Annotated in this window: 62 protein-coding genes and 1 tRNA gene (2 of these 63 cut by a window edge); 24 read left to right on the top strand and 39 right to left on the bottom strand. The window is 50.5% G+C overall.

The genetic code is table 11. The features are described 5' to 3' along the window. The 8 genes from fabF to yceD form a co-directional block, all read right to left on the bottom strand. Positions 1–598, bottom strand: partial view of a beta-ketoacyl-ACP synthase II gene (gene fabF / locus FQZ95_RS25765; protein WP_000044678.1) — the beginning only. It extends 644 nt beyond the left edge of the window; only the first 598 of its 1,242 coding nucleotides appear in the window; the start codon lies at positions 596–598; its stop codon lies beyond the left edge, outside the window. A gap of 87 nt (positions 599–685) precedes the next feature. Then, positions 686–922 carry an acyl carrier protein gene (gene acpP / locus FQZ95_RS25760; protein WP_000103754.1) on the bottom strand — a complete coding sequence of 79 codons (237 nt, stop codon included), beginning with the start codon at positions 920–922 and terminating at the stop codon, positions 686–688. A 210-nt stretch (positions 923–1,132) separates the two neighbouring features. Then, positions 1,133–1,867, bottom strand: coding sequence for a 3-oxoacyl-ACP reductase FabG (gene fabG / locus FQZ95_RS25755; RefSeq protein WP_001008535.1), 735 nt, complete (start codon positions 1,865–1,867; stop codon positions 1,133–1,135). Between the two features lie 12 nt (positions 1,868–1,879). Continuing rightward, the gene (gene fabD / locus FQZ95_RS25750; RefSeq protein WP_032183939.1) at positions 1,880–2,809 is read right to left on the bottom strand and encodes an ACP S-malonyltransferase; all 930 of its coding nucleotides are present in this window, start codon (positions 2,807–2,809) and stop codon (positions 1,880–1,882) included. Between the two features lie 15 nt (positions 2,810–2,824). Further along, a complete protein-coding gene (gene fabH, locus FQZ95_RS25745) occupies positions 2,825–3,778 on the bottom strand; it encodes a beta-ketoacyl-ACP synthase III (RefSeq protein ID WP_000288132.1) in 954 nt (317 codons plus the stop codon). Positions 3,779–3,845: 67 nt separating this feature from the next. After that, on the bottom strand, positions 3,846–4,916 hold the full coding sequence (gene plsX / locus FQZ95_RS25740) for a phosphate acyltransferase PlsX (RefSeq protein WP_000197578.1): 1,071 nt from the start codon (positions 4,914–4,916) through the stop codon (positions 3,846–3,848). Positions 4,917–4,996: 80 nt separating this feature from the next. Further along, on the bottom strand, positions 4,997–5,170 hold the full coding sequence (rpmF, locus tag FQZ95_RS25735) for a 50S ribosomal protein L32 (protein WP_000290727.1): 174 nt from the start codon (positions 5,168–5,170) through the stop codon (positions 4,997–4,999). A gap of 51 nt (positions 5,171–5,221) precedes the next feature. Then, positions 5,222–5,743 (bottom strand): 23S rRNA accumulation protein YceD, encoded by a 522-nt coding sequence (yceD, locus tag FQZ95_RS25730; protein WP_001174481.1) that lies wholly within the window; start codon positions 5,741–5,743, stop codon positions 5,222–5,224. A 198-nt stretch (positions 5,744–5,941) separates the two neighbouring features. Here yceD and yceF point away from each other — a divergent pair, with 198 nt between their 5' ends. Next, positions 5,942–6,526 carry a 7-methyl-GTP pyrophosphatase gene (gene yceF, locus FQZ95_RS25725; protein ID WP_001125202.1) on the top strand — a complete coding sequence of 195 codons (585 nt, stop codon included), beginning with the start codon at positions 5,942–5,944 and terminating at the stop codon, positions 6,524–6,526. 111 nt (positions 6,527–6,637) lie between these two features. Here the strand turns inward: yceF and rluC are convergent, their stop codons facing one another. Next, positions 6,638–7,597, bottom strand: a complete 960-nt coding sequence (gene rluC, locus FQZ95_RS25720) for a 23S rRNA pseudouridine(955/2504/2580) synthase RluC (protein WP_000846343.1) — start codon at positions 7,595–7,597, stop codon at positions 6,638–6,640. A gap of 572 nt (positions 7,598–8,169) precedes the next feature. Between rluC and rne the strand changes: the two genes are divergently transcribed. Beyond that, the gene (gene rne, locus FQZ95_RS25715; protein ID WP_160530950.1) at positions 8,170–11,355 is read left to right on the top strand and encodes a ribonuclease E; all 3,186 of its coding nucleotides are present in this window, start codon (positions 8,170–8,172) and stop codon (positions 11,353–11,355) included. Positions 11,356–11,539: 184 nt separating this feature from the next. Here rne and flgL read toward each other — a convergent pair whose 3' ends face one another. From flgL to flgB, 11 genes are all read right to left on the bottom strand, one after another. Next, complete coding sequence (gene flgL, locus FQZ95_RS25710) at positions 11,540–12,493, bottom strand: flagellar hook-associated protein FlgL (protein ID WP_032183937.1); 954 nt, start codon at positions 12,491–12,493, stop codon at positions 11,540–11,542. Positions 12,494–12,504: 11 nt separating this feature from the next. Then, positions 12,505–14,148 carry a flagellar hook-associated protein FlgK gene (gene flgK / locus FQZ95_RS25705; RefSeq protein ID WP_032183936.1) on the bottom strand — a complete coding sequence of 548 codons (1,644 nt, stop codon included), beginning with the start codon at positions 14,146–14,148 and terminating at the stop codon, positions 12,505–12,507. Positions 14,149–14,213: 65 nt separating this feature from the next. Beyond that, entirely contained in the window at positions 14,214–15,155 is a 942-nt protein-coding gene (gene flgJ, locus FQZ95_RS25700; RefSeq protein ID WP_103253914.1) for a flagellar assembly peptidoglycan hydrolase FlgJ, read from the bottom strand. Beyond that, the gene (flgI, locus tag FQZ95_RS25695) at positions 15,155–16,252 is read right to left on the bottom strand and encodes a flagellar basal body P-ring protein FlgI (RefSeq protein WP_000589300.1); all 1,098 of its coding nucleotides are present in this window, start codon (positions 16,250–16,252) and stop codon (positions 15,155–15,157) included. Before flgI ends, flgJ begins: the two co-directional genes overlap by 1 nt. An 11-nt stretch (positions 16,253–16,263) precedes the next feature. Further along, a complete protein-coding gene (flgH, locus tag FQZ95_RS25690; RefSeq protein WP_001295442.1) occupies positions 16,264–16,962 on the bottom strand; it encodes a flagellar basal body L-ring protein FlgH in 699 nt (232 codons plus the stop codon). Between the two features lie 52 nt (positions 16,963–17,014). Next, complete coding sequence (gene flgG, locus FQZ95_RS25685; protein ID WP_000625837.1) at positions 17,015–17,797, bottom strand: flagellar basal-body rod protein FlgG; 783 nt, start codon at positions 17,795–17,797, stop codon at positions 17,015–17,017. 171 nt (positions 17,798–17,968) lie between these two features. Next, positions 17,969–18,724 (bottom strand): flagellar basal-body rod protein FlgF, encoded by a 756-nt coding sequence (gene flgF, locus FQZ95_RS25680; RefSeq protein ID WP_032183933.1) that lies wholly within the window; start codon positions 18,722–18,724, stop codon positions 17,969–17,971. A gap of 19 nt (positions 18,725–18,743) precedes the next feature. Continuing rightward, positions 18,744–19,952 (bottom strand): flagellar hook protein FlgE, encoded by a 1,209-nt coding sequence (gene flgE / locus FQZ95_RS25675; protein WP_088541680.1) that lies wholly within the window; start codon positions 19,950–19,952, stop codon positions 18,744–18,746. A 24-nt stretch (positions 19,953–19,976) separates the two neighbouring features. Next, entirely contained in the window at positions 19,977–20,672 is a 696-nt protein-coding gene (gene flgD / locus FQZ95_RS25670; protein ID WP_000020488.1) for a flagellar hook assembly protein FlgD, read from the bottom strand. Between the two features lie 11 nt (positions 20,673–20,683). Further along, positions 20,684–21,088 (bottom strand): flagellar basal body rod protein FlgC, encoded by a 405-nt coding sequence (gene flgC / locus FQZ95_RS25665; protein WP_001196460.1) that lies wholly within the window; start codon positions 21,086–21,088, stop codon positions 20,684–20,686. A gap of 3 nt (positions 21,089–21,091) precedes the next feature. Further along, a complete protein-coding gene (gene flgB / locus FQZ95_RS25660; protein WP_000884705.1) occupies positions 21,092–21,508 on the bottom strand; it encodes a flagellar basal body rod protein FlgB in 417 nt (138 codons plus the stop codon). Positions 21,509–21,662: 154 nt separating this feature from the next. Here flgB and flgA point away from each other — a divergent pair, with 154 nt between their 5' ends. From flgA to flgN, 3 genes are all read left to right on the top strand, one after another. Beyond that, complete coding sequence (flgA, locus tag FQZ95_RS25655) at positions 21,663–22,322, top strand: flagellar basal body P-ring formation chaperone FlgA (protein ID WP_000955728.1); 660 nt, start codon at positions 21,663–21,665, stop codon at positions 22,320–22,322. Positions 22,323–22,397: 75 nt separating this feature from the next. After that, positions 22,398–22,691: a flagellar biosynthesis anti-sigma factor FlgM gene (gene flgM, locus FQZ95_RS25650; protein ID WP_000020882.1), complete on the top strand. Its 294-nt coding sequence runs from the start codon at positions 22,398–22,400 to the stop codon at positions 22,689–22,691. A gap of 4 nt (positions 22,692–22,695) precedes the next feature. Continuing rightward, positions 22,696–23,112, top strand: a complete 417-nt coding sequence (flgN, locus tag FQZ95_RS25645; protein WP_000197347.1) for a flagella biosynthesis chaperone FlgN — start codon at positions 22,696–22,698, stop codon at positions 23,110–23,112. A gap of 39 nt (positions 23,113–23,151) precedes the next feature. Here the strand turns inward: flgN and murJ are convergent, their stop codons facing one another. From murJ to rimJ, 4 genes are all read right to left on the bottom strand, one after another. Beyond that, positions 23,152–24,687, bottom strand: coding sequence for a murein biosynthesis integral membrane protein MurJ (murJ, locus tag FQZ95_RS25640; protein ID WP_001050688.1), 1,536 nt, complete (start codon positions 24,685–24,687; stop codon positions 23,152–23,154). Between the two features lie 109 nt (positions 24,688–24,796). Further along, positions 24,797–25,720, bottom strand: a complete 924-nt coding sequence (locus FQZ95_RS25635; protein WP_160530948.1) for a Gfo/Idh/MocA family oxidoreductase — start codon at positions 25,718–25,720, stop codon at positions 24,797–24,799. 1 nt (position 25,721) lies between these two features. Further along, entirely contained in the window at positions 25,722–26,369 is a 648-nt protein-coding gene (locus FQZ95_RS25630) for a YceH family protein (protein WP_000877119.1), read from the bottom strand. Between the two features lie 10 nt (positions 26,370–26,379). After that, positions 26,380–26,964, bottom strand: a complete 585-nt coding sequence (gene rimJ / locus FQZ95_RS25625) for a ribosomal protein S5-alanine N-acetyltransferase (RefSeq protein WP_000468190.1) — start codon at positions 26,962–26,964, stop codon at positions 26,380–26,382. A gap of 235 nt (positions 26,965–27,199) precedes the next feature. On the opposite strand from rimJ, the gene mdtH reads away from it, so the two are divergent. The 10 genes from mdtH (at position 27,200) to FQZ95_RS25575 (ending at position 34,629) form a co-directional block, all read left to right on the top strand. Then, positions 27,200–28,408: a multidrug efflux MFS transporter MdtH gene (gene mdtH / locus FQZ95_RS25620; RefSeq protein WP_000092207.1), complete on the top strand. Its 1,209-nt coding sequence runs from the start codon at positions 27,200–27,202 to the stop codon at positions 28,406–28,408. A gap of 63 nt (positions 28,409–28,471) precedes the next feature. Beyond that, the gene (gene grxB / locus FQZ95_RS25615) at positions 28,472–29,119 is read left to right on the top strand and encodes a glutaredoxin 2 (RefSeq protein ID WP_000780912.1); all 648 of its coding nucleotides are present in this window, start codon (positions 28,472–28,474) and stop codon (positions 29,117–29,119) included. Positions 29,120–29,252: 133 nt separating this feature from the next. Then, the gene (locus FQZ95_RS25610) at positions 29,253–29,813 is read left to right on the top strand and encodes a lipoprotein (RefSeq protein WP_001353288.1); all 561 of its coding nucleotides are present in this window, start codon (positions 29,253–29,255) and stop codon (positions 29,811–29,813) included. Positions 29,814–29,918: 105 nt separating this feature from the next. After that, the gene (gene pyrC, locus FQZ95_RS25605) at positions 29,919–30,965 is read left to right on the top strand and encodes a dihydroorotase (RefSeq protein ID WP_000126547.1); all 1,047 of its coding nucleotides are present in this window, start codon (positions 29,919–29,921) and stop codon (positions 30,963–30,965) included. A 73-nt stretch (positions 30,966–31,038) separates the two neighbouring features. Further along, complete coding sequence (dinI, locus tag FQZ95_RS25600) at positions 31,039–31,284, top strand: DNA damage-inducible protein I (protein WP_001217754.1); 246 nt, start codon at positions 31,039–31,041, stop codon at positions 31,282–31,284. 289 nt (positions 31,285–31,573) lie between these two features. Next, positions 31,574–31,828, top strand: a complete 255-nt coding sequence (gene bssS / locus FQZ95_RS25595; protein WP_000414437.1) for a biofilm formation regulator BssS — start codon at positions 31,574–31,576, stop codon at positions 31,826–31,828. A gap of 114 nt (positions 31,829–31,942) precedes the next feature. Next, the gene (gene solA, locus FQZ95_RS25590; protein WP_000872833.1) at positions 31,943–33,061 is read left to right on the top strand and encodes an N-methyl-L-tryptophan oxidase; all 1,119 of its coding nucleotides are present in this window, start codon (positions 31,943–31,945) and stop codon (positions 33,059–33,061) included. Positions 33,062–33,108: 47 nt separating this feature from the next. Further along, positions 33,109–33,222, top strand: coding sequence for a YceO family protein (locus FQZ95_RS25585; protein ID WP_001253418.1), 114 nt, complete (start codon positions 33,109–33,111; stop codon positions 33,220–33,222). A gap of 261 nt (positions 33,223–33,483) precedes the next feature. Continuing rightward, a complete protein-coding gene (locus FQZ95_RS25580; protein ID WP_000011127.1) occupies positions 33,484–34,050 on the top strand; it encodes a cytochrome b in 567 nt (188 codons plus the stop codon). A gap of 3 nt (positions 34,051–34,053) precedes the next feature. Beyond that, positions 34,054–34,629: a YceI family protein gene (locus FQZ95_RS25575; protein WP_000749261.1), complete on the top strand. Its 576-nt coding sequence runs from the start codon at positions 34,054–34,056 to the stop codon at positions 34,627–34,629. 41 nt (positions 34,630–34,670) lie between these two features. Here the strand turns inward: FQZ95_RS25575 and trhO are convergent, their stop codons facing one another. Next, a complete protein-coding gene (gene trhO, locus FQZ95_RS25570) occupies positions 34,671–35,723 on the bottom strand; it encodes an oxygen-dependent tRNA uridine(34) hydroxylase TrhO (protein ID WP_001353290.1) in 1,053 nt (350 codons plus the stop codon). Between the two features lie 224 nt (positions 35,724–35,947). On the opposite strand from trhO, the gene lpxL reads away from it, so the two are divergent. The 3 genes from lpxL to FQZ95_RS25555 all read left to right on the top strand — a co-directional run bounded on the left by lpxL (position 35,948) and on the right by FQZ95_RS25555 (position 38,723). Further along, a complete protein-coding gene (gene lpxL, locus FQZ95_RS25565) occupies positions 35,948–36,868 on the top strand; it encodes a kdo(2)-lipid IV(A) lauroyltransferase (protein ID WP_001353291.1) in 921 nt (306 codons plus the stop codon). 171 nt (positions 36,869–37,039) lie between these two features. Further along, positions 37,040–38,266: a multidrug efflux MFS transporter MdtG gene (mdtG, locus tag FQZ95_RS25560; RefSeq protein ID WP_032183921.1), complete on the top strand. Its 1,227-nt coding sequence runs from the start codon at positions 37,040–37,042 to the stop codon at positions 38,264–38,266. 82 nt (positions 38,267–38,348) lie between these two features. After that, the gene (locus tag FQZ95_RS25555) at positions 38,349–38,723 is read left to right on the top strand and encodes a MysB family protein (protein ID WP_000180056.1); all 375 of its coding nucleotides are present in this window, start codon (positions 38,349–38,351) and stop codon (positions 38,721–38,723) included. On the opposite strand, the gene FQZ95_RS25550 is transcribed toward FQZ95_RS25555, so the two are convergent. The 3 genes from FQZ95_RS25550 to mdoG all read right to left on the bottom strand — a co-directional run bounded on the left by FQZ95_RS25550 (position 38,724) and on the right by mdoG (position 43,195). Then, positions 38,724–38,951, bottom strand: coding sequence for a YceK/YidQ family lipoprotein (locus FQZ95_RS25550; protein WP_001211028.1), 228 nt, complete (start codon positions 38,949–38,951; stop codon positions 38,724–38,726). Positions 38,952–39,123: 172 nt separating this feature from the next. Then, positions 39,124–41,667 carry a glucans biosynthesis glucosyltransferase MdoH gene (mdoH, locus tag FQZ95_RS25545; RefSeq protein ID WP_088541678.1) on the bottom strand — a complete coding sequence of 848 codons (2,544 nt, stop codon included), beginning with the start codon at positions 41,665–41,667 and terminating at the stop codon, positions 39,124–39,126. Continuing rightward, a complete protein-coding gene (gene mdoG / locus FQZ95_RS25540; protein WP_001300662.1) occupies positions 41,660–43,195 on the bottom strand; it encodes a glucans biosynthesis protein MdoG in 1,536 nt (511 codons plus the stop codon). The genes mdoH and mdoG overlap by 8 nt, the downstream gene beginning before the upstream one ends. A gap of 393 nt (positions 43,196–43,588) precedes the next feature. On the opposite strand from mdoG, the gene mdoC reads away from it, so the two are divergent. Beyond that, complete coding sequence (gene mdoC, locus FQZ95_RS25535; RefSeq protein WP_001070350.1) at positions 43,589–44,746, top strand: glucans biosynthesis protein MdoC; 1,158 nt, start codon at positions 43,589–43,591, stop codon at positions 44,744–44,746. 7 nt (positions 44,747–44,753) lie between these two features. Here mdoC and clsC read toward each other — a convergent pair whose 3' ends face one another. The 6 genes from clsC to csgB form a co-directional block, all read right to left on the bottom strand. Continuing rightward, on the bottom strand, positions 44,754–46,235 hold the full coding sequence (gene clsC / locus FQZ95_RS25530; RefSeq protein ID WP_001353293.1) for a cardiolipin synthase ClsC: 1,482 nt from the start codon (positions 46,233–46,235) through the stop codon (positions 44,754–44,756). Continuing rightward, entirely contained in the window at positions 46,177–46,710 is a 534-nt protein-coding gene (gene ymdB / locus FQZ95_RS25525) for an O-acetyl-ADP-ribose deacetylase (RefSeq protein ID WP_000857405.1), read from the bottom strand. Before ymdB ends, clsC begins: the two co-directional genes overlap by 59 nt. A 94-nt stretch (positions 46,711–46,804) precedes the next feature. After that, positions 46,805–47,116, bottom strand: a complete 312-nt coding sequence (gene ymdA / locus FQZ95_RS25520) for a protein YmdA (RefSeq protein WP_000489582.1) — start codon at positions 47,114–47,116, stop codon at positions 46,805–46,807. Positions 47,117–47,236: 120 nt separating this feature from the next. Further along, positions 47,237–47,569: a curli assembly chaperone CsgC gene (gene csgC / locus FQZ95_RS25515; protein ID WP_000992818.1), complete on the bottom strand. Its 333-nt coding sequence runs from the start codon at positions 47,567–47,569 to the stop codon at positions 47,237–47,239. Positions 47,570–47,627: 58 nt separating this feature from the next. Then, positions 47,628–48,083: a curli major subunit CsgA gene (csgA, locus tag FQZ95_RS25510; RefSeq protein ID WP_032183915.1), complete on the bottom strand. Its 456-nt coding sequence runs from the start codon at positions 48,081–48,083 to the stop codon at positions 47,628–47,630. Between the two features lie 40 nt (positions 48,084–48,123). Continuing rightward, entirely contained in the window at positions 48,124–48,579 is a 456-nt protein-coding gene (gene csgB / locus FQZ95_RS25505) for a curli minor subunit CsgB (protein WP_001360656.1), read from the bottom strand. Positions 48,580–49,332: 753 nt separating this feature from the next. Here csgB and csgD point away from each other — a divergent pair. The 4 genes from csgD to csgG are packed head-to-tail and all read left to right on the top strand — an operon-like array spanning position 49,333 to position 51,678. Then, positions 49,333–49,983, top strand: coding sequence for a biofilm master transcriptional regulator CsgD (gene csgD, locus FQZ95_RS25500; protein WP_000481500.1), 651 nt, complete (start codon positions 49,333–49,335; stop codon positions 49,981–49,983). A gap of 4 nt (positions 49,984–49,987) precedes the next feature. Then, on the top strand, positions 49,988–50,377 hold the full coding sequence (gene csgE / locus FQZ95_RS25495) for a curli production assembly/transport protein CsgE (RefSeq protein ID WP_000833288.1): 390 nt from the start codon (positions 49,988–49,990) through the stop codon (positions 50,375–50,377). Positions 50,378–50,401: 24 nt separating this feature from the next. Continuing rightward, positions 50,402–50,818: a curli production assembly/transport protein CsgF gene (gene csgF / locus FQZ95_RS25490; protein WP_001264088.1), complete on the top strand. Its 417-nt coding sequence runs from the start codon at positions 50,402–50,404 to the stop codon at positions 50,816–50,818. Between the two features lie 26 nt (positions 50,819–50,844). Next, the gene (gene csgG / locus FQZ95_RS25485; RefSeq protein ID WP_001189321.1) at positions 50,845–51,678 is read left to right on the top strand and encodes a curli production assembly/transport protein CsgG; all 834 of its coding nucleotides are present in this window, start codon (positions 50,845–50,847) and stop codon (positions 51,676–51,678) included. 63 nt (positions 51,679–51,741) lie between these two features. On the opposite strand, the gene FQZ95_RS25480 is transcribed toward csgG, so the two are convergent. The 4 genes from FQZ95_RS25480 to ghrA form a co-directional block, all read right to left on the bottom strand. Then, positions 51,742–52,233: a DUF1097 domain-containing protein gene (locus FQZ95_RS25480; RefSeq protein WP_001340063.1), complete on the bottom strand. Its 492-nt coding sequence runs from the start codon at positions 52,231–52,233 to the stop codon at positions 51,742–51,744. Positions 52,234–52,334: 101 nt separating this feature from the next. After that, positions 52,335–52,889, bottom strand: a complete 555-nt coding sequence (ycdY, locus tag FQZ95_RS25475) for a molecular chaperone YcdY (RefSeq protein ID WP_001001909.1) — start codon at positions 52,887–52,889, stop codon at positions 52,335–52,337. Between the two features lie 23 nt (positions 52,890–52,912). Then, on the bottom strand, positions 52,913–53,650 hold the full coding sequence (ycdX, locus tag FQZ95_RS25470; protein WP_000283664.1) for a zinc-binding phosphatase: 738 nt from the start codon (positions 53,648–53,650) through the stop codon (positions 52,913–52,915). 54 nt (positions 53,651–53,704) lie between these two features. After that, a complete protein-coding gene (ghrA, locus tag FQZ95_RS25465; protein WP_088541676.1) occupies positions 53,705–54,643 on the bottom strand; it encodes a glyoxylate/hydroxypyruvate reductase GhrA in 939 nt (312 codons plus the stop codon). Positions 54,644–54,876: 233 nt separating this feature from the next. Here ghrA and FQZ95_RS25460 point away from each other — a divergent pair. Next, positions 54,877–54,964, top strand: a tRNA-Ser gene (locus FQZ95_RS25460). 451 nt (positions 54,965–55,415) lie between these two features. Here FQZ95_RS25460 and FQZ95_RS25455 read toward each other — a convergent pair. Further along, positions 55,416–55,842, bottom strand: partial view of a DUF2726 domain-containing protein gene (locus tag FQZ95_RS25455; RefSeq protein ID WP_202384202.1) — the 3' portion only. It continues 260 nt past the right edge of the window; the window shows 427 of its 687 coding nt (coding positions 261–687); its start codon lies off the right edge, out of view — the gene reads right to left on this strand; the stop codon is at positions 55,416–55,418.

Below are 55,842 nucleotides of genomic sequence, written 5' to 3'. Positions count from 1 at the left end.
CGCCCAGCGGCGTACTGGCTTTCTCTGCGCCACCTGCAACCATCACGTCAGCATCGCCATACGCGATAATACGCGCAGCATGACCGATGTTGTGCACGCCAGAAGTACAGGCGGTCGCGATAGAGATGCTTGGGCCACGCAGGCCATACATGATAGTCAGATGACCTGCCACCATGTTCACAATCGTTGACGGAACGAAGAATGGGCTGATCTTACGTGGGCCACCATTCATCAGAGATGTGTGGTTTTCTTCAATCAGTCCGAGGCCGCCAATCCCGGAGCCAATTGCGGCACCAATACGGGTTGCGTTCTCTTCCGTTATTTCAAGGCCAGAATCCTGCATGGCCTGAACGCCAGCGACAATTCCATATTGAATGAAGGCATCCATCTTGCGCTGTTCTTTGCGCGAGATAATGTCCTCACAGTTAAAATCCTTTACTAAGCCAGCAAATTTCGTTGCATAGGCGCTAGTATCGAAATGGTCGATTAGGCTGATGCCACTCTGACCGGCAAGCAGAGCTTTCCAGGTAGACTCTACGGTATTGCCGACAGGAGACAACATGCCCAGTCCGGTCACAACTACACGACGCTTAGACACGTTTGTCCTCCAGGGAGGGAAAAAATGATTCTAGTGGGACAAAAAGATAAAACTCAGGCGGTCGAACGACCGCCTGGAGATGTTCACTTACGCCTGGTGGCCGTTGATGTAATCAATGGCAGCCTGAACGGTGGTGATTTTCTCAGCTTCTTCGTCCGGAATCTCAGTATCAAACTCTTCTTCCAGAGCCATTACCAGCTCAACGGTGTCAAGAGAATCCGCGCCCAGGTCTTCAACGAAAGAAGCATTGTTGGTAACTTCTTCCTGCTTAACGCCCAGCTGTTCGCCGATAATTTTCTTAACGCGTTCTTCGATAGTGCTCATACTCTTAAATTTCCTATCAAAACTCGCTTTCGCGATGGTTTTCGTAGTGTATAAAATGTTGAAAAATTTGCAACTAAATCCCGGCAGGTCTTACCACGATTTTACGTTATTTTGAGGCCTTACCCCCCAATAACGCAAATCATTTTGCACTAATTATTACTCATAACCACGCAGACTGCGCGCAACATGAGCATTTTGTGCAAATCGCGGTCAGACCATGTACATCCCGCCGTTCACATGCAAAGTTTCACCCGTGATGTAAGCTGCTTCGTCGGATGCCAGGAATGCAACCGCGTTGGCGATTTCCTGTGCACCGCCGAGGCGACCCGCAGGAACCTGCGCCAGGATACCCGCACGCTGGTCATCGCTCAGCGCACGTGTCATGTCCGTTTCAATAAAGCCCGGAGCAACAACGTTTACAGTAATACCGCGTGACGCAACTTCGCGCGCCAGTGATTTACTGAAGCCGATCAAGCCCGCTTTCGCCGCAGCGTAGTTGGCCTGACCGCCATTTCCCATGGTACCAACCACAGAACCGATAGTGATAATACGACCATGACGCTTTTTCATCATAGCGCGCATTACCGCTTTTGACAGACGGAAAACAGATGAAAGGTTAGTTTCGATAATATCGTTCCACTCTTCATCTTTCATTCGCATTAACAGGTTATCACGAGTGATACCGGCATTATTGACCAGGATATCCACTTCACCAAATTCTGCGCGAATTTTTTCCAGAACAGATTCGATAGATGCTGGATCGGTCACATTCAACATCAGACCTTTACCGTTAGCACCTAAATAATCGCTGATCGCCTGAGCGCCGTTTTCACTGGTCGCAGTGCCAATAACTTTCGCGCCACGGGCTGCGAGCGTTTCAGCAATTGCGCGGCCAATTCCGCGGCTTGCACCGGTTACCAGTGCGATTTTTCCTTCAAAATTCATGATTTTCCTCTTTTATAGCTCGAGCGCCGCTGCCATCGCTGAAGGTTCGTTCAGCGCCGAGGCGGTCAGGGTGTCGACAATGCGTTTCGTCAGGCCAGTAAGCACTTTGCCCGGGCCGACTTCATAAAGATGTTCTATGCCTTGCGCTGCCATGTATTCAACAGACTTCGTCCACTGAACCGGGTTATACAACTGACGTACCAGTGCGTCACGGATGGCATCACCATTGGTTTCGCATTTCACATCAACGTTATTCACAACAGGTACTGTTGGTGCGTTAAAGGTGATTTTTGCTAATTCTACTGCCAGTTTGTCGGCTGCCGGTTTCATCAGCGCACAGTGAGACGGTACGCTCACTGGCAACGGCAGCGCGCGTTTTGCGCCTGCAGCTTTACAGGCAGCGCCAGCACGCTCAACGGCTTCTTTATGTCCCGCAATTACCACCTGGCCTGGAGAGTTGAAGTTTACCGGAGAAACCACCTGACCTTCTGCAGCTTCTTCACACGCTTTCGCAATAGACGCATCATCCAGACCGATGATTGCCGCCATAGCGCCCGTTCCTTCCGGTACGGCTTCTTGCATGAACTTACCGCGCATCTCAACCAGACGCACCGCATCAGCGAAATCAATCACACCAGCGCAAACCAGCGCAGAGTATTCCCCGAGGCTGTGACCGGCCATCATCGCTGGTGCTTTACCGCCCTGCTGCTGCCATACGCGGTACAGCGCAACTGATGCAGTCAACAGCGCTGGCTGAGTTTGCCAGGTTTTATTAAGTTCTTCGGCTGGCCCCTGCTGAGTCAGCGCCCACAGGTCATAACCCAGCGCCGCAGAAGCTTCAGCAAACGTTTCTTCGACAATGGGATAGCTCGCCGCCATATCAGCCAGCATTCCAACGGTTTGAGAACCCTGTCCAGGGAACACAAATGCAAATTGCGTCATGTTTTAATCCTTATCCTAGAAACGAACCAGCGCGGAGCCCCAGGTGAATCCACCGCCAAAGGCTTCAAGCAGAACCAACTGCCCCGGCTTAATGCGCCCGTCACGTACAGCTTCATCCAGCGCGCACGGGACAGAGGCCGCAGAGGTATTACCGTGGCGATCCAGCGTCACCACGACATTGTCCATCGACATGCCGAGTTTTTTCGCCGTTGCACTGATAATACGCAGGTTAGCCTGATGCGGCACCAGCCAGTCCAGTTGAGAACGGTCAAGATTATTCGCCGCCAGCGTCTCATCAACGATGTGCGCCAGTTCCGTTACCGCAACCTTGAAGACTTCGTTGCCCGCCATCGTCAGATGAATTGAATTCTCTGGATTCACACGGTCAGCATTAGGTAGCGTCAGCAATTCACCATAGCTACCATCAGCGTGCAGATGGGTAGAGATGATTCCCGGCTCTTCAGAGGCAGCCAACACCGCAGCGCCCGCGCCATCGCCAAAAATAATAATAGTCCCGCGATCTGTTGGATCACAGGTGCGCGCCAGTACATCGGAACCGACGACCAGAGCATACTTCACCGCCCCAGATTTCACGTATTGATCGGCTACGCTTAACGCGTAGGTGAAACCTGCGCAGGCTGCTGCAACGTCAAATGCCGGGCAACCTTTAATACCCAACATGCTTTGAATCTGACATGCTGCGCTCGGGAAAGCGTGCGTAGCAGAAGTTGTTGCCACAACGATCAGGCCAATCTGGTCTTTCTCAATGCCCGCCATCTCAATTGCGCGTGTCGCCGCTTCAAAGCCCATGGTTGAAACGGTTTCGTTTGGCGCGGCAATGTGGCGTTCGCGGATACCGGTACGAGTGACAATCCACTCGTCAGAGGTGTCCACCATTTTTTCCAAATCGGCGTTTGTCCGCACTTGTTCGGGCAGATAGCTGCCAGTACCAATAATCTTCGTATACATGTACGCTCAGTCACTTTTCGGTTATATACCGTCACTTGCAAACTGCGAGTTCGCTGGCAGCGTCCTGCTACCGCAGAGTTCCGCTTTTGCCACCGTCCAGCAGCTCAAAACCAGCTGGGTATACAGATTCCAGGCGAGCGGCAATTCGCTGAGGAACTTGTCGCTGCACCGCCTGCACTGCCTGTTCAATCGCGACCGCAAAAGCTCGCTGATTGGCCGCACCATGACTTTTTATCACCGTGCCGCGCAATCCTAACAGACAGGCGCCGTTATACTGGTCGGGGTTGAGGTGACTGAATCGCCTCGTCAGGCTCTTTTGTAGCCAACGCTTTAATAACAGTAGCCACCACGACCGTTTTTTCCCTTCACCCTGAGATTTCAGCAGAGAAAGGAACATCCTGACAACACCTTCCATCGTCTTTAATGTGACATTTCCTGTAAAGCCGTCACAAACCAGCACATCTGTCTTGCCAGTTAACAACTCATTGGCTTCAAGATAGCCGATATAATTGATAGAAGGGATTGTTTTAAGCACTGCTGAGGCATCCCGAATACTGTCGAGACCCTTTACTTCTTCTTCACCAATATTGAGCAACGCCACGCGAGGATTGGGAATTTCCACCACCTCTTCAGCCAGAACTGAGCCCATAATGGCAAATTGCACCAACATTGTACTGTCACAATCGACGTTGGCCCCTAAATCGAGGACCACCGTTTTGCCCTTTTGCTGATGCGGTAATACCGTCACCAGCGCCGGACGCTCAATCCCCTCCAGGGGCTTGAGTAATAATTTTGCCAGCCCCATCAGCGCCCCGGTATTACCGGCACTGACACAGGCTTGCGCTCGACCTTCTTTCACCAGCTCAAGGGCCACGCGCATTGAACTACCACGACTGGCGCGGATAGCTTGCGAAGGCCGGGCATCACTGGCGATAACTGACTGCGCAGGAATAATCTGCAGACGCGAACGTTGTTCAAAGTCAGCTTTAGCAAGTAATGGCGTGATGGCGTCGGGATTGCCGACTAAAAGAAGAGTGAGTTGCGAATTAGAATTCAGTGCCTGCAATGCTGCAGGCACTGTCACGGAAGGGCCAAAATCCCCTCCCATGACATCTAACGCCAGGGTTAGACGTGTCAAGGTATCGTCGCCGCCCGGTTTGGTCTTTCCCCAGTTGCCTGGGGAAAATCCTCACTAAGCTTCATCACGCAGACGCGTGATTACTTAGCGATGACCTTGCGGCCGCGGTAGTAACCGTCGGCAGTGATGTGGTGACGCAGGTGTTTTTCACCAGAAGTTTTGTCTACAGACAGGCTGGTGACTGCGGTCAGCGCGTCATGGGAACGACGCATGCCACGTTTGGAACGGGTTGGTTTATTCTGTTGTACGGCCATGGACCTTACTCCTCAATTACGGTTTATCCCCGATCCAACGGGGAGCACCAATTACTTACGCTTTAAGCTGGCTAATACGGCAAATGGGTTTGGCTTTTGCGCTTCTTCAGGCAGTTCACCAAAGACCATGTCCGCTTCGGACACTTCACAGTGTTCAGAATCATGCACCGGAACTACCGGCAAGGCGAGGATGATTTCATCTTCAACCATTGCAAGCAGATCGATTTCACCGAATTCGTTAACCTCAATCGGTTCATACGCTTCCGGCAGTGCTTCAGCCTGTTCGTCTGAACGCACAGGACTAAAACAATACGTTGTGTAGACCTGATGAGTAAACGGCTTCCCGCAACGCTGACACTCGAGCGTTACCGTCACCTTCGCATCGCCGTTTAACACTGCGAGACGTTGGTTATCGATAGCGAACGACATGGAGCATTCCACATCACTGTCCACACTGACTACGGATTCGGCGACGCGCTCAACCTGATCAGGGGTATAGATACCCTGGTAATCAAGGCGTTTTTGAGCCGTACGAACCGGATCGAGAGTCAGGGGTAATTTTACCTTTTGCATAGGGCGCGCATATTAACTTTGTAACGTCATAGAGTCAAAGAAAAAGGCAGCCTGTGGTTGCCTTTTGCCAATAATTCGCACACATTGCGGGTTACTGCTTTATTTTCGTTCAGTGCTGATAACGAACATCAACCTGCAAAACGAAGCGCATAGTTTAAAATGGCTATCATCAATACGCTATATCTGATGGAAAAAAATATGCCTAAACTTATTTTAGCCTCCACCTCGCCCTGGCGCCGCGCTCTTCTGGAAAAACTGCAAATCTCTTTTGAATGTGCAGCACCCGAGGTCGACGAAACCCCACGCAGCGACGAATCACCGCGACAGTTGGTGCTTCGACTGGCACAAGAAAAAGCGCAATCTCTGGCGTCACGTTATCCGGATCATTTAATTATTGGTTCAGACCAGGTATGTGTTCTTGATGGCGAAATCACCGGTAAACCGTTAACGGAAGAAAATGCCCGTCTGCAATTACGCAAAGCCAGCGGCAATATCGTCACCTTCTATACTGGACTGGCGTTGTTTAATTCGGCGAATGGGCATCTGCAAACAGAAGTGGAGCCTTTTGACGTCCATTTCCGTCACCTGAGCGAGGCGGAGATTGATAATTACGTGCGTAAGGAGCATCCCCTGCACTGCGCGGGTAGCTTTAAGAGTGAAGGATTTGGCATTACGCTGTTTGAGCGTTTAGAAGGGCGTGACCCTAACACGCTGGTTGGTTTACCGCTAATCGCGCTGTGTCAGATGTTACGTCGGGAAGGGAAAAATCCGCTGATGGGATAGTTTTTTACGCCGGATGCAGGTATGTCGCATCCGGCAATCGGTGCTGGCGGCCTGATGCGGCGTAAACGCCTTATCAGGCCAACCGCCCATTATCAGGTTTATATGCTTGTATTAGCGCGCGTTACGCAGCTTTTGCAAACAACGCTTCAAACCTTCATCCATCGGCGCTTCGATACGCATCACCTCACCGGTTCCCGGATGGGTAAACTTCAACGCTGCGGCGTGCAGGAACAGACGATTTAATCCCGTGCCTGCTTCAGTGAGCTGTCTATCAAATTCACGGTCACCGTAGCGATCGTCAAAGGCAATCGGATGACCCGCATACTGTGTATGCACACGGATCTGATGAGTACGCCCAGTTACCGGGCTACAACGCACCAGGGTGGCAAATGCATAGCGTTCTTCCACTTTAAAGCGTGTTTCCGACGGTTTACCTTCCTGACTCACACGCACGATACGTTCGCCGCTTTGCAGAATATTTTTCAGCAACGGCGCTTGTACGCTCTTCACATGCGACTGCCACTGACCGCGCACCAGCGCCAGGTAATCTTTTTGCATCCCTTTTTCACGTAATTGCTCATGCAGAGAACGCAACGCCGAGCGTTTTTTCGCTACCAGCAACACACCGGAAGTGTCCCGGTCGAGACGATGTACCAGTTCAAGGAACCGCGCTTCCGGGCGCAACGCCCGTAAACCTTCGATAACGCCGAAGCTTAAACCACTGCCGCCATGTACTGCCGTACCGGAAGGTTTATTCAGCACCAGGATATGGTCATCTTCATATAAGATGACGTCCGCCAGCGCCGCCACCTTTTGCAGATGTGGCGAAACCGCCTCCTCTTCACGTTCAGCAACGCGAACCGGTGGAATGCGCACCTCATCACCTGCTTCGAGTTTATATTCAGGCTTAATACGTTTTTTGTTCACCCGCACTTCGCCTTTACGCAAAATACGGTAAATCATACTTTTAGGTACGCCTTTCAATTGGGTACGCAAAAAGTTGTCGATACGTTGCCCCGCTTCGTCCGCGGTGATAGCAACAATTTTTACGGATGGAGTCTCTGTTTTCATGGTGGGCGATTCTAATTAGCCAACAGGATTCGCGCCACTCATTTTTCTATGCTTATATTTAGTTTTGCACCTTATTACTTCACTACGTCATCACTTTATTGATGGTTATTAAACCAATCACCATTAAGAAGTGAAAAAACTGTGAGTAAGCGGGTGATAAATGGTAAAAGTCATCTTGCTATAACAAGGCTTGCAGTGGAATAATGAGAACGTTTCCGTGTCCATCCTTGTTAAAACAAGAAATTTTACGGAATAACCCATTTTGCCCGACCGATCATCCACGCAGCAATGGCGTAAGACGTATTGATCTTTCAGGCAGTTAGCGGGCTGCGGGTTGCAGTCCTTACCGGTAGATGGAAATATTTCTGGAGAGTAATACCCAGTCTGTTTCTTTGATAATTGCGCTGTTTTTCCGCATGAAAAACGGGCAACCGACACTCTGCGCCTCTTTGAGCTGACGATAACCGTGAGGTTGGCGACGCGACTAGACACGAGGCCATCGGTTCACACCCGGAAAGGCGTTACTTTGCCCGCAGCTTAGTCGTCAATGTAAGAATAATGAGTAAGTTACGATGAAAAGAATGTTAATCAACGCAACTCAGCAGGAAGAGTTGCGCGTTGCCCTTGTAGATGGGCAGCGTCTGTATGACCTGGATATCGAAAGTCCAGGGCACGAACAGAAAAAGGCAAACATCTACAAAGGTAAAATCACCCGCATTGAACCGAGTCTGGAAGCTGCTTTTGTTGATTACGGCGCTGAACGTCACGGTTTCCTCCCACTTAAAGAAATTGCCCGCGAATATTTCCCTGCTAACTACAGTGCTCATGGCCGTCCCAACATTAAAGATGTGTTGCGTGAAGGTCAGGAAGTTATTGTTCAGATTGATAAAGAAGAGCGCGGTAACAAAGGCGCAGCACTGACCACCTTTATCAGCCTGGCAGGTAGCTATCTGGTTCTGATGCCGAACAACCCGCGCGCGGGTGGTATTTCTCGCCGTATTGAAGGCGACGACCGTACCGAATTAAAAGAAGCACTGGCAAGCCTTGAACTGCCGGAAGGCATGGGGCTTATCGTGCGCACCGCTGGCGTCGGCAAATCTGCAGAGGCGCTGCAATGGGATTTAAGCTTCCGCCTGAAACACTGGGAAGCCATCAAAAAAGCCGCTGAAAGCCGCCCTGCCCCGTTCCTGATCCATCAGGAGAGCAACGTCATCGTTCGCGCATTCCGCGATTACTTACGTCAGGACATCGGCGAAATCCTTATCGATAACCCGAAAGTGCTCGAACTGGCGCGTCAGCATATCGCTGCATTAGGTCGCCCGGATTTCAGCAGCAAAATCAAGCTGTACACTGGTGAAATTCCGCTGTTCAGCCACTACCAGATCGAGTCGCAGATCGAGTCCGCCTTCCAGCGTGAAGTCCGTCTGCCGTCTGGTGGTTCTATTGTTATCGACAGCACTGAAGCGTTAACTGCCATCGATATCAACTCCGCACGCGCAACCCGCGGCGGCGATATCGAAGAAACCGCGTTTAACACCAACCTCGAAGCTGCCGATGAGATTGCTCGTCAGCTGCGCCTGCGTGACCTCGGCGGCCTGATTGTTATCGACTTCATTGACATGACGCCAGTCCGCCACCAGCGTGCGGTAGAAAACCGTCTGCGTGAAGCGGTGCGTCAGGACCGTGCACGTATTCAAATCAGCCATATTTCTCGCTTTGGTCTGCTGGAAATGTCCCGTCAGCGGCTGAGTCCATCGCTGGGTGAATCCAGCCATCACGTCTGCCCGCGCTGCTCCGGTACCGGCACCGTGCGTGACAACGAATCCCTGTCGCTCTCTATTCTGCGTCTGATTGAAGAAGAAGCGCTGAAAGAGAACACTCAGGAAGTGCATGCCATTGTTCCTGTACCAATCGCTTCTTACCTGCTGAACGAAAAACGCTCTGCGGTAAATGCCATTGAAACTCGTCAGGACGGCGTGCGCTGTGTGATTGTGCCAAACGATCAGATGGAAACCCCGCACTACCATGTGCTGCGCGTGCGCAAAGGGGAAGAAACCCCAACCTTAAGCTACATGCTGCCGAAGCTGCATGAAGAAGCGATGGCGCTGCCGTCTGAAGAAGAGTTCGCTGAACGTAAGCGTCCGGAACAACCTGCGCTGGCAACGTTTGCCATGCCGGATGTGCCGCCAGCGCCAACCCCAGCTGAACCTGCCGCGCCTGTCGCAGCCCCAGCACCTAAAGCTGCATCAACAACACCAGCAACTCCTGCACAACCTGGGCTGTTGAGCCGCTTCTTCGGCGCACTGAAAGCGCTGTTCAGCGGTGGTGAAGAAACCAAACCGACCGAGCAACCGGCACCGAAAACTGAAACGAAACCGGAACGTCAACAGGACCGCCGTAAGCCACGTCAGAACAACCGTCGTGACCGAAATGAACGCCGCGACACACGTAGCGAACGTAATGAAGGCAGCGATAATCGCGAAGAAAACCGTCGTAATCGTCGCCAGGCACAGCAGCAGACTGCCGAGACGCGTGAGAGGCGTCAGCAGGCTGAGGTAACGGAAAAAGCGCGTACCACCGACGAGCAGCAAGCGCCGCGTCGTGAACGTAGCCGCCGCCGTAATGATGATAAACGTCAGGCGCAACAAGAAGCGAAAGCGCTGAATGTTGAAGAGCAATCTGTTCAGGAAACCGAACAGGAAGAACGTGTACGTCCGGTTCAGCCGCGTCGTAAACAGCGCCAGCTGAATCAGAAAGTGCGTTACGAGCAAAGCGTAGCCGAAGAAACGGTAGCCGCACCAGTGGTTGAAGAAACTGCCGCTGCCGAAACCATCGTTCAGGAAGTGCCTGCTCCGCGTACAGAACTGGCGAAAGTCCCGCTGCCAGTCGTAGCGCAAACTGCGCCGGAACAGCAGGAAGAGAACAATGCTGATAACCGTGATAACGGTGGCATGCCGCGTCGCTCTCGCCGCTCGCCTCGTCACCTGCGCGTAAGTGGTCAGCGTCGTCGTCGCTATCGTGACGAGCGTTATCCGACCCAGTCGCCAATGCCGTTAACCGTAGCGTGCGCGTCTCCGGAACTGGCCTCTGGCAAAGTCTGGATCCGCTATCCGATTGTACGTCCGCAAGATGTACAGGTTGAAGAGCAGCGCGAACAGGAAGAAGTACAAGTGCAACCGATGGTGACTGAGGTCCCTGTCGCCGCCGCTGTCGAACCGGTTGTTAGCGCACCGATTGTTGAAGAAGTGGCTGAAGTCGTAGAAGCCCCCGTTCAGGTTACCGAACCGCAACCGGAAGTGGTTGAAACGACGCATCCTGAAGTGATTGCCGCCGCGGTAACTGAACAGCCACAGGTGATTACCGAGTCTGATGTTGCCGTAGCCCAGGAAGTTGTAGAACACGCAGAACCGGTTGTTGAACCGCAGGAAGAGACGGCTGATATTGAAGAAGTTGCCGAAACTGCTGAGGTTGTGGTTGCTCAGCCTGAAGTTGTTGCTCAACCTGCCGCGCCAGTCGTCGCTGAAGTCGCAGCAGAAGTTGAAACGGTAGCTGCGGTTGAATCTGAGGTCACCGTTGAGCATAACCACGCTACCGCGCCAATGACGCGCGCTCCGGCACCGGAATATGTTCCGGAGGCACCGCGTCACAGTGACTGGCAGCGCCCTGCTTTTACCTTCGAAGGTAAAGGTGCCGCAGGTGGTCATACGGCAACGCATCATGCATCTGCCGCTCCTGCGCGTCCGCAACCTGTTGAGTAATAATTAGCTCAAGTAATCAAGCCCTGGTAACTGCCAGGGCTTTTTTATTTCATCTTTGAATCAACATATTAAATGGCATCCTTGCTAACCAACAATACAAAATAGGCAAAAAAATGCCCGCCCCGGCGATCCCAGAGCAGGCAGACAAAACATACCCAGTTTCATGATATGTTTTAAAGCAAGCTTATTTGTTAAGCTGGAACAGCGACAATCCCTGCATATCGGTAAATGCTTTATACGATGCCTGCAATGCCGTTTGCTGCATGATGTAAGATGAAATAGTTGCATTCCAGTCCACATCAACCAGATCGCTCATCTGCTGCGTTTGCCCTAAAGCGCGATCGCTACCTAATGAATCCAGCGACTCCAGTTCGTTCAGCTGCGTGCCTAATTCCGCGCGAACGGTCAGCACATTGTTCAGCGAGTTTTTCAGTCCGCGGTTGGTTTTATCCAGTGCCGCAGCGGCGGTTTCTTTATCCGCTTCGCTTTCCGCGACCGGCGTTTTCAGGGCTGCGATGGCGCTATCCAGCATGGCAAAAAGATTGGTTTCAGAAGCGCTACCGTCTGGTTCCGCTACCGCGTTGCTGGTAATACTGTCGAAAATTTTGTCACCCGTGTGCCCTATCACCATCGAACGCGAAGCATCGACCTGTTGTTTAATACTTTCTGCTCCGCCAACATATTCGCCGTCTGCCTCACTAAACGGCGCAGTTTCTGTTTTATAACCGGCAAAAATGTAGCGCCCGTTACCGTCAGTGGTGTTCGCCAGATTCAGCAACTGGTCACGAAGCCCCTGAATATCCGTAGCCAGCGAGGCCCGGTCATCGTCACTCAAGGTGCCATTGCTGGCGTAGACAATTTTTTCCTGAGCATTCTGGATAGCGGTGGTGACCTGGCTAAGTACACTCTCTTCCAGTGACACTTTTTGAGTGGCGAAAGTACGCGCCAGCGTGTACTGGCTGTTTTGCGCCTGTGCCTGGGAGAGAACAACCGCTTGTGATGCAGCAATGGGATCATCTGAAGGGTTAACGACTCGCTTACCCGTCGACATCTGTTCGCCGTACTTCATCCATTCTGCCTGAGAATTGGTGATGCCGCGCATGTTTTGCTGGTACATCATCTGGGTACTGAAACGCATTTTATCTCCCCTTAGCGAATGTTAATCAGCGCATCAAAAATCGCGTTTGCCGTCTGCAGAACCTGCGCATTCGCGAGGTAATACTGCTGAAAACGTTGCAGATTTCCGTACTCCTCGTCGAGATTGACACCAGAAATCGACTGCTGCTGATTGAAAAGCTGCGTCACCACATTACCTTGCGTGGTGCTACTGGTTTTCAACGTCGCAGTTTTATTACCGATATCACTCACTAACGAAGCATAAGCGTCGTTAAAGGATTTCGCACCGCCCACCGTTTTACTGTTACTTTGCAGATCCAACAGGGCCTGCCCGTTGCGGTTGTCGCTTTCGCCTGCATCTTCTTCGCTCGCCATGGCGATTTTCGCTTCGTCGGTAATTAATACATCCATGTTGACGATGGCATCGCTCACCGGTTTCAGCGTGAAGCTGTCGTTAGCGGCAGGCGTGCCTGTAAACGTCAACTCCAGACCATCAAATACCACTTTACCGTTGTTATCCGGCGTCACCGTAAAAGTGGTGTTGCTGGCAAGGCGGGTGACCTGCCACTGATTATTGTCGAACGAAATTTTGTAATCTGTCGCCAGTACCGCGGAGGCATCGGTTACCGTGGCACCGATCGCAACGCCACCATTGTTGTTAGTATTTTGCAGAACCGCGGGCTTACCGATAGCAAAGAAATCCTCCCCTTCTTTACCATTGGCATCATACCCCTTGTTATGTTGGGCATTGAAAGCCTCGGCAAATGCCAGCGCCAGTTGTCCGAGCGTATTACGCGTCTGGTCCAGATCCTGAGAACGGAATGTCAGAATGCCGCCCAGCGACCCGGTATTCAGTAATTTCTCCGGGATCTCAATATTGCCTGCCGTCCCATCAACATAAGCGACAGTCGCACGAGAAGGGTCGGCGCTGGAAGGAACTGCCGCAAGTTGCCGCGCCGTACTTCCCTGAACCAGTGAGTAGCCATTGGCCATCGTGATGTTATAAGTGCCGCCATCCTGAACGCTGACTTCTACACCAACAATCTGGTTTAATTCGCTCACCAGTTGATCGCGTTGATCCAGCAGATTGTTAGGTGACGCCCCTGCCCCCACGCCTGTCAGGCGGGAGATCTGATCGTTCAGGCTGGCGATTTGTTTAGCGTAATTGTTGATCTGATCAACGCTGGCACCTATCGCGATATTGACCTGTTTGTCCTGGTCGCGCAGATATTGATCGGTGGTTTTAAACTGATTCACCAACCCTTCTGATTTCCCAATCAGCGCCTGGCGCGCTGCCGGATCTTCCGCGTTACTCACCAGCGTTTGCAGGCTGGTGAAGAAATCCTGCATCTGTGTTGCCAGCGAAGAGGTACTGGTGGAGAGCATATTGTCGATTTTCGACATCTGCTCATAGCGGGCAGTCAGGCCGCTACTTTGCGTCTGCGCAGCACGTAACTGGTTGGTAATAAACGCATCATACTCACGCTGCACACCAGAAACGTAGACGCCATTGCCAACCCAGCCGCCAGCGCCCAACGTGCTATTGGCCTGCGCCATAATAGTGGTTTGGCGGGTATATCCGGCAACGTTATAGCTGGAGATATTATTACTTGCCGTATTTAACGCCGCCTGGGCCGCGTTCAGTCCGCTCATGGCGTTATTGATCAAGCTGGACATGGAGGTTCCTTATAAGCCTTCAATTACAGAGTATTATCGGCAGCGACCCGCCGGACTTGAGTTATTCAGAACAGATTATCAATGTTCATACTGTAGGTTTTGCTCACTTTGTCGCTTATCGATTTCATCTGCTGAATCATGTTGGTGAGTTTGCGGGCATAGTGAGGATCGGTGGCATAGCCCGCGTCCTGTAGGGCCTGCGCCCCCTGCTCCGCACTCGCGGCGGTCGTCACGGCGGCGTAGCGCGGGTTACGTGTTAATAGCCCAACGTAATCCGACAATGCTTCCAGATACGAGCTGTAGACCCGAAACTTCGCTTTTACTTTCTTCGCTTCGCCATTTTCATATTCAGTCGTGGTGATTTCAGTGACTGGCCCTTTCCAGTTGCCAGAGGCTTTGACGCCAAACAGGTTATAGCTCGGCTCGCCGTTTTCACGGCGGATTTGCCGTTGCCCCCAGCCAGACTCCAGCGCCGCCTGAGCGAGGATCAAATGGTGTGGCACACCACTTTGCTGGCTTGCCAGTTGGGCGGGCAGTGAGAGTTGCGCGAGGAATGCTTTACTGTCACCTGGCAGCGAATCATCGTAGTTGCGTGGTACGGCCTTTTGCACCAGCTGCGAAAGCGTCTGATTTTGATAACGCATCACGGTTTCGAGCGGGAATTTCATCGGTGCTGCTGGCGTGGACTCATCTGGCAACGGTTGTTCTGGCGTCATCTGTTTAACCATCATCTCTGCCAGCCCCAGGCCTTTGCCCGCCGTCATCTGTTGGGCAATCTGCTGGTCATACATACTGGTGTAGAGGCGAGTGTGCTCGCTGCTGAACAGGCCATCTTTTGGCAAAGCGTCGCGCATGCTTTTCAGCATCATCTGCACGAACATCCCTTCTACCTGACGGGCCACTGGACGGATATTTGCCGCTGGATCTTCGCCCGCTTTCGCCTTCAGTTCGTTGAGCGATTGCGCATCCCAGGCCGCACTCGCCAGTAGTTTGCTGTCGCTGATCATCAGATAATTTCCAGTTTTGCCCGCAGACATCCCGCACTTTGCATTGATTGCAAAATAGACATCAGATCCATCGGCGTAGCACCCAGCGCATTGAGCGCGCGCACCACGTTATTGAGGCTGGCACTGGAGCGTACGCTTTGCAGCGAACCGCCGCTCTGGCGTAAGTCGATCTGTGTTTGTGGAGTAACCACAGTCTGCCCACCACCAAACGGTGTATCTGGCTGGCTGACATTGGCCTGGCGATTAACTGTTACTGAGAGATTCCCCTGCGCTACCGCGCAGCTGTCGAGGGTCACTTCGCGATTCATCACCACCGAACCAGTGCGCGAGTTAATCACTACTTTAGCGTCCTGCGGGGTGACATTAACCTGCATATTCTGGATATCGGCAAGGAAACGGACCTGGGAACTGTTGCCACTCGGTACGCGCACCTGAATAGTCCGCGCATCTAACGCGGTGGCGCTGCCATATCCACGCACGCGGTTGATGGTGTCAGCGATTTGCTGCGCCATACTGAAATCTTCGTCGTTAAGTTGCAAATTAAGGGTATTCCCGACGCCAAACTGGCTGGGCAATTCACGTTCAATAACCGCACCATTGGTGATCCGTCCACCGTTCAGTTGGTTCACCTGAACACTGCTACCGCCAGCGGAGGCCCCTGCGCCGCCAACCAGAATATTGCCCTGTGCCAGCGCATACACCTGACTGTCAACGCCCTTAAGCGGTGTCATCAATAACGTACCGCCACGCAGACTTTTGGCATTTCCCATGGAAGAAACCACCACGTCAATGGTTTGCCCCTGACGTCCAAACGGTGGAAGTGACGCCGTCACCATTACCGCAGCGACGTTTTTTAGCTGCATATTAGTGCCCGTCGGAACGGTAATTCCCAGCTGTGAGAGCATGTTATTAAGCGTTTGTGTGGTAAACGGCGTCTGAGTTGTCTGGTCACCGGTGCCATCCAGCCCCACCACCAGGCCATAGCCAATCAGTGAGTTTTGCCTTACCCCCTGAACACTGGTGAGATCGCGAATACGCTCAGCCTGAGCTGCCGTGATAACCAGTAGAAGAATTAATGCAGAGAGAAATTTAATCACCACAGCCTCACTTACATTGGCGACAGGTTAAGGAAGAAACGCTGCAACCAGCCCATATTTTGCGCTTCGTTAATGTAGCCATTGCCTACGTATTCAATGCGCGCATCCGCCACCTGAGTAGACGGTACGGTATTACTGCCGCTGATGGTGCGAGGATTAACTACACCAGAGAAGCGAATAAATTCGGTACCCTGATTAATGGCGATCTGTTTTTCACCCACCACATGCAGGTTGCCGTTGACCAGTACCTGGTCAACCGTCACCGTCAACGTGCCGCTAAAGGTATTGCTGGCATTGGCCCCGCCTTTTCCGTTGAACGTGTTACCACCGGAGGCTTCGACATCGGCACGAGCGTTACCAAACAGCCCCTGCAAATAGCGCGGCACAGTATCAAAGCCAAAATTAGTTTTACCGTCACGGCTGGCATTCGCAGAGGAGCTTTTGCTGGCGCTGACGTTCTCCTGCAACACGATGGTCAGCGTATCGCCAATATTGCGTGGTCGACGATCTTCAAACAGCGGTTGATAGCCATAGTTAATCGGCTGAGCAGACTGGAAAATAGAACCGTTGGCGACGGGCGTCGGACCGGGAACCGGTTGTGCACTGGTCGCCCCCTGTACCAGCGGCGTGGAGGGTATCCAGGCGCAGCCGGTTAGTGAAAGCACCAACAAGCTGGAAATGGCATAAGTATGCGCAGCGTTTTTTTGCATGGCTATCATCTTCAAAAATCAGTAAACCGGTGAATCTGCCACCGGTTATGCCTTAGAGTTGCGTCAGTTTTTGCAGCATCTGATCGGTGGTGGATACCGCTTTACTGTTGATTTCGTAAGCGCGTTGCACCTGAATCATATTGACCAGTTCTTCCGCCACGTTGACGTTAGACGTTTCAACATACCCTTGATAAAGCAGTCCCGCGCCGTTCAGGCCCGGCGTGCTTTCGTTCGGTGCACCGGAGGATTGCGTTTCGGTGTAGAGGTTTTCGCCAATGCTCTCCAGTCCGGTATCATTCATAAAGGTGGTGAGATTGAGCTGCCCAACCTGAACCGGAGCTGCCTGGCCTTGTTGGGTTACGCTGACCACGCCATCACGACCGATGGTGATACTTAACGCATTCGCCGGTATGGTGATCGCTGGCTGCACCTGAAAACCACCAGCCGTCACCAGTTGCCCGTTCTGATCCACCTGGAAAGAGCCGTCGCGGGTATAGGCTGATGAGCCATCTGGCAACATCACCTGGAAAAAGCCCTGCCCTTTAATCGCGACATCTTTGCTGTTATTGGTTTGCGACAGGTTGCCCTGGCTGTGTAAGCGTTCAGTGGCGACCGGGCGTACACCCGTGCCGATTTGTAATCCGGATGGTAAGGTGGTTTGTTCGGAAGACTGTGCCCCCGGCTGGCGAATGGTTTGATACAGCAGATCTTCAAACACCGCGCGCTGACGCTTAAAACCGTTGGTACTGACGTTTGCCAGGTTGTTGGCAATGACGTCCATATTGGTTTGCTGGGCATCTAGGCCCGTTTTGGCGATCCATAATGAACTGATCATAAAATGTCCTGTAGTGGATTAGTGACAAAGTGCATCTGTCTTCTTGCCGGATGCGGCGTAAACGCCTTATCCGGCCTACAAGAGCTCGCGAAATCAATAAATTGCGATTGCCCCCATAGACCCGATAAACTTGCGCATCGGGCAACTTATACTTGTCATGTATCCGTTCAATTAACTCATCGACAGCAGTTGGTTGGCACGGCCTGCGTTATCATCGACGCTGCTGATCACCTTCATCTGCATTTCAAAACGCCGCGCGCTGGCAATCATGTCGCTCATTGCCGCAACGGCATTGACGTTACTGCCTTCCAGAACTCCCGACATCACACGCAAGGTTGGATCTGCCTGCAGTACCGGCCCACGCGTAGCCTGGCTTTCTGCGCTTAAACGAAAAATGCCGTCGTCACCGCGCTGCACTTCGCTGCCCGTGGCTTTCACCAGCTTCAGACGCCCCACTGGCGCGACAGTATTTGCCGGATCGCCAGAATTCAGCGCTGAGATTGTGCCATCGGCAGCAACAGTGATTTCCGCCCCTTCCGGCACAGCAATTGGCCCCGCCTCGCCGATCACCGGATGTCCCTGAATTGTCAGTTGCCCGGTGGGATCAACCTGAATGCTGCCATTACGCGTATATCCTTCGCTGCCGTCAGCGGTCTGCACGGCCAGCCAGCCGTCCTGCTGCAACGCGACGTCCAGCGGGCGCGAGGTGTAATCCATCTTACCGGGCGTCATGTCAGCACCCGGCGTTGACGCCGTAACCAGCGTGCGCGTGGGTAGTGAAAGCCCTTCCACCGGTACTGCACGCAAGGCGTTTAACTGTGCGCGAAAACCGGGCGTAGAGGCATTGGCCAGATTACTGGCGGTCACCGCCTGTTGATTCAGCGTCTGGCTGGCTGCCCCCATCGCGGTATAAATTGCGTGATCCATTGAGCTATCCCGTCAGCGATTAGCGTAAGTTAACCAGCGTGTTGAGGATCTGGTCCTGGGTTTTGATGGTCTGGGCGTTAGACTGATAGTTACGCTGGGCAACGATCATATTGACCAGTTCTTTGCTGAGATCGACATTGGACGCTTCCAGCGCACCGTTGGTCAGGGTGCCAAAGTTGCCCGTCCCGGCTGTCCCCAACAGCGCCACGCCAGAAGATTGCGTCGCAGACCAGACGTTGTCGCCTTCGGATGCCAGACCTTCGTTGTTGGCAAAGTTCGCCAGTACAATCTGCCCCAGCAGTTGGGTTTGTTCGTTGGAATAGTTGCCGACAACCGTACCGTCATCATTGATTTGATAACTCACCAGATCGCCCGGTTTATAGCCGTTCTGGGTGGTTGCCACAATGTTGTTAGCACCGGTATTTTGCTGCATGGAGTTGAGGAAGCTCAGGCTAAACGTGGCGGGATCTGCGCCGTTAATTGCGCCGGTTGCGATATTATTCGCCATCGCACCATCCACTAATGTGCCATTAGCATTAAATTCCAGTGTTGTCGCTGTCTTCGCAATACTGTTTGGATCACTGCTATCCTGGGTGTAGACCTGCCAGTTATTATCCCCGGTCTTCACAAAATAAACGCTCATATCATGAGCATTACCCTGACTATCGAAAACAGTCACCGAACCTTTTTTGTTATAGCTATCCGCATTGCTGGCATCGAATCCTTTAACAGAGGGAAGCGGATCACTGGAATTCAGGTTGATCTGCATCGACGCCGTGGTGGTAGTTTTCGCTGCCATCAGGGTATTCGGGATCGAAATATTGGTCGGATTCGCCCCTTGTTGAATAGTCGGCGGCGTACCGGTTGCCGGGTAACCCGTCAGCTGTAATCCTTGCATATTCACCAGGTTACGATTTTCATCGAGCTTAAATTGTCCATTACGGCTGTAAAAAACCGAACCATTGCTGTCTACCAGACGGAAAAAACCATTCTGGCTGATAGCAACGTCCAGACCTCGCCCGGTGTTGGTGGTCGTGCCATCGGTAAAGTCCTGAGTGATACCGGCAACTTTTACCCCCAGTCCCACTTTCGAACCGGCAAACATATCGGCAAAAGAGGCCGTGCCTGATTTAAAGCCGTAGGTGGCGGAGTTGGCGATATTGTTGCCAATAACATCGAGGTTGGTGGCGGCAGCGTTTAATCCGCTAACCGCTTGAGAAAAGGCCATGACTGACTCCTGAAATGTGAAGGCTTAAATTATCTGCCGTACTTCGTCGAGGGTGGTGGTGCCGTAAGTGCCGAGATCCAGCGTATTACCGTTGTTGCCGCGGATCACGCCCTGCACCAGAGCAAACTGCAGCGGCTGGGCAACCAGTTGTGTACCACCGCTACTGGCGCTAATCGCTACATTGTAAGAACCGTTCGGCGCAGTGCTGCCGTCAGTCAACGTACCGTCCCAGGTGAAACTGTGGACTCCGGCAGTCAGTTCACCGATATCAATGGTACGGACAACCGCACCGTTTTTATCGGTGATGGTGGCCGTAACTTTGTCTGCCGCCTGCTGCAACTCAACACCAAACGGCGTGGTCGTGGTCACAGCCCCTTCTTCACTGCCGGTTCCGGCAAGAACTGTGGTGCCGGGGATCATCACACCGTGACCGATCAGGTTACTGGCCTGTAGCGACTGGCTGTTATCAATCTGTCCGGAAATAGATCCGAGTGTAGTATTGAGTTTTTCTATCCCGCTGACCGTGCTGATTTGCGCCAATTGCGACGTCAGCTCGTTGTTTTCCATTGGATTGGTCGGGTCCTGGTTTTTCAGCTGCGCCACCAGCAAAGTCAGAAAACTGCTTTGTAAATCTGCGGCGTTGCTACCCGTGAGCGAGCTACTGCTGGTGGTGCTAACGCCGGTATTTGTCGGATCGGTGGTGGTTACCGCAATGGACATAGATTTCTCCTTTATTGACCAAGCGTAAGGGTTTTCAGCATCATGCTTTTCACCGTGTTGAGCACTTCAACATTGGCCTGATAGCTGCGTGATGCTGACATGGTGTTAACCATCTCGCCGACAACATCAACGTTTGGCATTTTCACGTAGCCCTTTGCATCCGCCAGCGGATTACCCGGTTCATAAACCAGTTTGTCCGGAGCCTGACTTTCTATAACATCGGCAACCTTTACGCCGCCTGTCGCAGCGCCTGGCGCAGCGTTCACCTGGAATACCACCTGTTTTGCCCGATATGGCTGTCCATCGGGACCGGTCACGCTATCAGCATTCGCCAGATTACTGGCCGCCACATTCAGGCGCTGGGACTGGGCAGTTAACGCCGACCCGGCGATATCAAAAATGTTCAGCAGTGCCATCCGTTAATTTCCGCTCTGTAAAACGTTCATCATGCCTTTGATTTGCCCGCTCAACGCGCTAAGGCTCATCTGGTATTGCAGGCTGTTATCGGCAAACTGAGTGCGTTCGCGATCCATATCGACGGTATTACCGTCCAGCGAAGGCTGGTCCGGAATACGGTATTGCAGTTCTGCGGTAGGAGGCGTCAGCGCCTGCGCCGGAATGTGTTGCGTTGAGGTCATCGTCAGCGCAACCATGCTGGTTTCATCCCGTCCACGCTGCATGACCTTTTTAAGTTCACTGGCAAAATCGATATCGCGTGCCTGATAACCAGGGGTATCGGCATTGGCGATGTTTGCTGCCAGCACTTCCTGACGCTGGGCGCGCAGATTGAGCGCCTCTTGTTGAAAACGTAAGGCGGCGTCGAGCTTATCGAGCATATCTCCTCCGCAAGTATCAAAATTCTGCCATCAGCTTAAATGCCTTTACGCGCGCGTTATCGGCGGAATAAACGCAAAATGGGTCGCTATTTATGCCGTTGATGGTCATTGCGTACAGGTACAATTCACGTTGTAGAAATGGCTGGGAGCGAAAATGCTGACAATAAAACGTAGCGTGGCGATCATTGCGATACTGTTCAGTCCGTTAAGTACGGCGAGCAATCTCACATCGCAGTTACAAACCTTTTTTAGCGCCCAGCTCGCGGGAGTAAGTGATGAGGTTCGTGTTTCTATTCGTACATCGCCCCATCTACTTCCGCCGTGCGAGCAACCACTGCTTTCGATAAGCAATAATTCCCGCCTGTGGGGAAATGTGAATGTGCTGGCACGCTGCGGTAACGACAAACGATATTTGCAAGTCAATGTACAGGCCACAGGAAATTATGTGGTTGCCGCGATGCCCATTGTGCGGGGAGGAAAGCTGGAAGCTGGCAATGTAAAACTGAAACGCGGACGACTGGACACCTTGCCGCCGCGTACTGTGTTGGATATCAATCAACTTATTGATGCCGTTAGCCTGCGCGATCTATCACCCGAACAACCTATCCAATTAACCCAGTTGCGCCAGGCCTGGCGTGTAAAAGCGGGACAACGCGTCAACGTGATCGCCAACGGTGATGGATTTAGCGCCAACGCTGAAGGTCAGGCGTTGAACAATGCTGCCGTCGCACAGAATGCGCGGGTGCGCATGGTATCGGGACAGGTGGTCAGCGGCGTTGTTGATGCAGATGGGAATATTCTTATAAACCTGTAAGCTGTTAAAGATTACCCGTCCCTTGCCGATAAATAAGCAACACATGATAAAAGCGCCCTCAATGAGGAATAAACCATGAGTATTGACCGCACTTCACCTCTGAAGCCCGTAAGCACCGTTCAACCGCGTGAAACCACTGACGCGCCGGTAACGAATACCCGGGCGGCAAAAACAACCGCCGCCACCAGCACCAGTGTGACGTTAAGCGACGCGCAAGCAAAACTAATGCAACCCGGCAGCAGTGATATCAATCTTGAACGTGTCGAAGCGTTAAAACTGGCGATTCGTAACGGTGAACTAAAAATGGACACCGGCAAAATTGCCGATGCGCTAATCAACGAAGCGCAGCAAGACTTGCAGAGTAACTGATCGTATGACGCGTCTTGCAGAGATCCTCGACCAGATGTCCGCAGTGCTTAACGATCTCAAAACGGTAATGGATCAAGAGCAGCAACATCTCTCAATGGGGCAGATCAACGGCAGCCAGTTGCAATGGATTACAGAACAAAAAAGCTCACTGCTGGCGACGTTGGATTACCTCGAACAGTTACGCAGAAAAGAACCCAATGCAGAAAATAGCGTTGATATTAGTCAACGTTGGCAGGAAATTACGGTGCAAACTCAGCAACTACGTCAAATGAATCAACATAATGGCTGGTTACTGGAAGGACAGATTGAGCGCAATCAACAGGCGCTGGAAATGTTAAAACCGCATCAGGAACCGACGCTGTACGGGGCGAACGGTCAGACATCAATACCCCATCGCGGCAGTAAAAAGATTTCGATCTGAAGATTATCTCCGGCCTGCAGTGCAGGCCGGAATGCATTGTTATACCGTCCGACGGGCAAACTCTTTAACTTTGAAGCCCAACACCGCCAGTGCAGCGAAGTACGCGGCAATTCCCGCCAGCACGACCGCCATTAAACGCAGTAAACGCCAGGGCATAGTACCCAGTGACCACTCAGGCATAATATGTAACATACCTAAAAGCACGCCAGACATCACCAGTACCGCCACCACCAGACGCAACAGAAACGGCATCCAGCCGGGTTGCGGGGTAAAGATTTTCTGCTTACGCAACTGCCAGTAAAGCAGAGAAGCATTCAGACACGCCGCCAGACCAATAGAAAGGGACAGCCCGGCATGTTTCAACGGGCCGATAAATGCCAGGTTCATCAATTGCGTTAAAATCAGCGTAACGATGGCAATTTTCACTGGCGTTTTAATGTCCTGGCGGGAATAAAAGCCAGGAGCCAACACTTTCACGACAATCAGGCCAATCAAACCCACCGAGTAGGCAATCAACGCCCGCTGGGTCATCAGCGCATCAAAGGCGGTAAATTTACCGTACTGGAACAGCGAAACGGTTAACGGACCTGAAAGAATGCCCAACGCAACCGCACTCGGCAGCGCCAACAGGAAACAAAGACGCAGCCCCCAGTCCATCAAACGGTTGTATTCATCATGATTGCCACTGGCAAAACTTTTCGACAGCGACGGCAGCAAAATGGTGCCAAGCGCCACGCCCAGTACACCGGACGGAAACTCCATTAGGCGGTCGGCGTAATACATCCACGACACCGAACCGGAAGCAAGAAACGAGGCAAAAATGGTGTTGATGATTAAAGAGATCTGGCTCACAGAGACGCCAAGGATCGCTGGTCCCATCTGTTTCACCACGCGCATTGCCCCGGCATCGTGGAAGTTAATGCGTGGCAAAACCAGCATGCCGATCTTCTTCAAATGCGGTAGCTGATACACCAGCTGTAGGATGCCGCCGACCGTAACAGCCCATGCCAGCGCCAGCACCGGAGGATTAAAGTACGGTGCGGCAAACAGCGCGAAGCCAATCATGCTGATGTTAAGCAGCGTTGGAGCAAATGCCGGAATCGAGAAGCGGTTCCAGGTATTCAGAATCGCACCCACCAGCGACGCCAGGGAAATCAGCAAGATATAAGGAAAGGTAATCTGTAATAACTGGGTAGTCAGGGCAAATTTGTCGGCCGTGTCAGCAAAACCCGGCGCGGTCACCATGATCACCCACGGCGCGGCGAGCATTCCGGCGACCGTCACAACCGCCAGCGCGAGTGTCAGCAGGCCAGAAACATACGAGACGAAGACCCGCGTGGCGTCTTCACCCTGCTTGCTTTTATATTCCGCCAGAATCGGTACAAATGCCTGGGAAAATGCCCCTTCGGCAAAGATACGGCGCAACAAGTTAGGAAGTTTAAATGCGACGAAAAAGGCGTCTGTTGCCATCCCTGCGCCAAAGATTCTGGCGACAATTGCGTCACGTGCGAAGCCAAGCACACGCGAAAACATGGTCATCGAGCTGACGGCGGCCAGCGATTTTAATAAATTCATCGGTGTTCTAATCCAGACCCACGGGCAAAACGCCTGCAAGGCAGGCGCTGAAAGAGGCGAATAGTCTACCTGGATTATGGTGAATTGCTACCGCCAGATGTTACAGGGTTTATTCACTCATCGCATCGCGCCAGATCTTGTCAACGATACGTTGCGCCAGCACGGCCTGTTCGCCGGCGGTTTGCGGAACTGTCTGATTTTGCACGCATTCAATGAAGTGCCGCGCACAGCCGACAAATCCACGTTGCTCAAGAGTACTCTGCCAACCAGGAATCGGTTTATGCACTACGCCCTGCCCGCGCTCCTCACGCCATTCGCGCATATCCGTAATGTCGATGAGCGCACCGTCAGTCACGGCCTGCACGGTTTCACGCTGACTTCCGGCACGGCGATGCATACAGCTGGTAATCTGCAAAGGACCGGCCGAAAAATGGTGCTCGGCAAACAGCATTTCGCCCGCGTCGTTAGTCAGTAGCGTACCGCCATCCAGAGAGACTTTGCCGCCCGACAACCACAGCACGGTATCCACCACATGCAGATAATCATCCAGCAACGTGAAATAAAGGTCGTGTGGCCCGACGCTATTACTACGATGTTTATCCATTCTTAGCGAGGCGGCGGTGGAGAGTTGTGTTTTTAACTCAACGTAGAGTGGTGCGAAGCGACGGTTAAAACCGACCATCAACGTCAGTTTTTTCCGCGCCGCCAGTTCAACCAGCCGTTCAGCATCGCGCAGATTTTCTGCCAGCGGTTTATCGACACAGACATGTACCCCCGCATTGAGTAACGCACTGACCACGTCAAAGTGGCTGGCGGTGCTGGAATGCACAAAAACAGCGTCACAACAGGCAGCAAGGCTGGATAACGAATCGGCATAAGGAATGCGCCAGCTTTCACAAATTGGCAGGGCTTTCGCGCGCGTTGGCGACCACGCACCTTGTAACGTCCAGTCAGACGCTGCCGCCAGCACCGGTAACCACGCCTTTTGCGCGATGCCGCCTAACCCCACTACGCCGATACGTAATTTTTTCACTTTAATCTCCCAGATGGGCCAGCAACGAATCAAGACGCTGTTTCAGTTCTGCCACTTCGATTTCCAGAGCTTCGACGCGGGCCTGTAAATCACCGTCAACCGCGTTCGACGTATCCGTTACCGCCGGCTGATCTTCAACCTCACCACTGAAAAGATGCATGTAGCGGCTTTCGCGTTTACCCGGTTCGCGGGCCAGACGCACCACAAAAGGACCATCTTCGCGATTCGCCAGTTGTTCAAGCGTCGACTCCACTTCCGCCATATCGCTGAACTCATACATTCGCGCGGCGCGACTGCGCAGTTCTCCCGGTGTCTGGGCACCACGCAATAACAACGTGGTGATTAACGCTACTTCTGCGGCGCTCAGTTTCAGATCGCCAAATTCTGAATTACAAAAACGTTGCTCATATTTGGTGACCCGATTACCAAAACCGCTCACCGTGCGTAGATAATGACGTTTGACCAGATTATCCAGCTGTTCCTGCACTTCAGATTCACTCAGATTCATGACCGGTTCACGGTTCGTTTTCTGATTACAGGCCGTTACTACACCATTTACTGAAAGCGGGTATTGCTCCGGCGTAGTCACCTGTTTTTCCAGCAAGCAGCCAATCACGCGGGCTTCCAGAGCAGTAAGTTGATATTTCATCAGATTCTCCTTAGCGGCCAGGCGTCCAGTCTGGGGTGGTTAATGCCGTCAGAACATGATCGCGCCATTGTCCATCAATCAACAGATAGTTTTTCGCATAGCCTTCTTTTTCAAAACCCAATCGCGCCAGTAAATCACCGCTGCGTTTATTGTGCGGCATATAGTTGGCCATAATGCGATGAATATGTTGGGTGCGCTGCATATAACGAATGGCTGCGGTCAGGGCTTCAAACATGAGTCCTTTGCCCTGCCATTTTTGCCCAATCGAATAACCGAGATAGCAGGCATGAAAAGAGCCGCGAACAACATTGGAAAAATTGGCAACGCCAATAATCTCTTTTTCGTCCGGGTCGAAAAGGCCAAAGTAGAAAGCTGAACCTTGTTTATGAAATTCGTTAATCATCCCTAGCCTGGCCTGCCAGCCTGATGGATAACAGTGGCTTTCGTCGCGCACTGGCTCCCAGGGCTTGAGGAAATGGCGATTCTCTGCGTAATAATCCGCAAGACGCCAGGCATCACGATCATGCACCAGACGCACGACCAGTCGGTCTGTGGTTAAGCGCACTTTTGGCACGTTACTGCGATAGCCAAACATTCTATACCTACTCCTTCCCGTAACGTCTTTAATACGCTGTAAGTATTACTATACCTGCGCAACCAGACCCTGTGAAAAGTCCAGAATGCCATTTTCTGCATTATTCACATATTTGATAAAAACTCTCTATCAAAGCGACGTTTTGATAAAAAAATATTGTCCCCGAAGTGATGGGAAAAGTCTTAGCGGCAATGCAGAATAGAAAGTGCTCATCTTTTATTTCCCGGGAGGGGAAATGTCCCGCGTGTCGCAGGCGAGGAACCTGGGTAAATATTTCCTGCTCATCGATAATATGCTGGTCGTGCTGGGGTTCTTTGTTGTCTTCCCGCTGATCTCTATCCGCTTCGTTGATCAAATGGGCTGGGCCGCCGTCATGGTCGGTATTGCCCTCGGCCTACGCCAGTTTATTCAGCAAGGTCTGGGTATTTTCGGCGGCGCAATTGCCGACCGCTTTGGTGCCAAACCGATGATTGTCACCGGTATGCTGATGCGTGCCGCCGGATTCGCCACAATGGGTATTGCCCACGAACCGTGGCTACTGTGGTTTTCATGCCTGCTTTCGGGACTCGGCGGCACGTTGTTTGATCCTCCGCGTTCGGCGCTGGTGGTGAAACTAATCCGTCCACAACAGCGTGGTCGTTTTTTCTCGCTGTTAATGATGCAGGACAGTGCCGGTGCGGTCATTGGCGCATTGTTGGGGAGCTGGCTGTTGCAATACGACTTTCGCCTGGTCTGCGCCACAGGGGCAGTTTTGTTTGTGCTGTGTGCAGCGTTCAATGCGTGGTTGTTACCGGCATGGAAACTCTCCACCGTACGCACGCCCGTTCGCGAAGGCATGACCCGCGTGATGCGCGACAAGCGTTTTGTCACCTATGTACTGACGCTGGCGGGTTACTACATGCTGGCTGTACAAGTGATGCTGATGCTGCCGATCATGGTCAACGACGTCGCGGGCGCGCCGTCTGCCGTTAAATGGATGTATGCCATTGAGGCGTGTCTGTCGTTAACGTTGCTCTACCCTATCGCCCGCTGGAGTGAAAAACATTTTCGTCTGGAACACCGATTGATGGCTGGGCTATTAATAATGTCATTAAGCATGATGCCAGTGGGTATGGTCAGCGGGCTACAACAACTTTTCACTCTGATTTGTCTGTTTTATATCGGGTCGATCATTGCTGAGCCTGCGCGCGAAACCTTAAGTGCTTCGCTGGCAGATGCAAGAGCACGCGGCAGCTATATGGGGTTTAGCCGTCTGGGTCTGGCGATTGGCGGCGCGATTGGTTATATCGGTGGTGGCTGGCTATTTGACTTGGGTAAATCAGCGCACCAACCAGAGCTTCCGTGGATGATGCTGGGCATTATTGGCATCTTCACTTTCCTTGCGCTGGGTTGGCAGTTTAGCCAGAAACGCACCGCGCGTCGTTTGCTGGAACGCGACGCCTGATTTGATACTCCCCCCTGACTCCTCCATACTGAAAGTGAACTGACAGCCAAATGGAGGAGTCACGTGAAGCTATACATTTACGATCACTGCCCTTACTGCCTCAAAGCCCGCATGATTTTCGGCCTGAAAAATATCCCCGTCGAATTACATGTTCTGCTCAATGACGACGCAGAAACACCCACCCGGATGGTCGGTCAAAAACAGGTTCCCATTCTGCAAAAAGATGACAGCCGCTATATGCCAGAAAGCATGGACATCGTTCACTATGTCGATAAACTCGACGGCAAACCGTTACTGACCGGCAAACGTTCACCTGCCATTGAAGAATGGCTGCGCAAGGTCAACGGCTACGCCAACAAACTGCTGTTACCGCGTTTTGCCAAATCGGCATTTGATGAGTTTTCTACTCCCGCCGCACGCAAATATTTTGTCGACAAGAAAGAAGCCAGCGCGGGTAATTTTGCCGACCTGCTGGCCCACTCTGACGGTCTGATTAAGAATATCAGCGATGATTTACGTGCGCTGGACAAACTTATCGTCAAACCGAACGCCGTGAATGGCGAACTTTCGGAAGATGATATTCAGCTATTTCCGCTCCTGCGGAATCTGACGCTAGTAGCCGGAATCAACTGGCCAAGCCGCGTTGCTGATTACCGCGATAATATGGCGAAACAGACACAAATCAATTTGTTATCATCAATGGCGATTTAATCCTGACCCGCCGCGGCAGCCTGTATTCGCGGGTTGCCGCCGTTTTCAGTTTTTTCTGCTGGCGCGTTTATCGCTGGTGACACATGCTGCGTTGTGTCAGGATATTGACGCAGATTTCATGTCGAGGACTACCATGAACAAGTTTTTATTTGCCGCTGTATTGTTCGTCAGTGGCCTGCTCGTTGGCTGTAATCAACTCACCCAATACACCATCACCGAACAAGAAATTAACCAGTCGCTTGCGAAACATAATAATTTCTCAAAGGATATCGGTTTACCCGGCGTGGCTGACGCTCATATTGTTCTGACAAACCTGACCAGCCAAATTGGTCGCGAAGAGCCGAATAAGGTTACCCTAACCGGAGACGCCAATCTGGACATGAACTCCCTGTTCGGTAGCCAGAAAGCGACCATGAAACTGAAGCTGAAAGCGCTGCCTGTGTTTGATAAAGAAAAAGGCGCGATCTTCCTGAAAGAGATGGAAGTAGTCGATGCGACGGTACAACCGGAAAAAATGCAAACGGTGATGCAAACGTTGCTTCCCTATTTGAACCAGGCATTACGCAATTACTTTAACCAGCAACCTGCTTATGTCCTGCGCGAAGATGGCAGTAAGGGCGAAGCAATGGCGAAGAAACTGGCGAAAGGTATTGAAGTGAAGCCTGGTGAAATTGTCATTCCGTTTACTGATTAATCACGAGGGCGCATTTGCGCCCTTTATTTTTCGTGCAAAGGAAAACGTTTCCGCTTATCCTTTGTGTCCGGCAAAAACATCCCTTCAGCCGGAGCATAGAGATTAATGACTGCACCATCCCAGGTATTAAAGATCCGCCGCCCAGACGACTGGCACCTTCACCTCCGCGATGGCGACATGTTAAAAACTGTCGTGCCTTATACCAGCGAAATTTATGGACGGGCTATCGTAATGCCCAATCTGGCTCCGCCCGTAACAACCGTTGAGGCTGCCGTGGCATATCGCCAGCGTATTCTTGACGCCGTACCTGCCGGGCACGATTTCACCCCGCTGATGACCTGTTATTTAACAGATTCGCTGGACCCTAATGAGCTGGAACGTGGATTTAACGAAGGCGTGTTCACCGCTGCAAAACTTTACCCCGCAAACGCAACCACTAACTCCAGCCACGGCGTGACGTCGGTTGATGCAATCATGCCGGTACTTGAGCGCATGGAAAAAATCGGTATGCCGCTACTGGTGCATGGTGAAGTGACACATGCAGATATCGACATTTTTGATCGTGAAGCGCGCTTTATTGAAAGCGTGATGGAACCGCTGCGCCAGCGCCTGACCGCGCTGAAAGTCGTTTTTGAGCACATCACCACCAAAGATGCTGCCGACTATGTCCGTAACGGAAATGAACGTCTGGCGGCCACCATCACTCCGCAGCATCTGATGTTTAACCGCAACCATATGCTGGTTGGTGGCGTGCGTCCACACCTGTATTGTCTACCCATCCTCAAACGCAATATTCACCAACAGGCACTGCGTGAACTGGTCGCCAGCGGTTTTAATCGCGTATTCCTCGGTACGGATTCTGCGCCGCATGCACGTCATCGCAAAGAGAGCAGCTGCGGCTGCGCGGGCTGCTTCAACGCCCCAACCGCGCTGGGCAGTTACGCTACCGTCTTTGAAGAGATGAATGCTCTGCAGCACTTTGAAGCATTCTGTTCTGTAAACGGCCCACAGTTCTATGGCTTGCCGGTCAACGACACATTCATCGAACTGGTACGCGAAGAACAGCAGGTTGCTGAAAGCATCGCATTGACTGATGACACACTGGTGCCATTCCTCGCCGGTGAAACGGTACGCTGGTCCGTTAAACAATAAAAATCGTAGCTTCCTGTTGTCATTAGGTTATTTTAACTGTATAAATAACCAGTATATTTAACAGGGGGCTATTATGCGAATTGAAGTCACCATAGCGAAAACTTCTCCATTGCCAGCTGGGGCTATTGACGCCCTGGCTGGCGAACTTTCCCGCCGTATTCAGTATGCGTTTCCTGATAATGAAGGCCACGTATCGGTACGTTATGCCGCAGCGAATAATTTATCGGTTATTGGCGCGACAAAAGAAGATAAACAGCGCATTAGCGAAATTCTCCAGGAAACGTGGGAAAGCGCCGATGACTGGTTTGTCAGCGAATAATATGCAGTGATTTTTGTTTTTGCCGGGTCGCCCCGGCTTTTTTATTTTACTTACGAATTTCGAGTACAAAATTTCTACACTTCCTCAAAATAATTGCACAATATGCTAAAAAAATATGAATGACATGCTGTTTTATTGTTCATATAAATCTTAAAAGCAAAAATTTATCTGTTCCCCCCTTTAAAAATTCGGTGAATACCCTTACTTATTGGTATACTGAAGTTGCTTCAGATAAAAACGCATTGAACCTCGAATAACGTTGTCTAGTAACACGAATTAGGGGGCCATGATGGAAAAAAATAATGAAGTCATTCAGACTCATCCGCTCGTAGGGTGGGACATCAGCACCGTTGATAGCTATGATGCGCTGATGTTGCGTTTGCACTACCAGACCCCAAATAAGTCCGAGCAGGAAGGGACTGAAGTTGGTCAGACGCTCTGGTTAACCACTGATGTTGCCAGACAATTTATTTCGATATTAGAAGCAGGAATCGCCAAAATTGAATCCGGTGATTTCCCGGTAAACGAGTATCGGCGTCATTAACATGACATGACCATCCACCCAAAAGGCACCTCACTGGTGCCTTTACCATTTCTGGGTTGTATATCTGCATTCAGTTAATTACTCTGCTTAAACCATGAGAGCAGAGAGAAAAAAATGAAATACGATCTCATCATTATTGGCAGCGGTTCCGTAGGCGCTGCCGCCGGGTATTATGCAACCCGTGCCGGTTTAAACGTGCTAATGACCGACGCCCATATGCCACCGCATCAACACGGCAGCCACCACGGCGATACGCGATTAATTCGCCATGCTTATGGTGAAGGCGAAAAGTATGTCCCGCTGGTCCTCCGCGCGCAAACGCTGTGGGATGAACTCTCCCGCCACAACGAAGAAGATCCCATTTTTGTACGCTCTGGCGTCATTAACCTTGGCCCGGCTGATTCCACATTTCTCGCCAACGTCGCCCACAGCGCCGAACAGTGGCAACTCAACGTTGAAAAGCTCGATGCGCAAGGGATTATGGCCCGCTGGCCGGAAATACGCGTCCCGGACAACTACATCGGATTATTTGAGACTGATTCCGGCTTTTTACGCAGCGAACTGGCGATTAAAACCTGGATCCAACTGGCGAAGGAAGCGGGTTGTGCGCAGTTGTTCAACTGCCCGGTCACCGCAATTCGTCATGACGATGATGGCGTAACTATTGAAACCGCTGACGGTGAGTATCAGGCGAAAAAAGCGATCGTCTGCGCGGGAACATGGGTAAAAGATCTGCTCCCGGAACTGCCTGTCCAGCCCGTACGCAAAGTATTTGCCTGGTATCAGGCCGATGGTCGCTATAGCGTGAAGAATAAATTCCCGGCGTTTACCGGTGAACTGCCCAATGGCGATCAATATTATGGTTTTCCGGCAGAAAACGACGCGTTGAAGATTGGCAAACATAACGGAGGCCAGGTTATCCATTCAGCGGATGAACGTGTTCCGTTTGCGGAAGTGGCCAGTGATGGGTCAGAAGCCTTCCCGTTCTTGCGCAATGTATTGCCGGGTATCGGTTGCTGCCTGTACGGCGCTGCCTGCACCTATGATAATTCGCCTGACGAAGATTTTATTATCGATACTCTACCCGGCCACGATAATACACTGCTCATTACCGGCCTGAGCGGGCACGGTTTTAAATTTGCGTCAGTTTTAGGGGAAATAGCTGCCGATTTTGCGCAAGACAAAAAAAGCGATTTTGATTTGACGCCATTCAGGCTTTCCCGCTTCCAATAATCATCATTACGGCCTCCAGAATGAGGCCGTTTTTACAGGAGTATTTAATGCGTCGGCTGTTGCACTATCTCATCAATAATATTCGCGAGCATCTGATGCTTTATCTTTTTCTCTGGGGACTGTTGGCAATTATGGACCTGATCTACGTGTTTTATTTTTAGTTTTTCCGCACTGACATAAACTGACAAATATTTAATCTCCCTTTCATTTAGCGTGAAAAATTGAATGAGATTCTTCCTGCCTCTACAGCACTCACCAGACCTTCCAGATGCTGAACCCACTAAACTTATGAAGATTCTTTCATTATTAATTCAAAATTATTGAAATAAAAATAAATATCATTCAATTTGTTATTTTTGTGTTGCAATTCATTCTCCGACACGCCATTTTCTTTCTCTCGCAAATTCGTTTTGGATGCACTTATGTCATTCACAAATACCCCTGAACGCTATGGTGTTATATCTGCGGCCTTACATTGGCTAAGCGCAATTATTGTCTATGGCATGTTTGCTTTAGGTCTGTGGATGGTCACGCTCAGCTATTACGATGGCTGGTACCACAAAGCACCCGAATTGCATAAAAGCATCGGCATTTTGTTAATGATGGGGCTGGTTATTCGCGTTCTTTGGCGCTTCATATCTCCACCGCCGGGTCCGCTGCAAAGTTATTCGCCCATGACTCGTGTTGGCGCAAAGGCTGGACATCTTGCATTGTACCTATTGCTGTTCGCCATCGGCATCAGCGGCTATCTGATCTCCACTGCCGATGGTAAACCGATCAGCGTTTTTGGCTGGTTTGACGTCCCCGCGACCCTCGCCGACGCTGGCGCACAGGCTGACTTTGCCGGTGCCCTGCATTTTTGGCTCGCGTGGAGCGTCGTAGTACTGTCCGTTATGCACGGATTTATGGCCCTGAAGCATCATTTCATCGATAAAGACGACACTCTGAAGCGCATGCTGGGAAAGTCGTCATCTGACTATGGAGTATAAAAAATGAAAAAAAGCCTGCTTGGTTTAACCTTCGCGTCCCTGATGTTCTCTGCCGGTTCAGCGGTTGCCGCCGATTACAAAATTGACAAAGAAGGTCAGCACGCCTTTGTTAACTTCCGCATCCAGCATCTTGGCTATAGCTGGTTATATGGCACCTTTAAAGATTTCGACGGTACTTTTACCTTTGATGAAAAAAATCCAGCTGCCGATAAAGTGAATGTGACAATTAACACCACCAGCGTCGATACTAATCACGCCGAACGCGATAAACATCTTCGCAGTGCGGATTTCCTCAATACCGCAAAATATCCACAGGCAACATTCACCTCCACCAGCGTGAAGAAAGACGGTGACGAACTGGATATTACCGGCGATCTGACGCTGAATGGTGTAACCAAACCCGTCACGCTGGAAGCGAAATTAATTGGTCAGGGCGACGACCCGTGGGGCGGTAAACGTGCAGGCTTTGAGGCCGAAGGCAAAATTAAGCTCAAAGACTTCAATATCAAGACAGATTTAGGTCCAGCTTCTCAGGAAGTGGATCTGATTATTTCAGTGGAAGGCGTACAGCAGAAGTAAGCGTGAAATGTTGCCGGATGACACGCATCCGGCAATGATATTTATTCTGTTGGATCAGGAATGCCCAGTGTTGTATTCAGACGTCCACGAGACTTATTAAAGATCTTATTGCCATTTTCACGTCCTGCCCGACGGCGTCGCTGTTCTTCTGGCGGTAACGCGCTTTCTTCGCAGCAAATCTCACTGCAACAACCTTTGTATTTTTCTGCACATACTGGACACTGAATAAACAGCAGGTGGCAGCCATCATTTTTACAGTTGGTATGGCTATCGCACGGCGCACCGCACTGGTGGCAATGCGCGATAATCTCATCAGAGATACGTTCGCCCATCCGCTCGTCAAACACAAAATTTTTGCCAATAAAACGCACCGGTAAGCCCTGCTCGCGCGCCTTACGGGCGTATTCAATAATTCCGCCTTCGATATGCCAGACTTTATTGAATCCGTTATGTTTCATCCAGGCACTGGCCTTTTCACAACGAATGCCGCCGGTGCAGTACATAACGATTTTTTTATCTTTATGTTCCTGCATCATCTCGACTGCTTTTGGCAGCTGCTCACGGAAGGTATCTGCCGGAATTTCCAGCGCGTTTTCAAAGTGCCCCACTTCATACTCATAGTGGTTACGCATGTCGATAAACAATGCATCGGGATCGTCAAGCATGGCGTTCACTTCTGCCGCTTGCAGATACTCACCAACATTGCTGGCATCAAAGTGAGGATCGTCAATACCGTCGGCTACGATGCGATCGCGCACCTTCATGCGCAGTACCCAGAAGGATTTCCCGTCATCATCCAACGCGATATTCAGGCGTAAGCCATCTAAAGCAGGGTCGAAGCCGTATAGCTGTGCGCGAAATGTTTCAACATTGCTCGCAGGTACACTGATTTGCGCGTTAATCCCCTCATGCGCCAGATACACTCGCCCAAAAATATTCAGCGCAGTAAACAGCTGATATAAAGCGTCACGGGTCGCTTTCGGATCGGCGATGTGGAAATACTTATAAAACGAAATGGTGGTGCGCGGTTCGCGCTCAGCCAACATTTTGGCTTTCAGCGCGTCGTTGGAAATGCGGTTGTGTAACACTGGCATGGTGTACGGTTCCTGCGAGATGGGAAAGTAAAAATCCGCGGCATGATATAGCAATTATCGATAATTAACATCCACACATTTTACGCTACATTTGCGCATTAAAAATTATTTATTATTTACAAGCGCGGTAATTTCGCCCAGTCTTCAGCCACAAATTTTGGTTGCGGGCGAAAAAATGCGACAATACATACAATTGCCCGAATAGGTTGAAAAACAGGATTGATATGACGAATCTACCCAAGTTCTCCACCGCACTGCTTCATCCGCGTTATTGGTTAACCTGGTTGGGTATTGGCGTACTTTGGTTAGTCGTGCAATTGCCCTACCCGGTTATCTACCGCCTCGGTTGTGGATTAGGAAAACTGGCGTTACGTTTTATGAAACGACGCGCAAAAATTGTGCATCGCAACCTGGAACTGTGCTTCCCGGAAATGAGCGAACAAGAACGCCGTGAAATGGTGGTGAAGAATTTCGAATCTGTTGGTATGGGGCTGATGGAAACCGGCATGGCGTGGTTCTGGCCAGACCGCCGGATCGCCCGCTGGACGGAAGTGATCGGCATGGAACACATTCGTGACGTGCAGGCGCAACAACGCGGCATCCTGTTAGTTGGCATCCATTTTCTGACTCTGGAGCTGGGTGCGCGGCAATTTGGTATGCAGGAACCCGGGATTGGCGTTTACCGCCCGAACGATAACCCACTGATTGACTGGCTACAAACCTGGGGCCGTTTGCGCTCAAATAAATCGATGCTCGACCGCAAAGATTTAAAAGGCATGATTAAAGCCCTGAAAAAAGGCGAAGTGGTTTGGTACGCACCGGATCATGATTACGGCCCGCGCTCAAGCGTTTTCGTCCCGTTGTTTGCCGTTGAGCAGGCTGCGACCACAACCGGAACCTGGATGCTGGCACGGATGTCCGGCGCATGTCTGGTGCCCTTCGTTCCACGCCGTAAGCCAGATGGCAAAGGGTATCAGTTGATTATGCTACCGCCAGAGTGTTCTCCGCCGCTGGATGATGCCGAAACCACCGCCGCGTGGATGAACAAAGTGGTCGAAAAATGCATCATGATGGCACCAGAGCAGTATATGTGGTTACACCGTCGCTTTAAAACACGTCCGGAAGGCGTTCCTTCACGCTATTAAATCTCCCATGCCGGATGCTTGAGAATGGCATCCGGCATTCCCACAGCAAATCCTCCTGATTTAGCGATAAAAGCTCTCTGGATTGCGCCCCCTGGAAGTCGGGCGCATAATTAGTGTGCTTATCTTTTCTTCTTATGTTCACCGCGCCTGGCGCACCAACAGCGGATTGCTATGTCACCCTGTGAAAATGACACCCCTATAAACTGGAAACGAAACCTGATCGTCGCCTGGCTAGGCTGTTTTCTTACCGGTGCCGCCTTCAGCCTGGTAATGCCCTTCTTACCCCTCTACGTTGAGCAGCTTGGCGTTACGGGCCACTCCGCCTTGAATATGTGGTCCGGTATTGTCTTCAGCATTACATTTTTATTTTCGGCCATCGCCTCACCGTTTTGGGGTGGACTCGCCGACCGTAAAGGCCGAAAACTCATGCTATTACGCTCTGCCCTTGGGATGGGCATCGTGATGGTGTTAATGGGGATGGCACAAAATATCTGGCAGTTTTTGATCCTGCGGGCGCTGCTTGGTTTGCTTGGCGGATTTGTTCCCAACGCTAACGCACTGATCGCCACACAAGTACCGCGTAATAAAAGCGGCTGGGCGCTGGGTACGCTCTCCACAGGCGGCGTTAGCGGCGCGTTGCTCGGCCCAATGGCTGGTGGTTTGCTTGCCGATAGCTACGGCTTACGTCCGGTATTCTTTATTACCGCCAGTGTGCTGATACTTTGCTTTTTCGTCACCCTGTTTTGCATCCGAGAAAAATTCCAGCCAGTCAGCAAAAAAGAGATGCTGCATATGCGGGAAGTGGTGACATCACTTAAAAACCCGAAACTGGTACTCAGCCTGTTTGTCACCACGTTAATCATCCAGGTGGCGACGGGTTCAATTGCCCCTATTCTGACGCTGTATGTCCGCGAACTGGCGGGTAACGTCAGTAATGTCGCCTTTATCAGCGGCATGATCGCCTCGGTGCCTGGCGTGGCTGCTCTGCTGAGTGCACCACGACTCGGCAAACTTGGCGATCGAATCGGCCCCGAAAAGATCCTGATTACGGCGCTGATCTTTTCTGTACTGCTGTTGATCCCAATGTCTTATGTTCAGACGCCATTGCAACTTGGGATTTTACGTTTTTTGCTCGGTGCCGCGGATGGTGCACTACTCCCCGCCGTACAGACACTGTTAGTTTACAACTCGAGCAACCAAATCGCCGGGCGTATCTTCAGCTATAACCAATCGTTTCGTGATATTGGCAACGTTACCGGACCATTGATGGGAGCAGCGATTTCAGCGAACTACGGTTTCAGAGCGGTATTCCTCGTCACCGCTGGCGTAGTGTTATTCAACGCAGTCTATTCATGGAACAGTCTGCGCCGTCGTCGGATACCCCAGGTATCAAACTGATTTTTCGCCTTTCATACTTGCAATAGCGGAGAATCAGCTATCCTTTTCCCTGAAACCTCATCAACTCAAAGGGAGAATCGTGATGACCATGTACGCAACGCTTGAAGAAGCCATTGACGCTGCACGCGAAGAATTTCTTGCAGACAACCCCGGCATCGACGCCGAAGACGCGAATGTGCAACAGTTCAATGCCCAAAAATACGTTTTGCAGGACGGCGACATCATGTGGCAAGTTGAGTTTTTTGCCGACGAAGGGGAAGAAGGTGAATGTTTACCCATGCTTAGCGGTGAAGCCGCGCAAAGTGTCTTTGACGGCGACTATGATGAGATAGAGATCCGCCAGGAGTGGCAGGAAGAGAATACATTACATGAATGGGACGAGGGGGAATTTCAGCTTGAGCCACCGCTGGATACGGAAGAAGGACGGGCAGCGGCTGATGAGTGGGATGAACGCTAATTACTCATACGGGCCATGATGAATGTCGATCGGCAGCAGTAAAGTATCGAAAACAAGGGAGAATGGCAGATCAAGGATCGTGACGTAACGCCAGGCGGAGTCACGCACGTCCCATTGCACACCAGGATAATATTGGTTGCCATGCCCCTGCCCCGGTATAGTGCGACTAATAATACTGCCGCAGCCACTCAACAAGGTCACCATAATACTGACCATGATGAAACGCATTTGATACCTCTCCCGTAAAAAAATACCGGCATAACGCCGGTATTTTTATTGGCTCGTTGTTTTTGCCTAATGCGGCGTGAACGCCTTATCCGACCTACAAAATCTTGCAAAATCAACACATTGCAGGAGCAATGTAGGCCTGATAAGCGTAGCGCATCAGGCAACTACGTTTTTATTGCGAAGCCGTATCCGGTTTACGCAATGCCAGCGGATTCAGCTTTATCCCTTCATAATAACTCACCCAGGAAGAATATCTCTCCGGGGAATTCCAGACGCGGAAATGCAAACGGGCCATCGTCACCGGATCGCTTAGCAGCACCAAACGGCGATCGCGATTCAGTTTCTCTGGCGTCTCGTTGAGCGCCTGTTCAACGTGGCGGTCACGGGCAATTTCCAGCACCTTACTGGCGCGGTGACGCGCCGTCGCCATGGCGGTTGCCAGAGCGTTAAATGAAGGGTTAAACACCGCATGCATAAAGCCATCGTCGAGGGAGCGTTGACGATTCATCTCGAGGAAACGATCGGTATCAAGCAGCACCTGCGGCGGTGAATACTCTTCCGGGATCAGGAACAGTTTCCAGCGTTTGGTACGCAGACCCACTGTAGTACGGCTGGAGATCACCGAAACAAACGGTGACAAGATCAACGAGAAGACAATCGGTGCCAGCCAGAACAAGAAACGCAGATCCAGCCACGCCATACCAACTGCCCACACTAACCCCAACAGCAGCTGTGAGCCGTGGCGTTTGAACGCTTCGCCCCAGGAAGTGGAGTCATCATCACGCTGCGGTGAATTCCACACCACTTCCCAGCCAAGGAACGCGCTGACGACGAAGACCGTATGGAACAGCATGCGTACCGGAGCCAACAGCACGGAAAACAGCACTTCCAGCAGCAACGATAATGTAACGCGCCAGAAGCCGCCGTATTCTTTCGTTCCTTTGCACCAGATAAGCAAAATGCTCAATAACTTCGGCAGGAACAACAGCACCATGGTCGAAGCAAAAAGTGCAATCGCCAGCTCAGGACGCCACTGCGGCCACACCGGGAATAACTGCCGTGGTTGCAGGAAGTATTGCGGTTCGGTCAACGCATGCACTACCTGCAATGCAGTAGAGAGCGCGAGGAACATAAACCACAGCGGAGCGGAGAGATAAGACATCACGCCCGTCAGGAATACCGCACGGTGAACCGGGTGCATACCCTTAACCAGGAACAGACGGAAGTTCATCAGGTTACCGTGGCACCAGCGGCGGTCACGTTTTAGCTCATCAAGCAAGTTAGGCGGCAATTCTTCATAAGAACCCGGGAGATCGTAAGCAATCCACACCCCCCAACCAGCACGGCGCATCAACGCCGCTTCCACGAAGTCATGTGACAGGATTGAACCGGCAAAGGAACCTTCGCCCGGCAGCGGAGCCAGTGCGCAGTGCTCGATAAACGGTTTCACGCGGATAATCGCGTTATGTCCCCAGTAGTGCGACTCGCCAAGTTGCCAGAAGTGCAAACCGGCTGTAAACAGTGGCCCATACACGCGGGTCGCGAACTGCTGACAGCGCGCATACAGCGTATCCATACCGGACGCTTTCGGCGACGACTGAATGATCCCGGCGTTCGGGTTGGCTTCCATCAGGCGCACCAGCCCGCACAAACAATCACCGGTCATTACCGAGTCAGCATCCAGCACCACCATGTAGCTGTACTGGCTGCCCCAGCGACGGCAGAAGTCATCGATATTACCGCTTTTACGCTTCACGCGACGACGGCGGCGGCGATAGAAAATCTGACCTTCGCCACCGACTTCAGCGATCAGCTCCATCCACGCTTTTTGCTCTGCGACGCAGATATCCGGGTTATAACTGTCACTCAGAATGTAGACATCAAAGTGTTTGGCATTCCCGGTGGCTTTTACTGATTCCCACGTTGCACGCAGGCCAGCAAAAACACGGTTCACGTCTTCGTTACAGATAGGCATGATCAACGCCGTGCGATGCTCCGGGTTTAATGGTTCATCGCCAACTGTCGACGCAGATATACTGTATTTATCGCGACCAATAAGCAGTTGCAGGAAGCCCATCAACGCCGTCCAGAATCCGGCGGACACCCAACAGAACAGCACCGCAAAGAGGATCAGGATACCGGTTTGCAGCATATAAGGCAGAAGCTGCATAAAGGAAACCCACAGATCCTGACCAACCATATCCATAGGATTAATCAGCGCCCACCCCTGATATGGAAGAATGGTCTTCATATACCAGGTCGCGACAACAGTTTGCGCGAGCGTCAGGATTAACAGAATGTAACGGCGGATGGTGCCGACGGTACGCCACTTTTGCTCGCTCTCCTGCTCTTCTTTGGTCAAACGAGCCAGATAGCGCGGCGTCACATCGCGTCCACGCAGACGATCCCAGAAACGGCCTACCGGGTTGGTACGCCACGGATCGGGAAACATCGAGGAGCGTTTTGCTTCTGGCATCGCCTTAAGCTGATCGCGCCCTTCATCGTCTTTAATTAACTGTCCATCAGCAAGTGAATCTGGCCAGGCTTGTTCCAGACGCGCCTTTACCGAGCCTTGCGGGGAGTCATCCTCCCGCGCCCAGGTGCGGTGTTCGGCATCCAGCGCCTGATGAACGGCGCGGATATCAGTCTTCGGCAATGCCGCTTTCTCGCTTGCGGCGATGGGCATTGCGTCAATGTACTCAGTTGTCTTATTCATTGGCAGGTAACTGGTAGCTCCAGGTTTCACTCAACGTCTGATCGGCATTCACCAGCGCAGCACGCATTTCAGTGGTTTTCTTGGCATCTTTCACTTTCACACGCATCACCAGACGCCAGCCTTTGGTAACCGGGTTATAGCGCACCGTGCTTTCAACTATCTCACCATTATCACCAATGCTGGTTTGCGCTGTGACCGGGGTATCCTCTGGCAGTTTTTTCATCTCTGCGCCGGTAAAATCGACCACAAAGGCGATAGTACCGTCAGGCTGGCGAATCAGGTTCGACTGCTTCACATCCCCCGTTGAACGACGCGTTTGTTGCACCCATGCGTTATCTGGTGCATGCAGTTTGTCTTCATCACGGCTAAAGGTGATGGTGTATTTAAAGTTCATCTCTTTACCCGGCTCCGGCAGCTGATCCGGAGTCCAGTAAGCGACGATGTTATCGTTGGTTTCATCGTTGGTTGGAATTTCCACCAGCTCAACGCTGCCTTTGCCCCACTCCCCTTTCGGAGTCACCCATGCGCTTGGACGGAGGTCGTAACGATCATCGAGATCTTCGAAGCGGGAGAAATCACGACCGCGCTGCAACAGACCGAAGCCTTGCGGATTTTCCATCGAGAAGCTGCTGACCGCTAAATGTTTCGGGTTATTCAACGGACGCCAGATCCACTCACCATTACCGGCATGGATAGAGAGACCGTTAGAGTCGTGCAACTCCGGGCGATAGTTATTTGCAGGCGAAGGTTGGTTCGGCCCAAACAGGAACATACTGGTTAATGGTGCAACCCCCAGTTTGCCGACTTTATCGCGCAGATAGATTTTCGACTGCACATCCACAACCGTGTCACGCCCTGGCATAACCACGAATTTGTAAGCACCTGTCGCACGCGGCGAGTCAAGCAATGCATAAATGGTTAAACGTTTATCAGTCGGTTTTGGACGCTCGATCCAGAACTCTTTGAAACGTGGAAATTCTTCACCCGATGGCAAGGCGGTATCAATTGCCAGGCCGCGGGCAGAAAGGCCATAAACCTGACCTGCGCCAATCACGCGGAAATAGCTGGCCCCGAGCATGCTGACGATTTCATCGTTTTTATCTTTGCTGTTGATCGGGTAAAGCACTTTAAAACCGGCAAAACCAAGGTCTTTTACCGTGTCTTTATCATGCTGAACATCGCCGAAAGTGAAATAATCCGGGCTGTATTTGATTCGTTTGACTGCGGTGGCAGTCACTTCATTTATTTTGACCGGGGTATCGAAGTACATACCCTGATGGTAGAACTCGAGTTTGAATGGGGTCTTCAGATTGTTCCAGTACGCTTTGTCATGATTAAACTGGATCTGCTGATAGTCCGCGTATTTCATGTCGCGGAAAACGGAGGGCAAGTTGCTTTTAGGCGCCTCATAGCCTTTCCCGGCTAAGGATTGAGCTTGCTTTGCGACATCATCAATACTGAAAGCCCAGCTTGAAGATGTATACAGGGTTAACATTACTGCAGCACTCAACCAACGCATTTTCATCATTTGTAGTTTATGTTTCATAATTAGTAAGCACTTCCCCCTTTGTGTGCTTATATCGATCCGATCTATTTTAATGGATAACCAGCCATTCCGACAACAGAATCCCGGTATCGTTCAGCACGCTGGCTCATGGATTAAGCACCTGGTTGCAACCGTTTTCACTTTCCGTGCTTCTCCTAAAGACAGAAGCATCGACTTCGTGTAGGGTTTGCCAGCAAATTTATTTATCAACCGTCTTACAGACGCTTCCATTCTGGTTAGTGGTAGCGATGATGCTATGCATAAAAACCTTGAAGCCTGCGTCTGGCGCGGTCAGGTCGGTGTCGCTATGGCAACAAGCCTAAAGGCATAACCCGACAGGGATAAGACGAAAAATCCGAGATTAGTTAACCATATATGAATCCAGTACCCGCGCAACGTGAATATTTCCTCGACTCCATCCGCGCCTGGCTGATGTTGTTAGGGATCCCTTTTCATATTTCTTTAATCTATTCGAGCCATACATGGCATGTGAATAGCGCCGAACCGTCATTGTGGCTGACCCTTTTTAATGACTTCATCCACTCGTTCCGCATGCAGGTATTTTTCGTTATATCCGGGTACTTTTCCTACATGCTTTTTTTACGCTATCCCTTGAAAAAATGGTGGAAAGTACGTGTCGAACGTGTAGGGATCCCGATGTTAACAGCCATCCCCTTACTGACATTGCCGCAATTTATTATGCTGCAATACGTCAAAGGGAAAGCGGAAAGTTGGCCTGGGCTGTCATTGTATGACAAATATAATACGTTGGCCTGGGAATTAATATCACACCTGTGGTTTTTACTGGTGTTAGTGGTCATGACGACGCTGTGCGTATGGATATTTAAACGCATCAGAAATAATTTAGAAAATTCTGATAAAACGAATAAAAAATTCTCGATGGTAAAATTATCGGTGATTTTTTTGTGCCTCGGCATCGGTTATGCGGTAATAAGAAGAACGATTTTTATTGTGTATCCACCCATTCTGAGTAACGGCATGTTCAATTTTATTGTCATGCAAACGTTATTTTATTTGCCGTTCTTTATCCTCGGCGCACTGGCTTTCATTTTCCCTCATCTTAAAGCCTTGTTTACCACGCCGTCTCGTGGCTGTACCCTTGCAGCAGCATTGGCGTTTGTCGCTTATTTACTCAACCAGCGCTATGGCAGTGGCGATGCCTGGATGTACGAAACCGAGTCGGTGATTACCATGGTCCTCGGTCTGTGGATGGTGAATGTGGTCTTCTCCTTCGGCCACCGTTTGCTTAACTTCCAGTCAGCGCGGGTGACTTACTTTGTTAACGCATCGCTATTTATCTATCTGGTTCACCACCCGTTAACGCTGTTTTTCGGCGCGTACATTACACCGCACATCACCTCCAACTGGCTTGGTTTTCTCTGTGGCCTGATATTCGTAGTAGGGATTGCGATAATTCTGTATGAAATTCATTTACGCATCCCGTTACTGAAGTTTTTGTTCTCTGGTAAACCGGTTGTTAAGCGTGAGAACGATAAAGCACCAGCCCGTTAAGCCGCGTTTACAATAACCATTCCACAGGCAATATCGACGCCAGTCTGACCATAACCCGCTTCCAGAAACTGGTAGCGGGTTCTTTTTTGAGAACAATTTCTTTCTTTGCATGACGATCAACCCAGTTGATCCGCCCCCACCTGTCCAGACGGAGCTGCCAGGCCGCATCATACTGGCTCTGAATAAAGCGTTTATCAATTAACTGTGCCAGCGTTTCGCTCTCTATCACGAACCCCATTTCAGTATTGAGCAATGTCGAACGTGGATCGAAATTGAAAGAGCCAATAAACACCGTTTTACCATCGATGCTAAAGGTTTTAGCATGCAGGCTGGCACCGGAATTACCGGTTATGCCGCGATCGTGTAACGTACTACTTTGTTCACGCGTCGGCTTGAGTTCATATAATTCCACGCCGTAGCGGAGCAATTTTTTGCGCCAGCGCGCGTATCCGGCATGGACGACAGCAACATCGTTAGCGGCAAGAGAATTGGTTAGGATCGCAATCTTTACCCCTTTTCTCACCATCCGTAAGAGTTGCGCCACACCTGCGCGTGTCGGTACAAAATAGGAAGAGATAATATCGATGCGTTCACTGGGTGAGCCCATGATATCGAACAGGCGTTGCGGTAACAGTGAATGCCGTTTTGCCTTGCCTTCCCCTTTCGCCGGATCATCACTTAATAAACGTGTTTTCGCCCAGATAAGCGGCAACGTTCCATCAACCAGATGATTTATAAACGGGCTGGATTCCATTTTGCGTAAATAACGATGCGTCATGGCATCGTCATGCCAGGAGGCGGGTAACTCGATGCGATCCGCCATTTCACCTTCCGGGACATCCAGCACCTGCTGTAAGGGTGAAACCGATTTACAATACCAGTAGCGGGCGAAATCATCGGCAACGTCCTCTACAACTGGTCCTATTGCCATGACATCTAAATCCGAAAAAAGTGGCTCTTCCCCTGCACCAAAATAGGCATCACCAATATTTCGCCCTCCTACCAGCGTCACCACGCCATCGACAGTGAAACTTTTATTGTGCATACGGCGATTGAGACGGGAAAAGTCGGTGATATAACCAAGCGGACGTAGCAAGCGAAACGAGAAAGGATTAAAAAGCCGGACTTCAATGCGGGGATGACTGTCAAGCAAGCGTAAAATGTCGTCAAGTCCGGGTGTATTGTTGTCGTCCAGCAACAAACGGACGCGAACGCCACGCTTTGCTGCGGCTAACAGGGCGGAAAACAGTAACCGACCCGACATATCGTCCTGCCAGATGTAATACTGAACATCCAGCGTATGCTCTGCCATTTCGGCCAGACGATACCGGGCGGCAAACGCATCCAGACTTTTCTCCAGAGGGAAAAGGCCACACTGACCGGGATGTTGCGAACACAGTGGCAGCACCGCGCTCGCCAGCCGGGGCAAATCATTCATCTCCTTGTTGGGTAAGGAGTCTTTCGTAGAGGTGGGCGTTTTCTTCATCATAACAGACAAAGTATACCTGTTCGGGTAAAGCGTGACGGGTAATAAATTCTGAAACGGTTTTTACTGCGATTTCAGCCGCTGCCGCACGAGGGTAACCATAAACCCCAGTACTAATTGCAGGAAAAGCCACTGACGTATAGCTGTTTGCCGCCACCAGTCGTAGGCTATTGAGATAGGCATCCTGCAAAAGCTGGTCTTCGTTTTGTTCACCACCACGCCAGACTGGCCCGACGGTGTGCACTACGGCTTTCGCGGGAAGATCGCCTGCAAGCGTAATAACGGCATGCCCCGTAGGGCAATCGCCCTGCTGCTGCCTGACTTTTAAACAGGCATCCAGCAGGGCCGGACCCGCTGCGCGATGAATGGCCCCATCGACGCCGCCGCCTCCCATTAATGACGGATTAGCCGCATTCACAATCACATCAACGGCCAGTTTGGTAATATCACCCTGCACAACATGAATACGCGTTTTCATAATGCCTCCTTACACCTTCTTGTTTCTTAAGTGTACAGCAGGCTTTTTGGTTAAATCGCATTTTTCTGCTCAGCAAGGTGAGTTGTTCAGAAACTTAGTTATATTCGATGTTCATTACAGCCAGCTTTTTCTGTTTATCAAGATACTGCACTTTTACTGAGGCTATTTGCGCGTTTTTGACATTGCCGCTCATTAACGCTTTGCTGGAATAGGTTCTGCCCGGAACAGAGCCATTCTGTGGGCAGTTCATTTCTACGGGTGATGACTGGGTGCTGACGTCACATGCCGGTTCCACAATTTGGCCATAAAAATGGATCACGCCCCCTTGCGCGGTGCTTCCTGCGATGGCAATAAAAGGAAAAAACAAACTGCCGAGCATAAGAGAGTTTAAAAAAGGTCTGAACATTTATTCTATTTCCTCAATGATTAGTCATCCTTGAGGGTTGTGTTATCCATACTTTCAGGTTGGCTGATCCGCAGCAGACCATTCTCTCCAGATTCATCTTATGCTCGATATTTCAACAAATTAAGACTTTTCTGAAGAGGGCGGCCATTGTTGTGATAAATGAAGTGACTGTCCATCAGAAACAGTAACAACTATTTTCACCCGATCGTCCGGGGAAATATTTAAACTCAACTTCGTCAAAGCAATGGGTTGATTAGCAGGCAATGAGAGGGTCTTTTCTTGCTTCGTCTGACTTTGTCCTGAACTGCCTTCACGTAGGGACAATATTTGTACTCTGCATAGACAAGATTGAGTAAGAGTGACTTCAGGAATAATGGTGTACATATCCCCTTGCTGGGTCGTATTAAAGGTTATCTGACTGGAAAGTGCCGCAAGGAGTAATAACGCATTCATATTCATCTCCCGAAAAAAAACAGGGCTTACGCCCTGTTTCTGTAATACGAAATATAAATTAGTACTGATGAGCGGTCGCGTTGTTGCCAAAACCAACCTGAGTGACGTTAACGCTGGAGTTAGATGCAGTCTGGTCAACCGCTGCACCGTTACCACCACCAAACTGTTTAACAGTCATTTCAGAGTTTTTACCGTTCCACTGATCAAGAGTGGCACTGTTACCGAAGCCACGTTGGGTCAGATCGATTGAGCTGTCATCAGAGCCCTGACCAACATCTGCACCGTTACCGCCACCGTGCTGGGTAATCGTCAAGTCAGAGTTACGAGCATCAGTTTGCAGAGCAAGTGCAGAGTTACCACCACCGTACTGGTAAATATTCAGCTCTGAATTTGGGCCGCTATTATTACCGCCACCGCCATGGTGACCACCACCGCCATACTGAGGAACAACACCTGCCAGAGCGCTACCAGAGAATACGATTGCTGCAATTGCTGCTACTTTTAAAAGTTTCATGTAAAACCCCCATCGGATTGATTTAAAAGTCGAATGGAAATTAACGTTGTGTCACGCGAATAGCCATTTGCGACTGTCTCTGCACTACAATTGCCGTTTTTTGAGTACCATACTGTGTAATATTTGCTTTATTACCAGAACCTTTCTGGATAATCATCGCAGTATTACCATAAGCACCTTGCGAAATACTGGCATCGTTGGCATTGCCCGCCTGATCAATATATGCAAGGTTATAATCTCCTGTCTGGTCAATCTTTGCCCGGTTGCTACTACCTTCTTGCGCAACAACCGCCAAAAGTTTTGAACCTCCCTGCCGTAACTGAGCACTATTATTAGTCCCAGCTTGACCAATTATGGCTGCCTGATTAAATGAAGACTTACTCAATTCATTTACCGCGAAGTTATATTCTGAATTAGCTAAATCATAACCTGCTGCGGCTGCAATCCCAGGCGCACCCAGTATTGTTAACATCATAAATAACAATTTGTTTTTCATGTTGTCACCCTGGACCTGGTCGTACATTTAAGAAATTAAATCATTTCAACTTGGTTGTTAACGCAACCTGTATTTTGTTAACGCCGCGTTACGATGGAAAGTATGTCTGCGGAAATATTTTTAATAACTCACCCGCGCGTTGTATTTTTCTTTTTTTGTTCATACCAAAGTATTAAAACCCACGTAAATACGCTGTTATCTACGCAAAAAAATATTTTGTTTTCTTTTAAATTTCGGTTTTCCGCAATCAAAAATCACCAGACAGTCATTCTTCTTGCCCGTCGCTGATTGCTGCGATATGTCTTGCGCACAAGCCGTGACAAACCTCGTCTTTTTGCAGTAAAAAATTGTCCACGGAGGTGTGGAGAAAAAACAAGAACGTTTTACATGACAAAAGGACTACACCGAAATATTTTTTATATGCATTATTAGCAAGTTAGCACCATTTGTATGATTTTTTAAAATTGTGCAATAAAAACCAAATGTACAACTTTTCTATCATTTCTAAACTTAATAAAACCTTAAGATTAACATTTTAATATAACGAGTTACATTTGGTTACATGTTTAACACTTGATTTAAGATTTGTAATGGCTAGATTGAAATCAGATGTAATCCATTAGTTTTATATTTTACCCATTTAGGGCTGATTTATTACTACACACAGCAGTGCAACATCTGTCAGTACTTCTGGTGCTTCTATTTTAGAGGCAGCTGTCAGGTGTGCGATCAATAAAAAAGCGGGGTTTCATCATGTTTAATGAAGTCCATAGTATCCATGGTCATACATTATTGTTGATCACTAAACCTTCTTTGCAGGCGACAGCTCTCTTGCAGCACCTTAAACAATCGCTGGCAATTACAGGAAAATTACATAATATTCAACGTTCTCTGGACGATATATCTTCAGGCTCTATTATTCTTCTGGATATGATGGAAGCGGATAAAAAGCTTATCCATTATTGGCAGGATACTTTGAGCAGGAAAAACAACAATATCAAAATATTGTTGCTAAATACGCCTGAAGATTACCCGTACCGCGACATTGAAAACTGGCCTCATATCAACGGCGTTTTTTATGCCATGGAGGATCAAGAACGTGTTGTCAATGGGTTGCAAGGCGTCCTGCGCGGCGAATGCTACTTTACGCAAAAGCTTGCCAGTTACCTGATTACGCATTCAGGTAACTATCGTTATAACAGCACGGAATCAGCCCTCCTTACTCATCGGGAAAAAGAGATCCTGAATAAGCTGCGTATCGGCGCGTCTAATAACGAGATCGCTCGTTCGTTGTTCATCAGCGAAAATACGGTTAAAACGCATCTTTATAATCTTTTCAAGAAGATAGCCGTAAAAAACCGGACTCAAGCGGTTTCCTGGGCAAACGATAACCTCAGGCGATAAAGCCATGAAACGTTATTTACGCTGGATTGTGGCGGCAGAATTCCTGTTCGCCGCAGGGAATCTTCACGCCGTTGAGGTAGAAGTCCCGGGCTTGTTAACTGACCATACTGTTTCATCTATTGGCCATGATTTTTACCGAGCCTTTAGTGATAAATGGGAAAGTGACTATACGGGTAACTTAACGATTAATGAAAGGCCCAGTGCACGATGGGGAAGTTGGATCACAATAACGGTCAATCAGGACGTTATTTTCCAGACTTTTTTATTCCCGTTGAAAAGAGACTTCGAAAAAACTGTCGTCTTTGCACTGATTCAAACTGAAGAAGCACTAAATCGTCGCCAGATAAATCAGGCGTTATTGAGTACGGGCGATTTGGCGCATGATGAATTCTAAATAAAAAATTGTTCGGAGGCTGCAATGCGTGTCAAACATGCAGTAGTTCTACTCATGCTTATTTCGCCTTTAAGTTGGGCTGGAACCATGACTTTCCAGTTCCGTAATCCAAACTTTGGTGGTAACCCAAATAACGGTGCTTTTTTATTAAATAGCGCCCAGGCACAAAACTCTTATAAAGATCCGAGCTATAACGACGACTTTGGTATTGAAACGCCATCAGCGTTAGATAACTTTACCCAGGCCATCCAGTCACAAATTTTAGGTGGGCTACTGTCGAATATTAATACCGGTAAACCGGGTCGCATGGTGACCAACGATTATATTGTCGATATCGCTAACCGCGATGGTCAATTGCAGTTGAATGTGACGGATCGCAAAACCGGACAAACCTCGACCATCCAGGTTTCGGGTTTACAAAATAACTCAACCGATTTTTAAGCCCCAGCTTCATAAGGAAAATAATCATGCAGCGCTTATTTCTTTTGGTTGCCGTCATGTTACTGAGCGGATGCTTAACCGCCCCGCCTAAAGAAGCCGCCAGACCGACATTAATGCCTCGTGCTCAGAGCTACAAAGATTTGACCCATCTGCCAGCGCCGACGGGTAAGATCTTTGTTTCGGTATACAACATTCAGGACGAAACCGGGCAATTTAAACCCTACCCGGCAAGTAACTTCTCCACTGCTGTTCCGCAAAGCGCCACGGCAATGCTGGTCACGGCATTGAAAGATTCTCGCTGGTTTATACCGCTGGAGCGCCAGGGCTTACAAAACCTGCTTAACGAGCGCAAGATTATTCGTGCAGCACAAGAAAACGGCACGGTTGCCATTAATAACCGAATCCCGCTGCAATCTTTAACGGCGGCAAATATCATGGTTGAAGGTTCGATTATCGGTTATGAAAGCAACGTTAAATCGGGCGGTGTTGGGGCAAGATATTTTGGGATCGGTGCCGACACGCAATACCAGCTCGATCAGATTGCCGTGAACCTGCGTGTCGTCAATGTGAGTACCGGTGAGATCCTCTCCTCGGTGAACACCAGTAAGACGATACTTTCCTATGAAGTTCAGGCGGGGGTCTTCCGCTTTATTGACTACCAGCGCTTGCTGGAAGGGGAAGTAGGTTACACCTCGAACGAACCCGTTATGCTGTGCCTGATGTCGGCTATCGAAACAGGCGTCATTTTCCTGATTAATGATGGTATCGACCGCGGTCTTTGGGATTTGCAGAACAAAGCAGAACGGCAGAATGACATTCTGGTGAAATACCGCCATATGTCGGTTCCACCGGAATCCTGATAGATAAAAATGCCGGAATTATCATCCGGCATTTTACTGTTCAAGCGAAAGCGTGAGTGCCCCTCACGCTTTATTTTTGATTTGCTGCTCACGGTGAGCCGTCTTTGCACTACGCGCCGCCAGCCACAAGCCGCTGTTTTTCATTGCGTAACCAAATACCAGTCCAAGCGCCAGCGAAGGTAACACCAGTTTCCAGTCACCCTGCCCGGCAAACGTCGCGCATGCGCCTATAAACGTCCCCGGAACAAATGAAAGCAGCAGCTGTTTCGCCTGAATACACATCAGAAACGCGACAATACCGGTTATGACATAACCGAGAATTTCCAGATGTGGTGCCAGTGCACTACCGTAAATAATGACCATCGCCCACACCACGCCACTAAGCAGGGTTGCAGCGGAGATCGCCAGCCCTTTCAGCCCACCTTGCGGGCAGGCAAAGTAGGCCGTACAGCCCAGGAAACCCGCCCAGCTTAGTAAGCCCAGGGAAACAGCCACCCATCCCCAGATACCGGAGAGAATGCCTGTTGTGATTGCAATAGAGAGAAGTATGTTCATGCCGCGCATGATAGCAGAAAACGCGGCCATGAATGAGATCGAGCACACATTTTATGCAACAACAAATTATCTGTTGCAGTTATGAGTGATGGAGATCACATTTACTCTTCAGAATCTTCTTCAAGCTCGTCCCACATTGCACTAATAGCATCGCGGGTTAGCGGTGCCATGGTGCGCCAGAAAGGCGTAGTTGCATGGGCCTCCACTTTGCCAAGGAACGCACCACACCAGGGTAACAGATACTCACTGAACAGTGTTTCCAGTGCTTCGCTCTCATCTTCCGTTGACTGATCTTCCAGCCAGGAAGCCGCGAGCAGCAATGTACCGATGTGATCGGCTGGCGTATCCGCTAATGGCATCCCTCGTTCGGAAAGAAAAGCGCGCACTTCCGCTTCCGTCGCGCCCTCAACCCATGCGCTACGATATGGCGGCACAGCACATTCATCGCCAATAAACAACGCATTGTAATCGGCAGAGACTTGCGCCATATCACAGCTTTTCTGTAAACGTGTTAGTAACTCATCCTGCTCCAGTGGCCAGTTCGCAGCCAGTTTCCCTTCACGAATCAGGGTAAACAGCGGCACCAGTAAAGGATCTTGCGGTTGGCGGTAATAGAGCGAACCCAGCACACGACAGAGGATAGAAAACTCGTTCATTAATATATTTCCATTACTAGTAATTAAAGGTCTGCAAATTCCGCAATCGGTGCCATACCGCGAGATTCAAGGAAGTTCAGTAAGCGGCGCGGAGAAACATTCAAAATGCGCTCTGGCGGAAAATCTACCGCGTCGAGGATTTTAAGACACTCTTCAAATTCCCCCATGGTAAACGCAGTGTGAGAATCCGAGCCTAATGCCACCCAACCTCCAGCGTCACGTACCGCTGCGGCTACCGCACGACAGTTGTCTTCACTGCCCTTACGTGAGTGTAAAAATGAGGAATTATTGATTTCCAGCGCCACCTGATGTTTCGCAGCTGCTTCAGCAACGGCTTTAACATCTATTTCATATTTCGGATTTCCGGGATGGCTTATTATATGCACATTGCCGCTGGCGATAGTGGCGATCATCGCTTGCGTATTGGTCGCTTTGTCATGCGGCGCAAACACCGGCTCATGAAAACCGGCAATAATCAGATCCAGCGAATCAAACATTTTGCCACTGCAGTCAATTTCACCGTCAACATTTTTAATGTTAGCTTCGATGCCGCGCAGGATCCCAACCCCATCAACCACTCGCGGCCAGATACGCATGTTAATGAAGTGCCAGTGATGCGGCGCATCTTCCATATCCGGGCCATGATCGGTGATCGCAAAAAGTTTAATGCCCTTTTGTTTGGCCTGGGCAATGTAATCACTCAATGTGCTATATGCATGCGTGCTGGCAACGGTATGCATATGAAGGTCGACGGGATACATAACTCTCTCCTGTATTCAATTCCCGCCAAGGATAGCAGGAAACCTGATGCTTTATTAGTAGCCGCGTGCGCGGTCGACTTGCCCGCAGACCCTCTCCCCTTTTTCGAGCTGGGCAATGGTGCGCGAAATGTAATCCACAGCTTCAGCGGGACGGGTAATCGCGGCGACATGTGGTGTTATCGTCACGCGTGGATGTTGCCAGAGCGGACTTTCCGGCGGTAAGGGTTCGCGATTAAAAACATCCAGCATTGCACCTTTAACTTTGCCGCTATCCAGCGCCGCGAGCAGGTCATCTTCCACGACATGAACACCACGCGCCAAGTTGAGGAGATACGCGCCATCCGGTAATTTTTCGATTAATTGTTGATTAATAATGCCGACGGTTTCAGGGGTATTCGGTAACAAATTAATCAATACCCGGCATTGGCTCAGAAATGCAGAAAGTTCTTCCCGTCCGGCAAAGCTTTGCACGCCAGGCCACGATTTACGGGTTCGACTCCAGCAACGCAGCGGGAAGCGCCAGGTTTGCAGACTCTGTGCAACTTTACTGCCCAGTACGCCTGCGCCCAAAATGCCGATGGTAAAATCTTCCCGATGATATTCAGGCAGCGGTTGCCAATGCGAACTATTTTGCTGGATGCGATAATCGTCAAAACGTCGAAACCAATGCAGCACCTGACTGACAGCATATTCCTGCATTTGCTCGCCCATACCGGTATCTTCCAGGCGAAAAAGTGGAACAGAAGGTTTCAGCATATCAGGGTGAGCCTGTAACTTGCTCAAAATAGAATCAACACCGGCCCCGAGTGCAAACACCGCTTTAAGATCTCGCCCTGCCAGCATTTCAACAGGAGGATGCCAGACTAAAGCATAATCAGCAGAGTCATTATCTCCGCTTTTCCATGCTCTGACTCTTGCCTGAGGAATCGCTTTGCGCAGTGCCTCAATCCACCATTGGGTATCGAACGTTGGGTGATAAAAGATGATGTCCATACTGACTCCCGAAAAGCGTTGCGCGAAATTTATTCGCACTTATCGTTATGATCTACAAAGGCCACCAGCATAACAAATCCGTGGTCGGTGGCAAAAAAAGCAGATTTCGCTTATTAAAACTGCATATTGATTGAAGTTTGAATAAACGCGCGATTTTTTTAAAAAGTTTGTTGACCTCAGGTCATGATTTCCCTAAATTAGCGCCCGTTCCAGCAAGACAGGAACGACAATTTGGTGAGGTGTCCGAGTGGCTGAAGGAGCACGCCTGGAAAGTGTGTATACGGTAACGTATCGGGGGTTCGAATCCCCCCCTCACCGCCATATTTAAAGAAGAGCTCGTACGAAAGTACGAGCTTTTTTTTCGTATATTGCACACACCGGGGGGATGAGAAGCCCCGACAGGGGTTCGACAACTGGCGACAGCCAGTTGGACAGACCGTGAACGCAGTGAGCGGGCTGCCCGCAGGGCGAGCGAAGCGAGTCAATCCCCCCCTCACCGCCATCTTTAAAGAAGAGCCCGTACGAAAGTACGGGCTTTTTTTTCGTATATTGCACACACCGGGGGATGAGAAGCCCCGACAGGGGTTCGACAACTGGCGACAGCCAGTTGGACAGACCGTGAACGCAGTGAGCGGACTGCCCGCAGGGCGAGCGAAGCGAGTCAATCCCCCCCTCACCGCCATCTTTAAAGAAGAGCTCGTACGAAGGTACGGGCTTTTTTTTCGTATATTGCACACACCGGGGGATGAAAAGCCCCGACCGGGGTACTTAGTTAATGCAACGGTTCACCCTTTGTCGCCGCGGCTAATGGGCGAATTTTGTCACGGGTATCCCAGACCGGAGGGATTTCATCCAATTTAGTGACAGAAGCTCGTACAAAAGGCACCCGTGCAATAGTCATAATCGTATTCAACCAACGGTCACGAATAATGCGATCTGCCCTTTCATGACTCGGATCATCCAGCTCAATAACACAGACTATTTTATTGTTCTTCTTTGAAACCAGAACATAATCCATTGCCATTCCATTATAAATTGCAAAGAAACGCTTTCTTTCTTCTTCGCTAAACTCGGGTTGTTCTGGAAAGTTGATCAAGCGCCCCAGAGAGACCTGGCAATGGATATGACAATAATGTCCAAACCATTTCTCCAGATTATCAAAATAGATTTTTTCACAACGCGTAATTAACCACTCTTTT

The sequence above is a fragment of the Escherichia sp. HH41S genome (genome assembly GCF_009820115.1).
Taxonomy (GTDB): domain Bacteria; phylum Pseudomonadota; class Gammaproteobacteria; order Enterobacterales; family Enterobacteriaceae; genus Escherichia; species Escherichia coli_F.
This window is presented reverse-complemented; position numbering and strand designations above follow the sequence as displayed.

Excerpts from the sequence above, each read along its gene's own strand:
- ycdY (WP_001001909.1), bottom strand. The coding sequence starts at position 52,889 with ATGAACGAGTTTTCTATCCTCTGTCGTGTGCTGGGTTCGCTCTATTAC.
- flgJ (WP_103253914.1), bottom strand. The coding sequence starts at position 15,155 with ATGATCAGCGACAGCAAACTACTGGCGAGTGCGGCCTGGGATGCGCAA.
- flgA (WP_000955728.1), top strand. The coding sequence starts at position 21,663 with ATGCTGACAATAAAACGTAGCGTGGCGATCATTGCGATACTGTTCAGT.
- flgK (WP_032183936.1), bottom strand. The coding sequence starts at position 14,148 with ATGTCCAGCTTGATCAATAACGCCATGAGCGGACTGAACGCGGCCCAG.
- mdoC (WP_001070350.1), top strand. The coding sequence starts at position 43,589 with ATGAATCCAGTACCCGCGCAACGTGAATATTTCCTCGACTCCATCCGC.
- FQZ95_RS25575 (WP_000749261.1), top strand. The coding sequence starts at position 34,054 with ATGAAAAAAAGCCTGCTTGGTTTAACCTTCGCGTCCCTGATGTTCTCT.
- rne (WP_160530950.1), top strand. The coding sequence starts at position 8,170 with ATGAAAAGAATGTTAATCAACGCAACTCAGCAGGAAGAGTTGCGCGTT.
- rluC (WP_000846343.1), bottom strand. The coding sequence starts at position 7,597 with ATGAAAACAGAGACTCCATCCGTAAAAATTGTTGCTATCACCGCGGAC.
- yceF (WP_001125202.1), top strand. The coding sequence starts at position 5,942 with ATGCCTAAACTTATTTTAGCCTCCACCTCGCCCTGGCGCCGCGCTCTT.
- pyrC (WP_000126547.1), top strand. The coding sequence starts at position 29,919 with ATGACTGCACCATCCCAGGTATTAAAGATCCGCCGCCCAGACGACTGG.
- fabD (WP_032183939.1), bottom strand. The coding sequence starts at position 2,809 with ATGACGCAATTTGCATTTGTGTTCCCTGGACAGGGTTCTCAAACCGTT.
- rimJ (WP_000468190.1), bottom strand. The coding sequence starts at position 26,964 with ATGTTTGGCTATCGCAGTAACGTGCCAAAAGTGCGCTTAACCACAGAC.
- FQZ95_RS25610 (WP_001353288.1), top strand. The coding sequence starts at position 29,253 with ATGAACAAGTTTTTATTTGCCGCTGTATTGTTCGTCAGTGGCCTGCTC.
- murJ (WP_001050688.1), bottom strand. The coding sequence starts at position 24,687 with ATGAATTTATTAAAATCGCTGGCCGCCGTCAGCTCGATGACCATGTTT.
- FQZ95_RS25480 (WP_001340063.1), bottom strand. The coding sequence starts at position 52,233 with ATGAACATACTTCTCTCTATTGCAATCACAACAGGCATTCTCTCCGGT.
- ymdB (WP_000857405.1), bottom strand. The coding sequence starts at position 46,710 with ATGAAAACGCGTATTCATGTTGTGCAGGGTGATATTACCAAACTGGCC.
- lpxL (WP_001353291.1), top strand. The coding sequence starts at position 35,948 with ATGACGAATCTACCCAAGTTCTCCACCGCACTGCTTCATCCGCGTTAT.
- dinI (WP_001217754.1), top strand. The coding sequence starts at position 31,039 with ATGCGAATTGAAGTCACCATAGCGAAAACTTCTCCATTGCCAGCTGGG.
- flgC (WP_001196460.1), bottom strand. The coding sequence starts at position 21,088 with ATGGCACTGCTGAACATTTTTGATATCGCCGGGTCGGCGTTAACTGCC.
- flgE (WP_088541680.1), bottom strand. The coding sequence starts at position 19,952 with ATGGCCTTTTCTCAAGCGGTTAGCGGATTAAACGCTGCCGCCACCAAC.
- flgM (WP_000020882.1), top strand. The coding sequence starts at position 22,398 with ATGAGTATTGACCGCACTTCACCTCTGAAGCCCGTAAGCACCGTTCAA.
- csgA (WP_032183915.1), bottom strand. The coding sequence starts at position 48,083 with ATGAAACTTTTAAAAGTAGCAGCAATTGCAGCAATCGTATTCTCTGGT.
- FQZ95_RS25580 (WP_000011127.1), top strand. The coding sequence starts at position 33,484 with ATGTCATTCACAAATACCCCTGAACGCTATGGTGTTATATCTGCGGCC.
- rpmF (WP_000290727.1), bottom strand. The coding sequence starts at position 5,170 with ATGGCCGTACAACAGAATAAACCAACCCGTTCCAAACGTGGCATGCGT.
- flgG (WP_000625837.1), bottom strand. The coding sequence starts at position 17,797 with ATGATCAGTTCATTATGGATCGCCAAAACGGGCCTAGATGCCCAGCAA.
- mdtG (WP_032183921.1), top strand. The coding sequence starts at position 37,040 with ATGTCACCCTGTGAAAATGACACCCCTATAAACTGGAAACGAAACCTG.
- trhO (WP_001353290.1), bottom strand. The coding sequence starts at position 35,723 with ATGCCAGTGTTACACAACCGCATTTCCAACGACGCGCTGAAAGCCAAA.
- fabG (WP_001008535.1), bottom strand. The coding sequence starts at position 1,867 with ATGAATTTTGAAGGAAAAATCGCACTGGTAACCGGTGCAAGCCGCGGA.
- flgB (WP_000884705.1), bottom strand. The coding sequence starts at position 21,508 with ATGCTCGATAAGCTCGACGCCGCCTTACGTTTTCAACAAGAGGCGCTC.
- csgD (WP_000481500.1), top strand. The coding sequence starts at position 49,333 with ATGTTTAATGAAGTCCATAGTATCCATGGTCATACATTATTGTTGATC.
- flgD (WP_000020488.1), bottom strand. The coding sequence starts at position 20,672 with ATGTCCATTGCGGTAACCACCACCGATCCGACAAATACCGGCGTTAGC.
- flgH (WP_001295442.1), bottom strand. The coding sequence starts at position 16,962 with ATGCAAAAAAACGCTGCGCATACTTATGCCATTTCCAGCTTGTTGGTG.
- csgF (WP_001264088.1), top strand. The coding sequence starts at position 50,402 with ATGCGTGTCAAACATGCAGTAGTTCTACTCATGCTTATTTCGCCTTTA.
- csgC (WP_000992818.1), bottom strand. The coding sequence starts at position 47,569 with ATGAATGCGTTATTACTCCTTGCGGCACTTTCCAGTCAGATAACCTTT.
- mdoG (WP_001300662.1), bottom strand. The coding sequence starts at position 43,195 with ATGATGAAAATGCGTTGGTTGAGTGCTGCAGTAATGTTAACCCTGTAT.
- solA (WP_000872833.1), top strand. The coding sequence starts at position 31,943 with ATGAAATACGATCTCATCATTATTGGCAGCGGTTCCGTAGGCGCTGCC.
- fabH (WP_000288132.1), bottom strand. The coding sequence starts at position 3,778 with ATGTATACGAAGATTATTGGTACTGGCAGCTATCTGCCCGAACAAGTG.
- csgE (WP_000833288.1), top strand. The coding sequence starts at position 49,988 with ATGAAACGTTATTTACGCTGGATTGTGGCGGCAGAATTCCTGTTCGCC.
- FQZ95_RS25630 (WP_000877119.1), bottom strand. The coding sequence starts at position 26,369 with ATGAAATATCAACTTACTGCTCTGGAAGCCCGCGTGATTGGCTGCTTG.
- bssS (WP_000414437.1), top strand. The coding sequence starts at position 31,574 with ATGGAAAAAAATAATGAAGTCATTCAGACTCATCCGCTCGTAGGGTGG.
- yceD (WP_001174481.1), bottom strand. The coding sequence starts at position 5,743 with ATGCAAAAGGTAAAATTACCCCTGACTCTCGATCCGGTTCGTACGGCT.
- FQZ95_RS25550 (WP_001211028.1), bottom strand. The coding sequence starts at position 38,951 with ATGCGTTTCATCATGGTCAGTATTATGGTGACCTTGTTGAGTGGCTGC.
- flgF (WP_032183933.1), bottom strand. The coding sequence starts at position 18,724 with ATGGATCACGCAATTTATACCGCGATGGGGGCAGCCAGCCAGACGCTG.
- csgG (WP_001189321.1), top strand. The coding sequence starts at position 50,845 with ATGCAGCGCTTATTTCTTTTGGTTGCCGTCATGTTACTGAGCGGATGC.
- FQZ95_RS25555 (WP_000180056.1), top strand. The coding sequence starts at position 38,349 with ATGACCATGTACGCAACGCTTGAAGAAGCCATTGACGCTGCACGCGAA.
- mdoH (WP_088541678.1), bottom strand. The coding sequence starts at position 41,667 with ATGAATAAGACAACTGAGTACATTGACGCAATGCCCATCGCCGCAAGC.
- acpP (WP_000103754.1), bottom strand. The coding sequence starts at position 922 with ATGAGCACTATCGAAGAACGCGTTAAGAAAATTATCGGCGAACAGCTG.
- flgN (WP_000197347.1), top strand. The coding sequence starts at position 22,696 with ATGACGCGTCTTGCAGAGATCCTCGACCAGATGTCCGCAGTGCTTAAC.
- clsC (WP_001353293.1), bottom strand. The coding sequence starts at position 46,235 with ATGATGAAGAAAACGCCCACCTCTACGAAAGACTCCTTACCCAACAAG.
- ycdX (WP_000283664.1), bottom strand. The coding sequence starts at position 53,650 with ATGTATCCCGTCGACCTTCATATGCATACCGTTGCCAGCACGCATGCA.
- ymdA (WP_000489582.1), bottom strand. The coding sequence starts at position 47,116 with ATGTTCAGACCTTTTTTAAACTCTCTTATGCTCGGCAGTTTGTTTTTT.
- flgL (WP_032183937.1), bottom strand. The coding sequence starts at position 12,493 with ATGCGTTTCAGTACCCAGATGATGTACCAGCAAAACATGCGCGGCATC.
- FQZ95_RS25585 (WP_001253418.1), top strand. The coding sequence starts at position 33,109 with ATGCGTCGGCTGTTGCACTATCTCATCAATAATATTCGCGAGCATCTG.
- csgB (WP_001360656.1), bottom strand. The coding sequence starts at position 48,579 with ATGAAAAACAAATTGTTATTTATGATGTTAACAATACTGGGTGCGCCT.
- mdtH (WP_000092207.1), top strand. The coding sequence starts at position 27,200 with ATGTCCCGCGTGTCGCAGGCGAGGAACCTGGGTAAATATTTCCTGCTC.
- ghrA (WP_088541676.1), bottom strand. The coding sequence starts at position 54,643 with ATGGACATCATCTTTTATCACCCAACGTTCGATACCCAATGGTGGATT.